The sequence below is a fragment of the Providencia sp. PROV_01 genome (assembly GCF_053098325.1).
Genome location: NZ_JBRFKD010000002.1, coordinates 314,786 through 367,545, shown reverse-complemented (window position 1 = coordinate 367,545; position 52,760 = coordinate 314,786). Strand labels below are relative to the sequence as shown.

Annotated in this window: 45 protein-coding genes and 1 pseudogene; 29 read left to right on the top strand and 17 right to left on the bottom strand. The window is 41.4% G+C overall.

Annotation, left to right across the window (positions count from 1 at the left end; genetic code table 11):
• Nucleotides 1-49: 49 nt before the first annotated feature.
• From ACU696_RS02465 to fdhD, 3 genes and pseudogenes are all read right to left on the bottom strand, one after another.
• A pseudogene (locus tag ACU696_RS02465) lies at nucleotides 50-115 on the bottom strand (EAL domain-containing protein); the annotation flags it as partial.
• Nucleotides 116-254: 139 nt separating this feature from the next.
• Nucleotides 255-1,289 carry a DUF4365 domain-containing protein gene (locus tag ACU696_RS02460; protein ID WP_001143643.1) on the bottom strand — a complete coding sequence of 345 codons (1,035 nt, stop codon included), beginning with the start codon at nucleotides 1,287-1,289 and terminating at the stop codon, nucleotides 255-257.
• A 312-nt stretch (nucleotides 1,290-1,601) separates the two neighbouring features.
• Complete coding sequence (gene fdhD / locus ACU696_RS02455; protein ID WP_209102497.1) at nucleotides 1,602-2,432, bottom strand: formate dehydrogenase accessory sulfurtransferase FdhD; 831 nt, start codon at nucleotides 2,430-2,432, stop codon at nucleotides 1,602-1,604.
• Between the two features lie 173 nt (nucleotides 2,433-2,605).
• On the opposite strand from fdhD, the gene fdnG reads away from it, so the two are divergent.
• The 8 genes from fdnG to ACU696_RS02415 all read left to right on the top strand — a co-directional run bounded on the left by fdnG (nucleotide 2,606) and on the right by ACU696_RS02415 (nucleotide 15,251).
• Nucleotides 2,606-5,653: a formate dehydrogenase-N subunit alpha gene (fdnG, locus tag ACU696_RS02450; RefSeq protein WP_109912541.1), complete on the top strand. Its 3,048-nt coding sequence runs from the start codon at nucleotides 2,606-2,608 to the stop codon at nucleotides 5,651-5,653.
• A gap of 11 nt (nucleotides 5,654-5,664) precedes the next feature.
• Entirely contained in the window at nucleotides 5,665-6,609 is a 945-nt protein-coding gene (gene fdxH, locus ACU696_RS02445) for a formate dehydrogenase subunit beta (protein WP_004906826.1), read from the top strand.
• Entirely contained in the window at nucleotides 6,606-7,262 is a 657-nt protein-coding gene (gene fdoI, locus ACU696_RS02440) for a formate dehydrogenase cytochrome b556 subunit (protein ID WP_094961977.1), read from the top strand. Before fdxH ends, fdoI begins: the two co-directional genes overlap by 4 nt.
• 653 nt (nucleotides 7,263-7,915) lie before the next feature.
• Entirely contained in the window at nucleotides 7,916-9,166 is a 1,251-nt protein-coding gene (gene frc, locus ACU696_RS02435) for a formyl-CoA transferase (RefSeq protein ID WP_004906829.1), read from the top strand.
• Between the two features lie 65 nt (nucleotides 9,167-9,231).
• Complete coding sequence (oxc, locus tag ACU696_RS02430; protein WP_115168227.1) at nucleotides 9,232-10,935, top strand: oxalyl-CoA decarboxylase; 1,704 nt, start codon at nucleotides 9,232-9,234, stop codon at nucleotides 10,933-10,935.
• Nucleotides 10,936-11,038: 103 nt separating this feature from the next.
• Nucleotides 11,039-11,983: a transporter YfdV gene (yfdV, locus tag ACU696_RS02425; RefSeq protein ID WP_004906833.1), complete on the top strand. Its 945-nt coding sequence runs from the start codon at nucleotides 11,039-11,041 to the stop codon at nucleotides 11,981-11,983.
• A 75-nt stretch (nucleotides 11,984-12,058) separates the two neighbouring features.
• Nucleotides 12,059-13,315 carry a formyl-CoA transferase gene (gene frc / locus ACU696_RS02420; protein WP_115168226.1) on the top strand — a complete coding sequence of 419 codons (1,257 nt, stop codon included), beginning with the start codon at nucleotides 12,059-12,061 and terminating at the stop codon, nucleotides 13,313-13,315.
• A 202-nt stretch (nucleotides 13,316-13,517) separates the two neighbouring features.
• Complete coding sequence (locus ACU696_RS02415) at nucleotides 13,518-15,251, top strand: nitrilase-related carbon-nitrogen hydrolase (RefSeq protein WP_209102499.1); 1,734 nt, start codon at nucleotides 13,518-13,520, stop codon at nucleotides 15,249-15,251.
• A gap of 58 nt (nucleotides 15,252-15,309) precedes the next feature.
• Here ACU696_RS02415 and ACU696_RS02410 read toward each other — a convergent pair whose 3' ends face one another.
• From ACU696_RS02410 to manD, 4 genes are all read right to left on the bottom strand, one after another.
• Nucleotides 15,310-16,797, bottom strand: coding sequence for a mannitol dehydrogenase family protein (locus tag ACU696_RS02410; protein WP_209102502.1), 1,488 nt, complete (start codon nucleotides 16,795-16,797; stop codon nucleotides 15,310-15,312).
• The gene (locus ACU696_RS02405; protein ID WP_004906844.1) at nucleotides 16,778-18,187 is read right to left on the bottom strand and encodes an MFS transporter; all 1,410 of its coding nucleotides are present in this window, start codon (nucleotides 18,185-18,187) and stop codon (nucleotides 16,778-16,780) included. Before ACU696_RS02405 ends, ACU696_RS02410 begins: the two co-directional genes overlap by 20 nt.
• Nucleotides 18,188-18,248: 61 nt before the next feature.
• A complete protein-coding gene (locus tag ACU696_RS02400) occupies nucleotides 18,249-19,271 on the bottom strand; it encodes a Zn-dependent oxidoreductase (protein WP_198642112.1) in 1,023 nt (340 codons plus the stop codon).
• 24 nt (nucleotides 19,272-19,295) lie between these two features.
• On the bottom strand, nucleotides 19,296-20,510 hold the full coding sequence (gene manD / locus ACU696_RS02395; protein WP_004906847.1) for a D-mannonate dehydratase ManD: 1,215 nt from the start codon (nucleotides 20,508-20,510) through the stop codon (nucleotides 19,296-19,298).
• Between the two features lie 282 nt (nucleotides 20,511-20,792).
• Here manD and ACU696_RS02390 point away from each other — a divergent pair, with 282 nt between their 5' ends.
• The 9 genes from ACU696_RS02390 (at nucleotide 20,793) to ACU696_RS02350 (ending at nucleotide 32,643) form a co-directional block, all read left to right on the top strand.
• Complete coding sequence (locus tag ACU696_RS02390) at nucleotides 20,793-21,539, top strand: FCD domain-containing protein (protein WP_042851476.1); 747 nt, start codon at nucleotides 20,793-20,795, stop codon at nucleotides 21,537-21,539.
• Nucleotides 21,540-21,556: 17 nt separating this feature from the next.
• Nucleotides 21,557-22,750 (top strand): mannonate dehydratase, encoded by a 1,194-nt coding sequence (gene uxuA / locus ACU696_RS02385; RefSeq protein ID WP_109912535.1) that lies wholly within the window; start codon nucleotides 21,557-21,559, stop codon nucleotides 22,748-22,750.
• Nucleotides 22,751-23,353: 603 nt separating this feature from the next.
• On the top strand, nucleotides 23,354-24,289 hold the full coding sequence (fdhE, locus tag ACU696_RS02380; RefSeq protein WP_004906186.1) for a formate dehydrogenase accessory protein FdhE: 936 nt from the start codon (nucleotides 23,354-23,356) through the stop codon (nucleotides 24,287-24,289).
• A gap of 22 nt (nucleotides 24,290-24,311) precedes the next feature.
• On the top strand, nucleotides 24,312-25,703 hold the full coding sequence (gene selA, locus ACU696_RS02375) for an L-seryl-tRNA(Sec) selenium transferase (protein ID WP_115168223.1): 1,392 nt from the start codon (nucleotides 24,312-24,314) through the stop codon (nucleotides 25,701-25,703).
• The gene (gene selB, locus ACU696_RS02370; RefSeq protein WP_004906854.1) at nucleotides 25,700-27,568 is read left to right on the top strand and encodes a selenocysteine-specific translation elongation factor; all 1,869 of its coding nucleotides are present in this window, start codon (nucleotides 25,700-25,702) and stop codon (nucleotides 27,566-27,568) included. Before selA ends, selB begins: the two co-directional genes overlap by 4 nt.
• A gap of 69 nt (nucleotides 27,569-27,637) precedes the next feature.
• A complete protein-coding gene (locus ACU696_RS02365; RefSeq protein ID WP_209102504.1) occupies nucleotides 27,638-29,302 on the top strand; it encodes an LTA synthase family protein in 1,665 nt (554 codons plus the stop codon).
• A gap of 223 nt (nucleotides 29,303-29,525) precedes the next feature.
• Nucleotides 29,526-30,527 carry an NAD-dependent epimerase gene (locus ACU696_RS02360; protein ID WP_004906856.1) on the top strand — a complete coding sequence of 334 codons (1,002 nt, stop codon included), beginning with the start codon at nucleotides 29,526-29,528 and terminating at the stop codon, nucleotides 30,525-30,527.
• 44 nt (nucleotides 30,528-30,571) lie between these two features.
• Nucleotides 30,572-31,738: a nucleotide sugar dehydrogenase gene (locus ACU696_RS02355; RefSeq protein WP_115168220.1), complete on the top strand. Its 1,167-nt coding sequence runs from the start codon at nucleotides 30,572-30,574 to the stop codon at nucleotides 31,736-31,738.
• Nucleotides 31,739-31,938: 200 nt separating this feature from the next.
• A complete protein-coding gene (locus ACU696_RS02350; protein ID WP_115168219.1) occupies nucleotides 31,939-32,643 on the top strand; it encodes a lipopolysaccharide core heptose(II) kinase RfaY in 705 nt (234 codons plus the stop codon).
• Nucleotides 32,644-32,710: 67 nt separating this feature from the next.
• Here ACU696_RS02350 and thiM read toward each other — a convergent pair whose 3' ends face one another.
• On the bottom strand, nucleotides 32,711-33,481 hold the full coding sequence (gene thiM, locus ACU696_RS02345; protein ID WP_209102507.1) for a hydroxyethylthiazole kinase: 771 nt from the start codon (nucleotides 33,479-33,481) through the stop codon (nucleotides 32,711-32,713).
• Nucleotides 33,482-33,558: 77 nt separating this feature from the next.
• The gene (locus tag ACU696_RS02340; protein ID WP_209102509.1) at nucleotides 33,559-34,761 is read right to left on the bottom strand and encodes an ROK family protein; all 1,203 of its coding nucleotides are present in this window, start codon (nucleotides 34,759-34,761) and stop codon (nucleotides 33,559-33,561) included.
• A gap of 189 nt (nucleotides 34,762-34,950) precedes the next feature.
• Between ACU696_RS02340 and ACU696_RS02335 the strand changes: the two genes are divergently transcribed.
• From ACU696_RS02335 to ACU696_RS02325, 3 genes are all read left to right on the top strand, one after another.
• Nucleotides 34,951-35,769 (top strand): purine-nucleoside phosphorylase, encoded by an 819-nt coding sequence (locus ACU696_RS02335; RefSeq protein WP_209102511.1) that lies wholly within the window; start codon nucleotides 34,951-34,953, stop codon nucleotides 35,767-35,769.
• Nucleotides 35,770-35,836: 67 nt separating this feature from the next.
• Nucleotides 35,837-36,754: an EamA family transporter gene (locus tag ACU696_RS02330; protein WP_115168216.1), complete on the top strand. Its 918-nt coding sequence runs from the start codon at nucleotides 35,837-35,839 to the stop codon at nucleotides 36,752-36,754.
• Nucleotides 36,751-38,007, top strand: a complete 1,257-nt coding sequence (locus ACU696_RS02325) for a nucleoside permease (protein ID WP_004906869.1) — start codon at nucleotides 36,751-36,753, stop codon at nucleotides 38,005-38,007. The genes ACU696_RS02330 and ACU696_RS02325 overlap by 4 nt, the downstream gene beginning before the upstream one ends.
• Before the next feature lie 76 nt (nucleotides 38,008-38,083).
• On the opposite strand, the gene ACU696_RS02320 is transcribed toward ACU696_RS02325, so the two are convergent.
• From ACU696_RS02320 to ACU696_RS02300, 5 genes are all read right to left on the bottom strand, one after another.
• On the bottom strand, nucleotides 38,084-38,707 hold the full coding sequence (locus ACU696_RS02320) for a GntR family transcriptional regulator (protein ID WP_004906871.1): 624 nt from the start codon (nucleotides 38,705-38,707) through the stop codon (nucleotides 38,084-38,086).
• Nucleotides 38,708-38,869: 162 nt separating this feature from the next.
• Nucleotides 38,870-39,661, bottom strand: coding sequence for a carbon-nitrogen hydrolase family protein (locus ACU696_RS02315; RefSeq protein ID WP_209102513.1), 792 nt, complete (start codon nucleotides 39,659-39,661; stop codon nucleotides 38,870-38,872).
• 9 nt (nucleotides 39,662-39,670) lie between these two features.
• Nucleotides 39,671-40,318, bottom strand: a complete 648-nt coding sequence (locus ACU696_RS02310) for an RraA family protein (RefSeq protein WP_209102515.1) — start codon at nucleotides 40,316-40,318, stop codon at nucleotides 39,671-39,673.
• 44 nt (nucleotides 40,319-40,362) lie between these two features.
• Nucleotides 40,363-41,673, bottom strand: a complete 1,311-nt coding sequence (locus ACU696_RS02305; RefSeq protein WP_209102517.1) for an MFS transporter — start codon at nucleotides 41,671-41,673, stop codon at nucleotides 40,363-40,365.
• Nucleotides 41,674-42,127: 454 nt separating this feature from the next.
• The gene (locus ACU696_RS02300; RefSeq protein ID WP_004906895.1) at nucleotides 42,128-42,991 is read right to left on the bottom strand and encodes a YicC/YloC family endoribonuclease; all 864 of its coding nucleotides are present in this window, start codon (nucleotides 42,989-42,991) and stop codon (nucleotides 42,128-42,130) included.
• Between the two features lie 123 nt (nucleotides 42,992-43,114).
• Between ACU696_RS02300 and rph the strand changes: the two genes are divergently transcribed.
• Nucleotides 43,115-43,828, top strand: coding sequence for a ribonuclease PH (rph, locus tag ACU696_RS02295; protein WP_004265108.1), 714 nt, complete (start codon nucleotides 43,115-43,117; stop codon nucleotides 43,826-43,828).
• 112 nt (nucleotides 43,829-43,940) lie between these two features.
• Nucleotides 43,941-44,585 (top strand): orotate phosphoribosyltransferase, encoded by a 645-nt coding sequence (pyrE, locus tag ACU696_RS02290; RefSeq protein WP_115168213.1) that lies wholly within the window; start codon nucleotides 43,941-43,943, stop codon nucleotides 44,583-44,585.
• Nucleotides 44,586-44,634: 49 nt separating this feature from the next.
• On the opposite strand, the gene slmA is transcribed toward pyrE, so the two are convergent.
• The 3 genes from slmA to coaBC all read right to left on the bottom strand — a co-directional run bounded on the left by slmA (nucleotide 44,635) and on the right by coaBC (nucleotide 47,105).
• Entirely contained in the window at nucleotides 44,635-45,234 is a 600-nt protein-coding gene (slmA, locus tag ACU696_RS02285) for a nucleoid occlusion factor SlmA (RefSeq protein ID WP_004906897.1), read from the bottom strand.
• A 217-nt stretch (nucleotides 45,235-45,451) separates the two neighbouring features.
• Nucleotides 45,452-45,907, bottom strand: coding sequence for a dUTP diphosphatase (gene dut / locus ACU696_RS02280; protein ID WP_115168212.1), 456 nt, complete (start codon nucleotides 45,905-45,907; stop codon nucleotides 45,452-45,454).
• The gene (gene coaBC, locus ACU696_RS02275; RefSeq protein ID WP_209102519.1) at nucleotides 45,894-47,105 is read right to left on the bottom strand and encodes a bifunctional phosphopantothenoylcysteine decarboxylase/phosphopantothenate--cysteine ligase CoaBC; all 1,212 of its coding nucleotides are present in this window, start codon (nucleotides 47,103-47,105) and stop codon (nucleotides 45,894-45,896) included. Before coaBC ends, dut begins: the two co-directional genes overlap by 14 nt.
• Before the next feature lie 180 nt (nucleotides 47,106-47,285).
• Here coaBC and radC point away from each other — a divergent pair, with 180 nt between their 5' ends.
• The 7 genes from radC to ACU696_RS02240 all read left to right on the top strand — a co-directional run.
• Nucleotides 47,286-47,954: a RadC family protein gene (radC, locus tag ACU696_RS02270; RefSeq protein ID WP_004906900.1), complete on the top strand. Its 669-nt coding sequence runs from the start codon at nucleotides 47,286-47,288 to the stop codon at nucleotides 47,952-47,954.
• A 274-nt stretch (nucleotides 47,955-48,228) separates the two neighbouring features.
• Nucleotides 48,229-48,465 (top strand): 50S ribosomal protein L28, encoded by a 237-nt coding sequence (gene rpmB / locus ACU696_RS02265; protein WP_004265123.1) that lies wholly within the window; start codon nucleotides 48,229-48,231, stop codon nucleotides 48,463-48,465.
• Between the two features lie 11 nt (nucleotides 48,466-48,476).
• Nucleotides 48,477-48,644 (top strand): 50S ribosomal protein L33, encoded by a 168-nt coding sequence (gene rpmG, locus ACU696_RS02260; protein ID WP_004265124.1) that lies wholly within the window; start codon nucleotides 48,477-48,479, stop codon nucleotides 48,642-48,644.
• 198 nt (nucleotides 48,645-48,842) lie between these two features.
• Complete coding sequence (rfaQ, locus tag ACU696_RS02255; protein WP_042851478.1) at nucleotides 48,843-49,907, top strand: lipopolysaccharide core heptosyltransferase RfaQ; 1,065 nt, start codon at nucleotides 48,843-48,845, stop codon at nucleotides 49,905-49,907.
• Nucleotide 49,908: 1 nt separating this feature from the next.
• Nucleotides 49,909-51,033 (top strand): glycosyltransferase family 4 protein, encoded by a 1,125-nt coding sequence (locus tag ACU696_RS02250; RefSeq protein WP_117162979.1) that lies wholly within the window; start codon nucleotides 49,909-49,911, stop codon nucleotides 51,031-51,033.
• Nucleotides 51,026-51,823, top strand: coding sequence for a lipopolysaccharide core heptose(I) kinase RfaP (gene rfaP, locus ACU696_RS02245; RefSeq protein ID WP_115168209.1), 798 nt, complete (start codon nucleotides 51,026-51,028; stop codon nucleotides 51,821-51,823). Before ACU696_RS02250 ends, rfaP begins: the two co-directional genes overlap by 8 nt.
• A 24-nt stretch (nucleotides 51,824-51,847) precedes the next feature.
• Nucleotides 51,848-52,760 (top strand): glycosyltransferase (locus ACU696_RS02240; protein ID WP_447343028.1); only part of this gene is annotated, 913 nt, incomplete at its 3' end.

Below are 52,760 nucleotides of genomic sequence, written 5' to 3'. Positions count from 1 at the left end.
GTATTGAGCATAGTCGAGATTGGTGCAGATCACTTCTGATATTGAACTGTCAGGAGCTGGCTGCACAACAGCCATTACGCCCAATCAACTGGTGCAGTCGTCTTCTGAAAATGACAATAGGTGAGTTTTCTAACTGTTCAATAAACGGTGGTTTTCTGGACAAAAAAAAGTCCGCATCCAATTTGGGTTGCGGACTTTTTGCACTTAATTATTGATAGATTAGATGGGTATCGTTGAGGTGAAAATCAAAAGCATTAAGAGTATGGGTAAAACCCACCATGTTCAGCGATATCCTGAATAATCAAACTGGATATCTCGCTGCCACTAGATGCTAACTCTCGAAGGTACGGTATAGCCTCAACACCTTTATCGACGGCCAAAATGAACGCTGCTGATTCTCTTAGTTCCATACTGTCGCAGCCATTCCTGATTATTCTGATTAGATACTGTGATGCACTACCTACACAGTTAATTACAGCTTCGACCGATTGCCCGATAGCTCCCCTCTGTATTCCGTTGTCATCGATCATGGACAGTAACTTACGTATGTCACCTTCATCAAACGAATTAAACAAGTCAGCGGCATAACATCTAATCTCTGACTTTATATCTTCGCCACTGTATGAAATATCGCCATGCCAAGGGATATGGGCTAGAAGATAAATGAGTAATCTAGGAATTTTGGCAATACTTCTTATTTTGAAAGCTCTAACCAACTCATCCCAGGTTTGGTATGTATTAGGAAATCGCCTAAATAACGTTGTTAAACCAAGCCAAGCCTCGTCATCATTACTGCTTCTAACAAGTCTTAAACTGTCTTCCAGAGAAATATTTGGCCCTCTCCCAGTAACCAAGGGCTTAAAGTAAGAAATGAACTTCTCTTCATCAAAGTGATTGGCACGACTCAAATCGAAACTAATGGAGCTAGCGTGAACGTTACTCTTCAGAAATTTCTTAATATCTGTCCAATAAGCCGTGTCGAGAGATGGTATGTAAACAACAGCAAAAAGGGGGACCTTATAATTTGTCCAGTAATCCCTATGAGTTCCTATCCTAAATGAACAGGAGTTTTTAGAACTATCATAGTAAGAGTCACCAGACTTGATCTGCAAAGCAAAAAGGTGGTTTTCTGGCTGACCATTTGAGTTTATCAACTCGCAAATCGCATCTATCCCAAGATCATTTTCCTGCTCAATCTTTTGAAACAAGCAGCCAACTCCCTCGATAACTCCTCTTACGTAGTTAATACCTTTCTTAGAAGTTACTAACGATTTTGCATAGGTTGGCATATTGGTTCCTCAATACCTTGAACACTGACGCAGAACGCATTTTTTAATATAATATGTTCTAGCAGTACAAAGTAACCGTACTTAGGTGAATAACCGAAATTACCCCAAATGCACGCCAATTTAATTATAATTAATTGATAATTAATGTTTTTTCACTTTCTGTATTGGGAAGTGATACGGTATCGCCTAAAACCTACACGTCATACCGTGTAGGTTTGTTTTATCGGTAGTCCCCGCGTTTTTCCTGCCTTAATTCGCTATTAAGCTATTCTGACTTCTCTTAATCTAAAATGATTATCTTCAGTTGGAAAGTTAATCCCTCACCCGATTCGGATGGGTAAACACCGTCGCTTTACCTTGACGACAAAAGCCGACTAAGGTCAAATTAGCTTTTTCTGCGACTTCAATAGCGAGTGCAGTGGCGGCGGAAACAGCAAATAGAATTTCTGCACCACAGCTAGCGGCTTTTTGTACCATTTCATAGCTAGCACGGCTAGAAACCAGTACTGCGCCTTGTTGCCATTGGTTACGATGTTTCATACCTAAAAGCTTATCCAGAGCCACATGACGGCCGACATCTTCACATCCGCCAACTAATTGCCCTTCTGGTGAAATCCATGCGGCCGCATGGGTACATCCCGTCAGTGCGCCAATTTCTTGCACTTTTTTCAATTCATGTAATGCATTATCGAGATACGAGAGAGAGAAGGTTTGGGTGAAAGGTAGTGGGGCGATCGGTTTGAAAATTTCATCGAGTTGTTCAGTGCCACAAATACCACAGCCTGTACGCCCTGCTAAATTACGGCGACGTTCTTTGAGTTCCATAAACCGACGGCTAGATAATTCAACATGCACTTCAATTCCGCGATTGCAGCCTTCCACGATATCAATTCCACGAATTTCATCATCTGACTGTATTATCCCTTCAGAAAGTGCGAAGCCAACTGCAAAATCCTCAAGATCTTTTGGCGTTGCCATCATTACCACATGGGATATGCCATTGAAGACTAAAGCGACAGGAGATTCTTCTGCTACATAGTCATTTACGAGTAAATTCAGGTTGCCTTTTTGTTGCACGGTTGTGTGATTTAAGCCAATCATTTTGGTTAATTTGGAGTCATTTGTAGTATTTGTTTCATACATTAGATGAATTCCTAGCATTAATGATACATAATATTAATTATGGGTAAAAAGAATTTACACCATTTGCCGGGCAATGAACCTGGGACGTAAGGAAGACGTTGAATAAAAACAGTTTACCTGATTATCGCGATTGGCGTTAGGTAAACATGAGCAATGTAAATGAGGAGATCCCCATGCAAGTCAGCAGAAGGCAGTTCTTTAAGATCTGCGCTGGCGGTATGGCAGGTACGACGGCAGCGGCCTTGGGTTTTGCACCCGCCACCGCGTTAGCGTCAACGCGCCAGTATAAATTACTGCGTGCGAAAGAGACCAGAAATACCTGTACCTACTGTTCTGTCGGCTGTGGGCTGTTAATGTACAGCCTCGGTGATGGCGCGAAAAATGCAAAAGAGAGCATTTTCCATATTGAAGGGGACCCGGATCATCCGGTAAACCGTGGTGCACTTTGTCCGAAAGGTGCTGGACTTATCGATTTCATCCACAGTGAAAGTCGCTTGAAGTATCCTGAAGTGCGTGAGCCGGGTACTAATGAGTGGAAACGTATCACGTGGAACGAAGCTTTTGACCGTATCGCTAAGTTAATGAAAGAAGACCGCGATGCGAACTTTATTGAGAAAAATAAAGATGGTGTCACGGTAAATCGTTGGCTGACCACCGGTATGCTATGCGCATCGGCGGGGAGTAACGAAAGCGGATTTGTAACGCAAAAATTCACCCGCGCTCTCGGCATGCTTGCCGTTGATAACCAAGCGCGTGTCTGACACGGACCAACGGTAGCAAGTCTTGCTCCAACATTTGGTCGCGGTGCGATGACTAACCACTGGGTTGACATTAAAAATGCAAACCTAGTTGTCGTTATGGGTGGTAATGCAGCAGAAGCGCATCCAGTCGGTTTCCGCTGGGCGATGGAAGCTAAAATCCATAATAAAGCCAAATTAATTGTTATTGACCCACGCTTTACCCGTACTGCGGCAGTGGCGGATTTTTACACGCCTATCCGTTCGGGTACAGATATCGCGTTCTTATCAGGTGTTATCAAATACTTACTGGATAATGAAAAAATTCAGCGTGAATACGTGGAAGCGTATACCAACGCCAGTTTAGTTATTCGTGAAGATTATGGTTTTGATGACGGCCTGTTTACAGGTTATGACGAAGAAAAACGTCAATATGACAAAACCACGTGGAACTATGAGATGGATGAAAACGGCCTTGCGCTGCGCGATCCGACTCTGAAACATCCACGTTGTGTATTAAATCTATTAAAAGAACACGTCAGCCGTTATACACCTGAAGTGGTGAATAACATCTGTGGTACGCCAATTAAAGATTTCTTACAAGTCTGTGAATACCTTGCAGAAACGAGTGCTAAAGATAAAACAGCATCATTCTTATATGCATTAGGTTGGACTCAACATACCGTGGGTGCGCAAAATATTCGTACCATGGCGATGATCCAATTACTGCTGGGTAATATGGGGATGTTAGGCGGTGGTGTAAACGCACTGCGTGGTCACTCCAACATCCAAGGTCTAACTGACTTAGGTTTGCTATCTCAGAGCTTACCGGGTTATTTAACCTTACCATCAGACAAACAAACCACATTAGAAAGTTACTTAGCTGCAAACACGCCAAAAGCAACGGTTGAAGGTCAAGTTAACTATTGGGGTAACTACCCGAAATTCTTTGTTAGTTTGATGAAGACTTTCTACGGAGATAAAGCGCAGAAAGAAAATAATTGGGGCTTTGATTTATTACCGAAATGGGATCAAGGCTATGATGTGCTGCGTTATTTCGAAATGATGGATAAAGGGGAAGTTAACGGCTATATCTGCCAAGGCTTTAACCCATTAGCATCATTCCCGAATAAAAACAAAGTCGTTAAGTCGCTGTCAAAACTGAAATTTTTGATTACCGTTGACCCACTGAATACGGAAACCTCGAATTTCTGGCAAAACCACGGCGAAATGAATGATGTGAATCCGGAAGAAATCCAAACTACGGTATTCCGCCTGCCATCTTGCTGTTTTGCTGAAGAAAATGGTTCGATTGTTAACTCAGCGCGTTGGTTACAATGGCACTGGAAAGGTGCGGATGCCCCAGGTGAAGCGATCAGTGATGGTGAAATTCTGTCTGGTATTTTCCATCGTCTACGCCAACTGTATGCCTCTGAAGGCGGCGCAGTACCTGAGCAAGTTCTGAGCATGACTTGGAACTACTTTGACCGTGATAATCCAACGCCGGAAGAAGTGGCACAAGAAAACAACGGTTATGCGCTGGTTGACTTAAAAGATGCGGATGGCAACGTTATTGCGAAAAAAGGTGAGCTGTTGAGTTCGTTTGCCCAATTGCGTGATGATGGTACTACTGCAAGTGGTTGCTGGATTTTCACCGGTAGCTGGACGCCGAAAGGTAACCAAATGGCTAACCGTGATAACTCTGACCCAACGGGTCTAGGTAACACATTAGGTTGGGCATGGGCGTGGCCTCTAAACCGTCGTGTGATTTATAACCGTGCATCGGCAGACCCAATGGGTAAACCGTGGGATCCGAAACGCCAAATCCTCGAGTGGAACGGTAGCAAATGGATAGGAATGGATATTCCTGACTATAGCAATGCTGCGCCGGGAAGTGGTGTTGGTCCGTTTATCATGCAGCCAGAAGGTATGGGGCGTCTATTCGCACTGGATAAAATGGCTGAAGGCCCATTCCCAGAGCACTACGAACCAATTGAAACGCCGCTGGATACTAACCCATTGCATCCAAAAGTCGTATCAAACCCTGCTGCTCGTGTGTTTAAAGATGACTGGGCTCAAATGGGTAAAGCGACAGAATTCCCTTATGTGGGAACGACTTATCGCTTGACTGAACATTTCCACTATTGGACAAAGCATGCCTTGTTAAATGCCATCATTCAGCCACAACAGTTCATTGAAATTGGTGAACGTCTGGCGAATGAAAAAGGTATCAAACAAGGTGATACAGTGAAAGTCAGCTCTAAACGCGGTTATATCAAAGCAAAAGCGGTGGTCACCAAACGTATTCATACGCTGAAAGTGGCAGGTAAAGATATTGATACTATCGGTATCCCTATTCACTGGGGCTTTGAAGGCTTGGCTGTGAAAGGCTTTATTGCTAACACGTTAACGCCGTATGTGGGTGATGCGAATACTCAGACACCGGAATTTAAATCGTTCCTTGTCAATGTGGAAAAGGTGTAAGGAGATAAATTATGTCAATGCAATCTCAGGACATTATTCGTCGCTCTGCCACCAATTCCCTGACTCCCGCGCCTCAGGTGCGGGACTATAAGGAAGAAGTTGCAAAGCTTATCGATGTGACGACCTGTATCGGCTGTAAAGCTTGTCAGGTCGCGTGTTCCGAATGGAACGATATCCGTGACAAAATCGGGACGAACGTTGGGGTATATGATAACCCAACAGATTTAACCGCTAAATCATGGACGGTAATGCGCTTCTCTGAAGTGGAAGAGAACGATAAATTTGAATGGCTGATCCGTAAAGATGGTTGTATGCACTGTGCTGACCCAGGCTGTCTGAAGGCGTGCCCTTCGGAAGGCGCGATAGTACAGTACAAAAACGGTATCGTTGATTTCCAATCAGAACATTGTATTGGTTGTGGTTATTGTATTGCGGGTTGTCCGTTTGATGTACCGCGCATCAACCCAGAAGATAACCGTGCATACAAATGTACGCTGTGTGTTGACCGTGTTGAAGTCGGTCAAGAGCCTGCGTGTGTGAAAACGTGTCCAACCGGCGCTATCCACTTCGGTAGCAAAGAAGACATGATTAACATGGCTGGTGAGCGTGTTGAAGAGCTGAAAACTCGTGGTTATGCAAACGCAGGTTTATATGACCCTGAGGGGGTTGGTGGTACGCACGTGATGTACGTTTTACACCATGCAGATAAACCGCAGTTGTATCACGGATTGCCGGAAAACCCGACAATCAGCCCTACAGTCACTTTCTGGAAAGGTATCTGGAAGCCGTTAGCAGCGGTTGGTTTTGCTGCAACATTTGCGGCGGCCATCTTCCACTATGTGGGTATTGGTCCGAACCGCGTCTCCAAAAAAGATGAAGAAGAAGCTTTAGAAGATTTGCATAATGCAATGTCCTCTGACACTTCGAAATCAAAAGAAGGGGAGGATCAGAAATGATGCCAGATGATAACGATAAAATCATCCGCCATAAACCGATTGAAAGGATCAATCACTGGGCGGTTGTGATTTGCTTTTTATTCACCGCAATCAGTGGGTTAGGGTTCTTTTTCCCTTCACTAAACTGGTTTATGAATATTTTAGGCACACCACAACTGTCGCGAATTTTGCATCCATTTGTGGGTACGGCGATGTTCTTGCTGTTCGTATTTATGTTCTTCCGCTATTTCCACCATAACTTCATTAATAAAGAAGATATCAAGTGGGCAAAAAATATCGGCAAAGTACTGAAAAATGAAGAAGCAGGTGATGTAGGTCAATATAACCTCGGCCAAAAAGGGGTGTATTGGGTAGTCACTATCTGCTTATTAGCGCTGGTGGTCACGGGTGTGATAATGTGGCGTCCTTATTTCGCCGATTACTTCCCAATCCCAGTTTATCGTGCAGCTATTCTTATTCACTCGCTCTCTGCGATTGCGCTGATCATCATGATTGTGGTTCACGCTTATGCTGCGATTTGGGTGAAAGGTTCAGTGCGTGCGATGGTTGAAGGTTGGGTGACTCGTGGTTGGGCGAGAAAGCACCATCCATTGTGGTACCGTCAGCTTTTGGAAAAAGAAAAACAGCAAAAACAGCAACAAGAGAAAAACTAAGTTTTATTATTGTTGTTATCAAACCCACAAATGACTAATGTTATTTGTGGGTTTTTTATATCTAAAAAACATAAACATTCAATTTATTTGAAAGAAAGAAAATTAGATATATTTATTAGATGACCTATTTACGATTTATTATCATTATAGTTAATCAAAATAAGATTAATAAAAATACTCATCAAATATAGATGCTCTTATTTCGCGTATAATTTACATTATTTTTAAACCAAGAATAAACAAATAAACATTTATTCGTTTTTATTTTATGTAAAAAAAGATGTAAAATAGACAACTTATTGATAATAAACAATTTTTATAATTGTTATTTCTTTGTGAATAGCTATTGAATATTGATATTAGATCAATAAATAGCTATCTTAAATGAACATTGTTGGTTAATTCGATATTTTGTTTCTAATTACAAGTTTAAGTTGAATTAATATGCTGGCGTTGGAGTGTTTTAAGAATGATATGGTTTACATATATTAATAGAATTAATTACTGGACATTGGTGATATTATTTAATAAAAATAGTCATGTAGTTAGTAATAAATATAAAAACCATCATATATATAAATATCTTTTTAACGCAGCTAAATAATTGAACCGTCATACATTCCTTTTACGACAGCTAAATAAAGAGGTAACACATGGATCTTCCTTTACAAGGTATTAAAGTACTGGATTTCACCGGTGTACAATCAGGGCCATCTTGTACTCAAATGTTAGCGTGGTTCGGCGCGGATGTTATTAAGATTGAACGTCCGGGAGTTGGAGATGTCACGCGCAATCAATTAAGGGATATCCCTGATGTGGATGCGCTGTATTTCACAATGCTTAATAGTAATAAGCGCTCAGTAGAATTAAATACCAAAACACCAGAAGGTAAAGAGGTGATGGAGCGGCTGATTAAGCAAGCCGATGTCCTCGTTGAGAACTTCCATCCAGGTGCAATTGACCATATGGGTTTCACTTGGGAACACATTCAAGAATTAAATCCTCGTTTGATTTTCGGTTCCATCAAAGGTTTTGATGAAGACTCTCCTTATGCAAATGTTAAAGCCTACGAGAACGTTGCCCAAGCTGCAGGTGGAGCTGCCTCCACGACAGGTTTTTGGGATGGCCCACCATTAGTGAGTGCCGCAGCATTAGGTGATAGCAATACGGGTATGCACTTGCTCATAGGCTTACTTGCAGCGCTATTACACCGCGAAAAAACAGGCAAAGGTCAGCGAGTGACTATGTCGATGCAAGACGCTGTACTCAACTTGTGCCGAGTCAAACTTCGTGACCAGCAACGATTAGAGAAAATTGGCTACCTTGAAGAATACCCGCAATATCCAAATGGTACGTTTGGTGATGCTGTTCCTCGTGGTGGTAATGCTGGCGGCGGCGGCCAGCCAGGTTGGATTTTAAAATGTAAAGGCTGGGAAACTGACCCAAATGCTTATATTTATTTTACTATCCAAGAACAGGACTGGGAGCAAACCTGTGTCGCTATTGGTAAGCCTGAATGGGCAACTGACCCTGCTTACAATACACCAAAGGCTCGTCAACCTCATATCTTTGATATTTTTGCTGAAATTGAAAAATTCTTAGCAGATAAAGATAAACATGAAGCGGTCGAATATTTGAGTAAATACGGTGTACCTTGCGCCCCTGTACTCAGTATGCGTGAAATTGCACGAGACCAATCGCTGCGTAAGAGTGGAAGTATTGTTGAAGTTGAACAACCAAAACGCGGGACTTACTTGACGGTGGGTTGCCCGATGAAATTCTCCTCATTTACACCCGATATCAAAAGCGCGCCATTGTTGGGTGAGCACACAGATCAAGTCCTAACTGAATTAGGCTATAGCGCAGATGAAATTGCAGCTATGCGCGCGAACAAAGCGATCTAATTTTAAAAATTGGGAGTGACTTATCACTCCCTTTAATCTTTTAATCAGTTAATTATGAGGTAGACATGTCTGCTGATCAAACCCAAAACCTGACTGATGGTATGCATATTATTGTTGATGCGCTTAAAAAAAATGGCATTGATACAATCTACGGTGTTGTTGGAATTCCAGTGACTGACATGGCAAGGCATGCACAAGCTGAAGGTATTCGCTATATTGGATTTCGCCATGAACAATCCGCGGGTAATGCGGCTGCAATTAGTGGCTTTATCACCCAAAAACCGGGTATCTGCTTAACGGTTTCGGCGCCAGGTTTTTTAAATGGCATGGTGGCGCTGGCTAATGCAACCACCAACGGTTTTCCAATGATTCAAATCAGTGGTTCGAGCGACAGAGCGATAATTGATTTGCAGCAGGGTGATTACGAAGAATTAGACCAAATGAACACGGCAAAACCCTTTGTAAAAGCGTCTTACCGTGTGAATAAACCTGAAGATCTTGGTATCGCACTCGCGCGAGCAATCCGCGCTTCGGTATCAGGTCGCCCTGGTGGGGTTTATCTTGATTTAACAACGGAAGTGTTGTCTGCCGTGATGGATAAAGACGCGGCGGATAAAACCATTTTTACAGTCGAAGACCCTGCGCCAAGACAAATTCCATCACCCGATTCAGTGAGTAAAGCCCTTAAACTGCTCGCTTCGGCTAAGCGGCCATTAATTATTTTGGGTAAAGGCGCCGCTTATGCCCAAGCGGATGACAATATTCGTCAATTTATTGAAACAACCGGTATCCCTTATTTACCGATGTCAATGGCTAAGGGGCTGCTGCCAGATACGCATCCCCTATCAGCCGCATCAGCTCGCTCATATGCCTTATCCAGTGCGGATGTTGTGGTATTAATGGGAGCACGTCTTAATTGGTTGCTTGACCACGGTAAAGGTAAGCACTGGTCACCAGAAACGCAATTTATTCAGTTAGATATTGAACCTTCCGAAATTGATAGTAACCGCCCAATAGCGGCTCCAGTTGTTGGCGATATTTACTCAAGTATTGAGTCTTTATTAGCAGGGCTTAAATCAATCCCTGTTAAATCACCAACGGAATGGATTGTCAGTATTGATGAGCACAAGAAAATTAATGTCGAGAAAATGGCAGTTAAGTTAAACACTGACACTTCTCCGATGAACTACTTCAACGCCTTACGTGCAATCCGTGATGTGCTGGTCGATCACCAAGATGTTTATGTCGTCAATGAAGGCGCTAACACGCTTGATAATGGACGAAATATTATTGATATGTACCAACCACGTAAACGCTTAGATTGTGGAACATGGGGCGTGATGGGCGTTGGAATGGGCTATGCAGTCGGTGCCGCTGTAACCAGTGGTAAGCCTGTTGTGGCGATTGAAGGCGATAGTGCATTCGGCTTTAGTGGTATGGAAATTGAAACGATTTGTCGTTACAAATTGCCTGTCACCATTTTGATTTTCAATAATGGTGGGATTTACCGGGGTGATGGCGTAAATCTCCATGGTGACCAAGACCCTTCCCCTACAGTTTTAATGGGTGGAGCGCGTTATGACAAAATGATCGAGGCTTTTGGTGGCATTGGCTATCAAGCAACAACGCCAGCAGAGGTACAGGAAGCCTTGAAGGCGGGTTTAACATCGGGTCACCCAACCTTGATAAATGTCGTTATTGACCCTGCAGTTGGAACGGAAAGTGGCCATATTGGTAATTTAAATCCGAAGTCTGTAGTGAAAAATTAACGCAGCATCACGTTAACTAACAAAGATTACCTTACGCGGCTCATTTTTGATGAGTTGCGTACGGGGTCTTATTGCCAAATAGGTGGGTCTTATGGCTGATTTTATGTATAAGATTTTTATGAGCGACCTATTACCTATCATTATTATTATGGTATTAGGTTATGTGAGTGGTAAACGAAATGTGTTTACCAGTGACCAAGCGAAAGCATTTAATAAGTTGGTATTAAATTATGCATTACCTGCTGCATTATTTGTGTCTATCGCGCGTGCTAATCGAGAAATGATATTTGCAGACGCTAAATTGACTATTATTTCATTTGTGGTCTTGCTCGTTTGTTTCTTTTTCTCTTTCTTTAGCTGTAAATATATTTTTAAACATAGTCGTGGCGAAGCTGCGGTATGTGCATTAATTGCAGGTTCTCCGACAATTGGTTTCTTAGGGTTTGCGGTTCTAGACCCTATTTATGGTGAAACCGTTTCAACGGGGTTAGTTGTTGCCATTATATCCATCATCGTTAATGCCATTACAATCCCTATCGGCTTGTTCTTACTGAACCCATCTGATGCAGAAGGGAAAAAAGGCGGTGGCGGTATGGATGCATTAATCTCAGCCTTTAAAGAACCTGTCGTATGGGCTCCGGTACTCGCGACTGCTTTGGTACTGGTTGGTGTGAAAATTCCAACGGTTTGGGACCCGACATTTGATTTAATTGCGAAAGCAAACTCCGGTGTTGCGGTATTTGCTGCGGGCCTGACATTAGCCGCGAATAAGTTCGAGTTCGATGGTGAGATTGTCTATAACACGTTATTAAAGCTAGTGTTAATGCCAGGGTTAATGTTACTGGCAGGTATGATGTTTAATATGGGGACAGAGCAACTGCAAATGATGGTATTAGCCGGGGCGTTGCCACCTGCTTTCTCTGGAATAATTATTGCGAGTCGCTTTAATCTGTATACCCGGACAGGAACAGCATCGCTGGCGGTGAGTGTGCTTGGTTTTATCATCGCAGCTCCAGCGTGGATCTATATCTCTCGACTTGTTTCATAGAAAGAATAAATAGGTCAAAATGAGTTGCCATGGCGTGAGAAATGACGCCATGGCAGTTTTGTAAAAAGGTGAATTATGACTTCTTCAAAACCACTTGATGGGATACGTGTTCTTGATTTTACGGGAGTCCAGTCAGGCCCATCTTGTACACAAATGCTTGCTTGGTTCGGCGCTGATGTGATCAAAATTGAACGCCCAGGGGTTGGGGATGTGACTCGTAATCAATTACGAGATATTCCTGATGTCGATGCGTTATATTTTACGATGTTAAATAGTAATAAACGCTCTTTAGAGCTCAATACCAAAACGCCAGAGGGAAAGGCCGTGATGGAGAAATTAATACGTCAATCTGATGTATTAGTTGAAAATTTTCATCCGGGAGCTATCGACCATATGGGGTTTACGTGGGAGTACATCCAAAAGCTTAATCCACGGTTAATTTTTGGCTCGATTAAAGGGTTTAATGAAAATTCGCCCTATGCGAATGTTAAAGCCTATGAAAATGTTGCTCAATCTGCAGGAGGATCAGCATCAACGACAGGTTTTCCTGATGGCCCTCCGACGGTAAGCGCTGCGGCCTTGGGGGATAGTAATACTGGGATGCATTTATTAATAGGCATACTGACGGCATTATTACACCGCGAAAAAACAGGTAAAGGGCAACGTGTTACGATGTCGATGCAGGATGCGGTGCTTAATTTATGTCGTGTGAAATTACGTGATCAACAACGCTTAGAAAAACTCGGTTTCTTAGAGGAGTATCCTCAATATCCCAATGGAACATTTGGTGATGCAGTTCCCCGTGGGGGAAATGCGAGTGGGGGTGGCCAGCCGGGCACGATGCTCAAATGTAAAGGCAGTGATGTTGACCCAAATGCCTATATTTATTTTATTAATCAAGATCATAATTGGGAAAATACCTGTGATGCAATTGGGCGCCCAGAATGGAAAACTGACCCTGCTTTTGCTACTACACAGGCACGTGCAAGCCATATCCAAGATGTATGGGATGCAATCGAAGAAATCGCCAAAGACAAAGATAAACATGCACTAACCGATTATTTTGATCAGTTTGATGTGCCATGTTCTGCAGTATTAAGTATGAAAGAAATTATGGAAGACCCTTCTTTGCGTCGCAGTGGTTCGATTGTCGAGGTTCAACAACCAAAACGAGGCTCGTATTTAACGGTGGGTTGCCCAATGAAGTTTTCAGCGTTTATCCCTGAAATTAAAAATGCTCCATTACTAGGGGAACATAATAACGAAGTGCTAAAAGAGCTTGGTTATAATGATAAACAAATTATGGAAATGAAAAAAAACAATGTTATTTAATTAATGATATTAAACCCGATCTCAATATGATTCTCTAAAAAAGAAAATTAACATTAGCGGCTATATTTAGATATTCGGTGTATTCAAATATAGCCGCTAAATTCAGGCGATTGCTACCTCAATCAATTGGAATTATAGAAATATTTTTCCCTATTTAGTTTTTATTTTTTTATTAATAAATTCTTTGAATAAGGATTATTGTATGAGTATTGCTGAAATAAAAAAAAGCAGTAAGGTCGCAGCCGTTGATTTTATTCCTGCATGGGGAGATTTAAATGGAAATATTCAACGTTTAGTTGAAGCGGCAGAAAAAGTGGCCGCTCAAGGGGTAAATTATGCCGTATTTCCAGAAACGGCTGTGAGTGGTTATTTATTTTCGGACTCTACAGAATTAGCGCCTTATTTAGATACTATCCCTGGCAAAACGACTGCTGCAATACTGCCTGTACTGGCTCGAACAGGAATGTATATGAGTGTGGGTATCGCGGAGCGCGATAGCGAAACTGGGCTGGCTTATAATTCAGCCGTTTTGATGGGGCCGGAAGGCATTATTGGTAAGTACCGTAAAATAGGGCTGAATTCTCAAGACCAAAAGGTATTCGCACCGGGTAATACCGGTGTCAAAACGTTTGAAACACCGATTGGCCGTATTGCGCTATTGATTTGTTATGATGATACCTACTGGCAATATGTGCGGTTAGCCGCATTAGAAGGGGCACAAATCATTGGTTGGCATTCAGTATCCGACCGTATGATGCCTAACGCGAGTCCTGCTGAAATGCTTGGGGATCACTCAACCGTTGCGCATGTACAGCATATGAGTGCTTTCAATGGTGTCTGGGTAATTTGTGCAACACGCAGTGGAATTGAAACTAACCCAATTACCAAAGGGCAGCTCTATTATAATGGTGGTTCGAGCGTATGGGCGCCATCAGGACATAAAGTGGCTCAATCTCCAGTGCTTAGCCCATTAGAGTTAGAACCGGGGTTAAATGGCATATACAGTGCGATGATTGACTTAGATGAAGCGGATAAACAGCGCGATGCATTACTGGCGAAGCGTCGGCCTGAATTATATTTCCCAATGCTTGCTTTTCATCGTAGCCCGACAGATATCAATGCCACATCAACAATAACGCAAACAACGCTGATTGCGGCGCAGTGGGAAAAATCAGTTTCTAAGCTAGACTCAATCCAAGTGGGAGAAAATGAGCTGCTGGTTCTTCCTGAGCTTTCTGCGCTACCTTATACCAACGATCCCAACATTATTTTGTCTTATGCCGAAAAACAAGGGGGCATTTTTGAGCAAACATTGAGTAAGGCGGCTCAAAAGGGGAAAGGGTATATTGTTGGAAGCTACCCTGAAATTGAAACGGATAGATTGTTCCATACGGTGGTGCTTGCAGGGCCATTAGGAGAAATATTAGCGCGCTATCGCGTTACACATCTTAATGAGCGAGATAGTGGCTGGGCAACAGCGGGTAGTTCTGTGAGTGTGACAGCAACGCCAATTGGGCGTATTGCACTGGCGGCTGCACATGAATTAGATGTTCCTGAATTAGGGGGGTTATACAGTACGTTACGCGCTGATATCCTTGCTGTGCCAGCCGATATCCCGAGTGATTTAAAAGTAGAAATTGATAGCCATCTTTTTTCGGTTGAAGAGCCGCCGACAGGACGTGCCGATTTTATCCCTTATGCCATCGCGACATTAAACCAATTATGGGTGGTTTGTGGAGGACGAAACGAACGTGATTCTACGTCAGCGGCTATTTATGGGCCAGAGCCTGTCGTGCTTACTCCAACCTTAACAGCACAACGAGGGGCTGAAGATGTGCGTTTGCAAGCTCAGGTACCTGCTCCTTTTACGTGGATTAACCAAGAACGGTTGGTGAGTGGTCAGCAAGCTATTTGGTTTCCGCCGCTAACACAGTAGATTATAGTTCGAAGTTTGAGTGAAAAAGGCGGGGGAAGCCCCGCCTACTAAGATGTTGTTACAAGGTGTGCTGGTGGTTAAGCGCTTCAACCGTTTTTTGGGCACCGTTATCACGTAGTGAAAGGTAGAATGCAGTCACCTTTTCAGTAAACAACGAATTATTAACGAGTTCTTTGGTAAACAAACTGTTGAGAGAAAGCAGTGCATGAACACGACTTTCATCATCAGTGCTGTTTGCAACTAGTTCAGCCAATTTTACAGCCTGTGGGTCGCTGACTTGAATTTCTGCACCATGATCATCTTTTCCGCTGACATAACGCATCCATCCTGCAACCGCTAAGGCTAAATAATCAAATGATCGGCCGTTTTTAAGATGAATTTGGATAGAGTCGAGTAAACGTTGAGATAATTTCAACGTTCCATCCATCGCGATTTGCCAAGTACGATGTTTCAACCCCGTATTTTTGAAACGCTCAATCAGGGCATTAGCATAGGCGGGTAAATCCACATTTTTGATGGATAACGTTGGCGCTTGCTCATTGACCATCAAGTGATAAGCCGCTTTTTCATAAGCGCTATCCTGCATGCACTCATTAATGTATTGATAACCAGCCAAATAACCTAAATATGCAAGGAAAGAGTGGCTACCATTTAACATGCGCAGTTTCATTTCTTCAAATGGAATGACATCTGTCACTAATTGAGCGCCCGCTTTTTCCCACTCAGGACGACCCGCGACAAAATTATCTTCAATCACCCACTGGCGAAATGGCTCACAGGCAATGGCGACGTTATCGACGATAGGGCCCAGTTGAGATTGAATTTTCTCTGCAGTGTCTGGTGTCATGGCAGGTACAATTCTATCCACCATGGTAGATGGAAAAGTGACGTTGGCTTCAATCCAATTGGCCAGTGCGATATCCTGTTTTGCGGCCATCGCTAAAATGACATTTTTCGTGATATGGCCATTTTCAGGCATATTATCACAGGACATGACTGTAAATGGTGCAATACCCAGTGCTTTACGGCGTTTTAACGCTTCAACAATCAGGCCCGGCAATGATTTTGGAGCATTTGGTGAGGCTAAATCATGTGCGATAGCGGGGTTAGCAAAATCAATCGAGCCTGTCGCGGGTACATAGCAATAACCTTTTTCAGTAACAGTCATGGAAACGATGGCAATGTTAGGGTCTAACATGCGATTGATAACAGCATCAATTCCGTGAATGGTTGGGTGTAATGCTTCTTTTACCACCCCCACCGTACGGGTTTGCCAATTATCGCCTTGCATTTCAACTACGTTATAAAGGCAATCTTGAGCGAGTAAATCTTCAATTTGTTGCTCGCCACCGACTAAATTGACTTCGCAAAAACCCCAATTACTCTGCTGTTCTGTAGCTAAAATATCCGCAAAGATGGCTTGGTGGGCGCGATGGAACGCGCCGAAACCTAAGTGAAGCATTTTTACCTTTATCTGCTCCCTATCATAGCTTGGTACTTTGATATTCGCAGGTAATTGGTTTAGGTTATTGGTTGACAGTTGCATATTTCACTTTACCTTTTTGTTGTTCAGCCTCTTCAACAGCATCCAACGTACTGGTTAAATCACGATCTTTCACTTCAGGCATGATGATGGCGCTGATTAATGAAATGGCAGAGTAAATGATGATCATGATGGCAATTGGCCACCAGCTTCCGGTGACACTACAGAAAATACCTGCTAGAACTGGGCCTAAGCCAGAGGCAATTAAGCCACCAATTTCTTTGGCCACAGCCATACCGGTGAAGCGATTACGTGAGTTGAACATTTCAGCCATCGTAATATTTTCTAAGGCAAATAATCCGAGTACTGAACAGTTATGAACGATAATAATACAGATGGTAATTAAGCTAACACTGTTCGCACCATCGACGATGACAGATAACATCGGATAGGCGAGCAACATAGCAGATAAGCTAAGAATAATATAAGGAATACGACGACCAAATTTATCGGATATCAGACCAATCACAGGAATAGTTAGGAAACCGACAACGGAGCTGATCATGATCGCATCAGTTGGAATACTCTTATCAAACAACAGGCTTTGAACCAAATATCCTGCTAAGAAAGTTTGAATTAACCCAGAGTTACCTGCTTGACCGAAACGAATGCCAGTCGCTAACCAAAATGCTTTAGATTTAAACATGGCAAAGAAACTTTCTTTCGGTGGTGTTTGTACTGCAACTTTGGCTTCTTGTTCTTCCGTATTTTGCACTTTCTCAAATACAGGGCTTTCTTTCAGATTCAGTCGTAACCATACTGCAAACAGCATTACCACGAAGCTTGCCAAGAAAGGTACACGCCAGCCCCAAGCCAGTAAGTCTGACTTATCTAACCAGAAGAACATGACTGCCCAAATTGCAGTTGCGCTTAATGTGCCACAGTTTGTTCCCAGACCCACTAATGAGGCCACAATACCACGACGGCCTTTTGGTGCATATTCTGCTAGCATGGTACCTGCACCCGAAATTTCAGCGCCTGCCCCTAAGCCTTGAATAATTCGCAAGAGAACTAATAACAGCGGTGCGAGGATACCTACCTGTGCGTAGGTTGGTAATACCCCGATTAATGTAGTACACACCCCCATCATGGTGATGGTGATAAAGAGTACTTTTTTACGGCCGATTCGGTCGCCCATTTGACCAAAGAAAATCGCACCAACAATACGTGCGACATATCCGGCACCGTAAGTTCCCATCGCAAGAATTAATGCCATTGAAGCGGATTGTTCAGGGAAAAATATTTCATGGAAAACAAGTGCTGCACCTAACGAGTAAAGCTGGAAATCCATAAACTCTAGAGCGGTTCCTAGCCAGCCTGAAACTGCAGCTTTGGTTAGATCGCCAGAACTGCGTTCCACTTTCCCTGATGGGTCAATTGACTGAGTATTCATATTATTATCCTATTAATCACGTAGGGTAGTATCCAAATCGGATTTAGTTTTTTTAATTAAATTAAAAGGTTAAAAGAATTTTACAGCAGGTTTTCTGGTCTTTTTCAAAGGTTAAGATTGCCTCTTGCGCTTCAGTGAATGGGAACTGATGCGTCAAGATTTTCGTTGGGTCAATTTTTTTAGATTCTATCCAGCTAATCACCTCAGGGAATTTTTTGGCATTCAAACGTGAAGAAAACAATGAAATCTCTTTGCTGGTGATACTTTGCTGTGTAACGGCACTTGCTTCACTTGAAAAGCCCATAATAGAAACTCTTGCTGCGGGAGAAGCAATCAAGACGGCTTCTTGTAAGATAGCGGGATGGCAAGCTGCATCAAGTACTAACGTTGGGCGAAGACCCAGTGTTTTGAGTTGCTCTGGTAGTGGGGTTTGTGAGTTATCAATGACAATATCAGCACCACAATCTTTTGCTCTAGCTAAACGCTCAGCCACGCGGTCAACCATGATCAAGGTTTTGACTTGATAAACCCCTTTGAGAACCTGTGCGCAGGTTAACCCAATCGTACCCGCACCATAGACTAATGCGATGTCATCTTGAGTTGGGTGAACATGCGAAGTCACGTTGGCGGCAATAGAGTATGGCTCAACGGTAACGGCACACTCATCGCTGATTGAATCAGGAATAGTATAAGCATTAGCCGCAGGGACATTGACATATTCAGTGAACCCGCCATCAGTATGAACACCCAATACTTCTAGTGTTTCACACACATTTGGTTTACCAATTGAGCATGGGTAACAATGACCACAGCTAAGGACTGGGTCGATAGAGACACGTTCACCAATGCGTTTGCTATCTATGCCTGAACCCACTTTTTCAATGACACCGAAAAATTCATGGCCAATCACACGTGGATATTTTGCAAATGGGTTATGGCCACGGTAGATATGGCTGTCAGAACCACAAATACCGGCTAAGCGAACTTTTATTTGTACTTGGTTTTCAGCCGGTTCAGGAACTGAACGTTCTTCAATCAATAATGTATTGGGTTCTTTGATTACTACCGATTTTACAGCTTTCATATTTGACTCCGAATAAAATAAAAATTACCAGTTCCACAACGTGCCGTCTTCGAGACGAGCGACTGGAAGATAAGCTGGGTTGTACGGGTATTTCGCTGCCAGTTTTTCATCAAAATCGATACCTAAACCGGGCTTATCACTTGGGTGCATATAACCATCGTTGAACGTCCAGTTAGTCGTAAATACGGACAACATTTCTTCTGAATAGCCCATAAACTCTTGAACGCCGAAATTGGGTACCCAAAGGTCAAAGTGTAAGGCGGCAGCATGGCAAATTGGGGATAGGTCAGATGGACCATGAGAACCAGTTCTGACTTGGTAAAGTGAAGCAAAATCAGCAATTCGGCGCATGCCTGTAATACCTCCGGCATGGGTAATTGTGGTGCGGATATAATCGATGAGTTGCTCTTCAATCAGTTGTTTACAATCCCAAATGCTATTAAAAACTTCACCTACGGCGATTGGGGTGACGGTATGTTGACGAATTAATCTAAAACAAGCTTGGTTTTCTGCTGGTGTTGGGTCTTCCATCCAAAATAATCGATAATCTTCAATACTTTTACCGAAGCGAGCCGCTTCAATAGGGGTCAAGCGATGGTGCATATCGTGTAGAAGGTGTTCATTAAATCCGTATTTGTCCCGAACGGCTTCAAACAGTTTGGGCATAAAATCCAGATATTTTTCGGTTGACCAAAGTTGTTCTTCAGGGTGATGGCCTTTTGTGGCAGGTTCATAAGCAAGGTTTTTTCCTTTACTCTGTCCATAGGTAGTTGCCATTCCTGGAATGCCACACTGCACACGGATCGCTTTAAAACCTTTTTCTTTATATTTTGCGTAGTTATCTAGTGTTTCAGCAATATCGGTACCCGTGGTGTGGCAATAAACCATCACTCCTTCACGAGAAGCGCCACCGAGTAACTGATAGACCGGAAGGTTGGCAATTTTGCCTTTAATATCCCACAGTGCCATATCAATCGCAGAAATGGCGGACATCGTAACTGGGCCTCTACGCCAGTAAGCTCCCTTATAGAAGAACTGATAAATATCTTCAATTTTATGTGGGTCACGGCCTATTAGCTGAGGACAGAGGTGATCTTGAAGATAGGATGCTACAGAGAGCTCCCTTCCGTTAAGGGTGGCATCACCTAATCCATATACGCCTTCATCGGTTGTAATTTTTAATGTGACAAAATTACGACCGGGGCTACATACAAAGACTTCTGCTTTTATAATTTTCATTTTGGCCCAAATCCCTATTACTTGTTAACCAACTGATCAACCAAATTACTGTAAAATACTCAAAGTGGTTTATTTATTGGTTGACCAAATTATCTTTTTTTCACTCTATCAATCGGTAAATTAAAAAACAATGACTAAAAAGACGACAATAAGTGAATCTGATCACAAATTGGTTAACTAATTTTGCGGAAATAGTGGATAAATTGGTTGACCATTGTAATGAGGGACGATAATCTACAATGGAAGAACTAAATTTAATTCGACAACGCGTTGTACATATATATGAAAACTCAATACCGCTCGTACCAATACCTAGGTCAGCAGTTAAAAGAGCTCATTGCATCTGGTGAATATCCGATAGGAAGTCGTTTAATGCCAGAGCGTGAGATCGCTAAAAAATATGATGTTAGTCGCTCATTGGTACGTGAAGCACTCATCATGTTGGAAATTGAAAAATTGGTTTCTATCAAGAAAGGTTCTGGGGTTTATGTCATTAATCATCCAGACCTATTGATTGATGAAATTAAAAGTTTAGATCATGGCCCTTTTGAAATACTGCAAGCTCGCCAAGTGATTGAAAGTGCAATAGCTGCATGCGCTGCTTTGTCAGCAACAAAAGCCGATATCCAAGAGATCCGCGCATTATTAGAAGATGAGCGAATCAAAGTCGCGAATAATGAAAGTGACGATGCTAATGATCATAAGTTCCATGTGTTAATTGCTCGCGCAAGCAAGAATGACATGATGGCGAAGATTATTGATGATATCTGGGCTGTGCGGTTACAAAGCCCTATGTGGGATAAGCTTCACGAACATATTGACAACACGACTTACCGAAAAAAGTGGTTGGTTGATCATGAAAATATTTTAAATGCACTACAAAAACGTGATCCGGAGTTGGCTAAAAAAGAGATGTGGCAGCATTTAGAGAATGTCAAAAATACGCTAATGCAGCTTTCTGATTTTGATGACCCCAATTTTGATGGTTACCTATTTGAAACAATTCCTTATCAGACTATTTTTGAATAATCGAAGGAGAAGTACTCATGGAGCATACGTGGCGTTGGTACGGTCCTAATGACCCTGTTTCTTTAAGTGATGCTAGGCAAGCAGAGGCGACAGGTATCGTCTCTGCGCTCCACCATATTCCTAACGGTGAAGTTTGGAGTGTCGAGGAGATTTTAAAGCGTAAGGCTATTATTGAAGATGCTGGGTTAGTTTGGTCTGTCGTGGAAAGTATTCCTGTTCACGAAGATATTAAAACTCAACAAGGTAATTTTGATCTCTATATTCAAAATTACCAACAGAGTATTCGTAATTTAGCATCCTGTGGTATTAAGACCATTTGCTATAATTTTATGCCAATTCTAGATTGGACGCGTACTGACCTTGCTTACACGCTACCGGATGGCTCCAAAGCGTTACGGTTTGATAATATTGCTTTTGCTGCGTTTGAAATTCATATTTTAAAGCGTGAAAATGCGGCAGAGAGTTATTCAGAACAAGAAGTTAAAGAAGCGGCTGAGTATTATGCCAATATGTCATCTGATGACATTGAAAACCTGATTAAAACCATCATCGCAGGGCTACCGGGTGCGGAAGAAGGTTATACATTAGACCAATTCCGTGAGCGCTTGGCGCTGTATAATAATATTGATGAAAATCAGTTACGTGAGAACTTACGTTATTTCTTGCAGAAAATCGTTCCTGTCTGTGAAGAAGAAAATGTGGTTTTAGCTATTCACCCTGATGACCCTCCACGCCCAATTTTAGGCCTGCCACGTATTGTTTCTACCATTGAAGATATGCGGTTTATTAAGCAAAGCTGCGATAGTATTCATAATGGGTTTACTATGTGCACAGGTTCTTATGGTGTACGAGCCGATAACGACCTAGTAAAAATGATTAATGAATTTGGTGATCGCATTCATTTCACGCACTTACGTTCAACGGTGAGAGAAAATAACCCGAATACCTTCCATGAAGGCAATCATATTGCAGGTGATGTTGATATGTTTGAAGTGGTCAAAGCCATTTTAGCGGTTGAACAAAAACGCTATGCTGCGGGGCTTGCACCCATTCCAATGAGACCAGACCATGGCCACCAAATTTTAGATGATTTGAAAAAGGTGACCAATCCAGGCTATTCCGCTATTGGGCGCTTAAAAGGTTTAGCAGAAGTTAGAGGTTTAGAGCTCGCAATTAAGCGTATGTATTACCCTGAATTACTGAAAATCTAAAACCTAATTCATTGTTAACAATATTGGCTTTTTATTTGGTATTTTGATGATACCAAAGGGACTGTTATACCCCTAAAGAAGCAAAACTGTTATTTCATTGTTACGCGACCGAATAGTATTTGGTCGCGTATTCTATTGACCATAAATGCTTTTTATATTTATTTTTATCTAAAAGGTACAGTAGATATGATATTAATTATATTTATGTTTTTATTTATTTCTTATTGAAGAACGGCAATAAAAAACACCTGAGATAAGAGTGAAATACCTATTCCTGTTGCAAATAGAAGGCTGCTTGCAGCATAAGCTTGTAGTCATAACCACTTCAAACCATAACTTCAGAATTTTTATCCTAGTGATAACAATTTATTTATATCAAATAAAACAATCATCATCCTGATTTACATTTACCTTGATCTACTCCGGGTTAATGGAAGGGATAATTCAGGGGCTAGAGTAGCCTCAAGATGACTTTTGTTTTATCCTGAACATTAGAGAACCGCTTTCGCGGATATAAATATGATGAGCAAAAACGCTTTCGAGAAAATAAATAGCCTTTTCTCGGGAATTGTCGTTATAAAAAAATAGAAAAGAGAGAACGCAATGGGTATTCGTATCGTTCCTAAAGAAGAGTTAGGACAAGAAAGATTGAAAGAAAAAGGAATTGGTTTTATTCCACCAGTTCTGTTTCCTAACTTAAAAAGCTTATATCAGCGCCGTGCTGAGCGACTTAAAGAACTTGGTGCGGGAGAACATCCTTTTGCAGATTATCTGAATTTTGCCGCTGAAGTGGCAACCGCGCAACATAATGCACAGCATGATAATCCATTAGAAATGGATATGGCATCTATCCTTGAGCGTTCAACAAATACCAATAATTCGCCATTGGATGCAAAAACATTTCCACGCACAACACATTGGCACAAATTATTGACGGCAATTATTGCCGAATTAATGCCAGTCGTGCCTGAGTCTGTACGCCCTGCGTTAGAAAACCTGAATAAAGCGTCTGAAACAGAACTTGAAGCTATGGCAACTGCGCTGCTAAATGAAGAATTTGAAAAAGTTCCTGCGGATAAATCGATGTTTATTTGGGCTGCATTATCGGTGTATTGGGCACAAATGGCAGCAAATATCCCGGGTAAAGCGCGTGCAGAACATGGTGACCATCGTCATTTCTGCCCTGTATGCAATAGCATGCCAGTGTCGAGTATTGTGCAAATTGGTACATCACAAGGTTTACGTTATTTGCACTGTAATTTATGTGAAACTGAATGGCATATGGTGCGCGTTAAATGCAGTAACTGTGAGCAAACGGGTAAATTGAATTATTGGTCATTGGATGATGAAAATGCGGCTGTTAAAGCTGAAAGCTGTGGTGATTGTGGTAGCTATCTGAAAATCCTTTATCAAGAAAAAGAAGCTAAAGTTGAAGCTGTCGCTGATGATTTAGCGTCAATTATTTTAGATGCTCGCATGGAAGAAGAAGGTTTCGCACGTAGCAGTATTAATCCGTTCTTGTTCCCTGGTGAAAAATAAGCGGTAAAAGAGAATCGTGACTATGGCTGAATCAGACTTGGTTTTATATCGCCAACTTCCTGCGATTGATAAATTATTGCAACTCGATGAAGTGCAAATATTGATTGAACAATCAGGGGCTCACTGGGTCACTGCATGTTTACGTGAGATGCAAGAGCAAGCTCGAACCTGTATTGCACAGGCAGGGAAATTGCCTGCCTGGCAGGAAGATTGGGTAAAAGAGTTAGCTCAGCGCCATCAAGCTTTAGGGCAAAGTGCCCTAAAAAACGTGTTTAACTTGACCGGTACGGTGTTACATACCAATTTAGGCCGTGCGGTAATGTCGACCACAGCCATAAATGCGGTTAGCCAAGTGATGAGTTCGCCTGTCACATTAGAATATTCTCTAGATGGCGCGATGCGTGGGCATCGTGACCGTGCGATTGCTGATTTACTGTGTGAGCTCACTGGCGCAGAAGATGCGTGTATTGTTAATAATAATGCTGCTGCAGTTTTATTATTGTTAGCAACGGTTGCGAATGGCCAGCAAGTTATTGTTTCTCGTGGTGAATTAGTTGAGATTGGCGGGGCTTTTCGAGTGCCTGATGTCATGGCTCAGGCTGGCTGCCAATTAGTTGAAGTGGGAACAACAAATCGGACCCACTTACGTGACTATGAGAATGCGATTAATGATCAAACTGCACTATTAATGAAAGTGCATACCAGCAATTACAGTATTGAAGGATTTACTGCTGAAGTTGAAGGTGAAGAGCTTGCAGAGCTAGGTAGAAAGTACCAATTACCAACGGCAATTGATTTAGGCAGTGGTTCGATGATTGATATGACGGCTTATGGGCTACCCGCAGAACCCATGCCACAAAGTTACCTTTCTCAAGGTATTGATTTAGTTTCAATTTCTGGAGATAAACTTCTCGGTGGTCCACAAGCAGGGATTATTTTAGGGAAGAAGAAATGGATTGATGCAATTCAAAAACATCCATTAAAACGTGCTTTACGGGTTGATAAAATGGTTCTAGCTGCACTTGAAGCAACGCTAAAACTGTATTTAACGCCCGAAAAACTCACAACAGAATTACCCACATTACGTTGGCTAACACGAGATCCTGAAACTATTCGTGATAGCGCAGAAAGCATAGTTGTTGCTCTACAAGCCTTTTACGGGGATAAATTTATTGTTGAAGTTGAGCATTGCCTCTCACAAATAGGTAGCGGCTCACTTCCTATCGACCGTCTTCCAAGCTTTGCGGTAACCTTTACACCATTAAATGGAAAAGGTAGCACATTAGAGCAACTCGCTACGCAATGGCGTCAGTTACCTCAACCTGTGATTGGGCGTATGAAAGAAGGTAAATTGTGGCTTGACCTGCGCTGTCTTGATGATGAACATGCGTTATTACAGGCTTTACTTTCATGATTTTTGCGACAGCAGGCCATGTTGACCATGGCAAAACCTCATTAATTCAAGCTATTACTGGCGTAAATACCGCACACCTCCCCGAGGAAAAAAAGCGCGGAATGACCATTGACCTAGGGTATGCCTACTGGCCGCAGCCTGATGGTAGCTCGATTGGTTTTATCGACGTTCCAGGACACGAAAAGTTTTTAGCCAATATGTTGGCTGGGATTGGCGGTATAAATCATGCGCTTTTGGTTGTCGCTTGTGATGATGGTGTAATGGCGCAAACCCTAGAACACCTTTCTATTTTAAGACTAGCGGGTTGTGAAAATGTCAGTGTCATACTGACGAAGGCTGACAGAGTTGATCATTCGCGAATTGAACAGGTCACGGAGCAAGTTACCTCTGAGTTGGCTCAGCAAGGTTGGCCAGATGCAAAACTATTTATTACGTCTATTGAAGATGGGCGTGGCATTGATGCGCTACGGTTATATCTGCAACAGCTTCATCAGCAAAGTGGTTCACATCCCAATATCCAACGTCGTTTTCGTTTAGCCATTGACCGCGTTTTTTTGGTTAAAGGTGCAGGGATTGTGGTGACTGGTACCGCGTTAGCGGGAAAAATTCACGTTGGCGAGTCACTTTGGGTGACTGGGGCGGATAAGCAAGTTCGTGTCAGAGGTATTCACCGGCAAAACCAAATATCTGAATTCGCTGTCGCGGGGGACCGTGTGGCTTTAAATTTGACAGGTGATATTGATAAAGAAAATATCACTCGAGGTGATTGGTTACTTGCAGAGCAACCCGCATTTATTGCAACACGGGTTATTGTCGAACTGGAATGCGATACATTAATTAAGCACTGGCAGCCTGTGCATCTCTATCATGGTGCAAGCCATATCACTGGCCGAGTATCATTATTAGTGGAACAAGGAGAAACCCCTGTTCTCGCAGAATTAATTTTAGATACCCCATTATGGTTAGTAGAGAATGACCGGTTAATCATTCGTGATATTAGCGCTCGCCAAACGTTAGGTGGGGCTCGAGTGATACGTTTGGTTTCCCCACGCCGAGGTAAAAGACTCCCAGAGTTTTTGGATTGGTTATCTAGGCTTTGCCGAGAACAAGACGAACTGGCTCACTTTAAGTTACAACTTCCACAAGGTGAACTTAATTTACGGGATTACAGTTGGGCGCGGCAGCTCACCCATGAGGCGTTAGATAACTTATTAGCAAAAACGGATGTGGAACGGGTTGGCAATCACGTTTTATCTATATTTAAAACGCAAATAGCGAAAGAACATATAGTTCAAACTCTTGAAAAATTTAATGAAATACACAGTGACCAAATTGGTGTTGGCAAAGCACGTTTAAAACGTATGGCTCTGCCTTCAATGAGTGAAGCATTAGCCTTTAAATTCATTGATGACCTAATTACTGACAATGTTATTAAGCAAACACGTGGCTGGTTGCATATGCCTCAACATGGGTTGGTTTTTGATGCGCAACAGCAGCTGATTTGGCAACAAATATACCCATTATTTTCACGTAATGAGGCGTGGTGGGTGCGTGATTTAGCATTAGAAAGTGGTTATGAAGAAGATACGATGCGCCGCGTGTTAAAAAAGGCGGCACAAATGGGGTTAATTACAGCAATAGTTCGTGACCGCTATTATAGTCATGAACAAATTAATTATTTTGCTTCACTTATTTATCGTTATTGCTTGGAAAATGAAGCTATTTTTGCGGCTGATTTTCGTAACGAATTAGGGATTGGCCGAAAACTCGCGATTCAAATTCTTGAGTTTTTTGATAAAAGCGGTTTTACTCGTCGTAAAGGCGATGGTCACCATTTACGAGATAAAGGCATTTTCGTTGAATAAATTGAGTGTTTTAATCCGTTATAGTAGTGCTTCATAGCAACCTCCAATATTAAACTTGTGGTAAAACTAATGAAGAAAAAGTTATTTGCAGGCTTTTATCTGGCATTGATCTTTATTGGCTCCCTTTTCTTAGTCTTTGAAAAAGGTAGTGTAATTTATCCTGCACTCATATCGGTCAGTGTATATGCCGTTTTATTCGGTATTTTAATGGTGCTAACAGCCCGCTGGTTATTTTCTGTGATTATTACCAGTACATTATTTATCATCATTAAATTCCTGAACCAGTTAAAAGTTCATTATTACAAAGAACAACTCTTCTTTAGTGATATCAATATCATGACGGACACTTCCAATATGGGGACCTTGGGTCATTATTGGTTAGCGGGTGTCGCATTGGTCGGGTTGCTTATATTATTAGTCATTAATGGGGTTATTAGCTGGCGGTTGGTGAAACCAAGTAAATCAAAGATTACCCGCGTTATTGGTGTCGTTCTTATTGTTGCAGGTTATTTTAGTATTAACTTCACAAGCTCACATTATTATGACAGATGGTCTCAGACGTTGCCAAAAGGCCGAGGGACAGTGACCAATATTATTATGTCAGCACAAAATGCGAGTTATCAGTCTCCTGAATTTGCAGGTTCAGCTGATTACTTTGTGAAAAAAGCAGCTGCTATCTCCCTAGAAAATAATATGGTATCAGAAAAGCCAGACATCGTTTTATTACTACAAGAATCTACTGTTGACCCACATATTTATGATTTACCTGAAGGAACCAAGCTTCCCAATTTATTTATGTTCCAGCAAGATAATGGCGTAAGTGCGCATAGTCAGATGCGGGTACAAACTTTTGGAGGGGGAACTTGGTTATCTGAATTCTCCGCCTTAACTGGCTTAAATAGCGATGATTTCGGTGCGCAAAAAAGCGGTGTATTTTATTTTATCGTTGACCACCTTAAAAATAGCTTATTCAAAGAAATGAAGGCCAACGGTTATTATACTGTGGTACTTACTCCTTTTAATAAAGGTGCATACCATTCAGGCCATGCCTATGAAACGCTTGGGGTTGATAGAATTATTCAACCACAAGAACTTGGCTACCCAGGAAAACTACAAGATAACTTATGGACGATCAGCACCGATGATATGCTGAAATACGTGAAAGAAATCTTAGCTCAAGAAACAGATAAACCTGTATTTATTTTCTCTCTTACCATGTATGAACATGGCCCTTATAAAGAGAGTCATAGTGATGACTATGGCATAAAAGACAAAATTAAAAACCCTGATGCTGCGGGTGAATTTAGCCATTATATGTACAAAATCGTCACTTCAGATGCATCAATACGCGATTTTGCAGACTTTATTGAAAAACGTGAGCGCCCGTTGATGTTTTTATATTTTGGTGACCATCAACCAGGCATTAGTTTAAATCAGTATAATTCTTCATTTTCATCTCCCGCTTACTTAACACAATTTACCTTACGGGATAATTTAAAATCAGGGACGGTGATCAAAACGGGCCAGCTAACCGATATTTCCTTCTTAGGCGGTATTTTATTGGAAAGGGCAAATTTAAAAATTTCCCCATTTTATGAGGCCAACATCAAAATGCGTCACTTATGTGATGGCAAGCTGAATGATTGTGAAGACCAGAAGTTACTTGATAGCTACCGTAACTATGTTTATGGAACTTTAGAAGCGGCTAACGCCAATAAAGGTGATATGCAATAGTATGTTATTATCAGCCGTAGATATTTACGGCTGATCCCCTCTTTTTTGTTATTTCCTACCTAAAATATTAATACTTTCTTAAAATTTATTATTTTTTTAGGCTTTCTTGTTTTAATAACAAAACCATTCGTTATTATTTTTGTCTTAATTTTAGGTATTTTTTCTGTGAAATTTGGTGCTCATTTAGAGCTTAAGAATGGTTTAACGCTAGAAGACAATGAATATGAAATATTTGGTCACGGGAAGTGCGGGTTTTATTGGTTTTAAGCTTTGCCAGCGTTTATTAGAGGACGGACATGAAGTTGTTGGGATTGATAACTTAAATGCATATTATGATCAAGGGCTTAAACAATCCCGTTTACATTTATTGGAGCAGTTCCCTTTATTTCGCTTTATTCATCTTGACCTCACTGACCGTGAAACCGTTCGGGTATTGTGTACCCAAGAGCAATTTGACCGAGTCATTCACCTAGCAGCACAAGCGGGGGTCCGTTACTCATTGGAAAACCCATTTGCTTATGCAGACAGTAATTTGACTGGTCACCTCGCTATTTTAGAAGGCTGTCGCCAAGCAAAAGTGAAGCATTTGGTCTATGCCTCTTCAAGTTCGGTGTACGGAGTAACCGATAAGACGCCATTTACCACGGACATGGCAACCGATCACCCTATTTCACTGTATGCGGCAACAAAGAAAGCCAATGAATTAATGGCGCACTCATATTCACATTTATATCAGTTGCCGACTACAGGGCTGCGCTTCTTTACGGTTTATGGCCCTTGGGGACGCCCAGACATGGCTTTATTCAAGTTTACGAAAGCTATTTTGGCGGGCGAGCCTATCGATGTCTATAATAACGGCAATCTCAGTCGTGATTTCACTTTTGTTGATGATATTGTCGAAGGTGTGATCCGTATTTCAGATATAATTCCACAAGCAAACCCGAATAACCCTTCGGCATCACCGGCAGAAAGCAGCGCGCCATATCGAATCTATAATATTGGTAATGGTCAACCCGTTAAATTGATTGAATTTATTTCTGCACTGGAAAAAGCACTGGGTAAAGAAGCGATTAAAAACTTTTTACCTATGCAAGCGGGGGATGTATACACCACTTGGGCGGATACAGAAGACTTGTTTAATGTGACAGGTTATCGCCCACAAGTTTCTATTGAGCAGGGTGTTCAGGCATTTGTGGATTGGTATCGTTCTTATTACCACCAATAATATCAATAAGCTGTAACATCTTTAGCAGGATTTGAGAGGCAAGTTTGAAAATAGCAATCGCAGGAACCGGTTACGTCGGCTTATCTAACGCCATGTTGCTGTCACAACACCACGAAGTGGTCGCCGTGGACATCATCCCTGAAAAAGTGGCGATGTTAAACAACCATCAATCACCGATTGTTGATGCAGAAATTGAGCAGTTTTTAACGGAAAAGACGCTCAATTTTCGCGCTACAGAAGATAAAACAGAGGCCTACACAGGCGCTCAGTACGTGATTGTGGCTACACCAACTGACTATGACCCAAAAACCAATTACTTCAATACTAGATCGGTTGAGTCTGTTATTCATGATGTGAATGAAATTAACCCGCAAGCGACGATCATCGTAAAATCCACTATTCCGGTGGGCTTTACCGCGCGTTTACGTGAAGAATTTGGTTATACCAACGTGATTTTCTCTCCTGAATTTTTACGTGAAGGCCGCGCTTTGTGGGATAACTTGCACCCGTCCCGTATCGTGGTAGGAGAGCGTTCTGAGCGCGCGAAAATTTTTGCGGATTTACTGCTTGAAGGTGCAATTAAAAAAGACGTTCCCGTGTTATTTACCGACGGCACCGAAGCCGAAGCCATTAAGCTGTTTGCCAACACCTATTTAGCGATGCGTGTGGCGTACTTTAATGAGCTCGACACCTATGCAGAAAGCCGCGGTCTAAATGCACGCCAAATTATTGAAGGAGTCTCTTTAGACCCACGTATTGGCAGCCATTATAACAACCCATCATTCGGTTACGGTGGTTATTGTTTACCAAAAGATACCAAGCAACTGTTAGCTAACTACGATGACGTGCCAAATAACTTGATTAACGCCATTGTGGAATCGAACCGCACCCGCAAAGACTTTATTTCCGATGCAATCATTGCTAAAGCACCACGTAAAGTCGGTGTTTATCGCTTAGTGATGAAGGCAGGCTCTGATAATTTCCGCGCCTCTGCGGTACAGGGTGTGATGAAACGCATCAAAGCCAAGGGTATCGAAGTGGTGGTGTATGAGCCTGTTTTAAAAGAAGAAGAGTTTTTCCGCTCTAAAGTTATTCGTGACTTAGAGACTTTCAAAGCAGAAAGCGACATTATTTTAGCCAACCGGATGGTGCCTGAGCTGGAAGATGTGGCAGAGAAAGTCTATACCCGCGATTTATTTGGTAACGACTAAGCGGTTTTTATGAGAGTAGGTTGGCACTATGGTGACCTGCTCTCATAGATAGAGCCGTACAGCTTTTCTAAAACCTTACCAATTTTGAGGTATATCGCACAACTTACCTATTTTTAGACGCCATTTTGCAACAATCGCTAAGAAATGTCGTTTGCCATTTGCTAGCATCCGTCAATTGATTAAAAATTGGCTATTTTGCTATGCAGAACATAATAAAAAAACAAAGAGACGGTTTTATCACCTATCAAAAAGAAGGTGAGATAGATTTTTGGCAAATTGTTAATGATTATATTGATGGGAAGATCTCGGGTAAAAATTTAGGTAGCGGAAATATTGAGAGAAGTGTTGCTCGTATTCATGTAGATGGGCAAAACTATATTATTAAATGTGAAAAAGAACGGGATAAGCGTATTGAAAAACGGTTAATGCGTATTATTTCAGGACCTTTTTATTCACAGTTATTAATGCGATTAGTCTCTGCTCAAAATAAAGGTTGTATGGTAACCAATGACATCTATTTCGTTGCTGAAAAAATGGTCGGTCGTGAGTCAGTAGAAACATGGATTATTGCGGAATATGTGGAAGGAACGGTTTTATCTGAACTGGATGATATTACGCCTTACTATGCAGAAATGAAGTCTGTCATTAACCAATTACATAACTATGGTTTATCTTCTAATGACATCCATGCAGGAAACTTTGTTGTAACCAATGTGGGGCTAAAGGTTATTGATTTATCAGATTATGGTAATTTTGCTATTTGCAAAGCGAATGATTTAATTGCATTACAGCGTTTTTACGATATTGAACCCGATAGCAAAAATTGTGTTTATCGCTTTATTCGTTTTAGAGATAACTTTCGTCATTGGTCAAGAAAAATAAGAGGAAAGAAAACTCGGCTTTAGTGTGCTATGCCAAGTTTTCATTACTACTAAATTACCGAAAATAACAAAGTTACCGATCACAACAAAACTATTGATAAAGCGCATCTAAAAATTCAGGGATAAAACTGCCCGTCCCATGGCAGCGCTGGGTTGCGGTTTCTCCGGCTTGCTTCATGATAGCGCAAGCAGCGGCAACATTTTGCAGCCTATCACCAGGTAGAGCACAACATGCAGCAACCACCGCAGAAAGAGCGCATCCCGTACCGACCACCCGAGTCATTAAAATATGGCCGCCAGTCACCGCAAAGGTGCGTGTTCCATCGGTGATGTAATCCACTTCACCGCTTATCGCAACAATAGTCTTAGCTTGTCTCGCTAATAATTGTGCCGCGGGGAGTGCATCATCAGTGGAGTTAAGGGAATCAACGCCTCTGCCACCTGCACTGCTTCCTGCTAACGCCATAATTTCAGAAGCATTACCGCGAATAGCGGTAGGCTTGAGTGTCAACAATTCATGGCAAAAATGTGTACGAAAGCTGAGCGCACCTGCCGCAACAGGGTCAAGTACCCAAGGTTTTTGTGCTTGATTGGCACTGTTAACCGCACATTTCATCGCATATCGACGCTCTGTTGTTAATGTGCCTACATTAATTAGTAAGCTATGTGCGATAGCGGCAAACTGCTCAGCTTCTTCGGGTTCAATCACCATGGCAGGGGAGCAGCCGAGTGCTAATAGGACATTGGCAGTGAAGGTCTGAACAACATCGTTTGTCATGCAATGAACAAGAGGGGATTGAGAATTAAGTTGCTGTAGTACCAGTGATTTTGTCGTGTTACTGATGTGTTCAAATTCTAACATGATCCCCTCATTAATAGTGATAGAGTATAGGTTTGTTGATTTATTCTACACTCTATCTGTTTTAATGAAAGAACCGCTTAATCAGCAAGGTACTTCTCCATTACCATTCCACCAGCACCCTGAGCAACGATTTCATATGAATCATTGGCGGGATAAATGCGTGTCTTAATATGAGGGAAAATAGCGAGTTTTTCTTCAATCGACTTTTTGGTCATCTCAAAAAAGTGATTTTTAGGTGTTAGGGTGCCGCCGCACACCACCACATCGGCTTGCGTCGTTAAAATAGCATTAGCGATGGCGATACCATAATAATAGGCCGCCTCACCCAGCGCTTCAAGGCACAGGGCATCATCCAATGTGAGAGCTTGGAAAATAGTATGGTAGCTAATTTCAGACTCATTATTAACTAATTCATTGATTATTGAACTTTTACCCAACCTCAGTTGCTGGATCACCCGTGACTTAATCGCAGACAGTGAACTATATTGCTTTAAACAGCCAAATGACCCACATTCACAGCGCTGGCCATTAATATCAATCGTTGTATGGCCAAAGGCTTGAGCTGTACTAATGGGGGCCGGAGCATATTGGTTATTGATGATGGTACAACTGCGAATATCAGTATCACAGGTTGTGAATAAAAATCGTTGGCTATCCGAGGTATAGCGCAAACGATACTCAGCAAAAGCCGCAAAACTAATCCCACTTCCGAGTAACACAAAACAAGGAACTTTACTGGAAATGTAGTCGTGAAGTTCTTTTATTCTTGCGTGGTATTGATGATATGGCAGTTTATCACGTTCTAAAATATGGTCGATGGCGATGCCGATACCCAACAAGCTTTCTACGCTAAGTCCATGTTCAGCTAATAAAATATCTAATCTGTTGAGCAGATGATCCACCATATTTTCTGCGGTTTCTAGGTGCTCATATTTCACTTTTACCATACCTAAAATATCCAATTTTAGGTTTTGTAAAACAATCGTTGAATATATATCACTCATTTCAATGCCAACAAGATAACCATCTGCAGCATTAATGTTATAGAGGATTGGTTTGCGGCCACCGGTCGACTCTCCGAGCTCAGAAGTCGAAATTAAGTGATTTCTCCCCAGTTCGTCGAGTAACCGAGCACAAGTTGCTGGTTTCATGCTAGCCAGTGATGTCAACGTCTCTGCCCTAATGGGACCATGGTTTAAAATTAATCGGTAAAGCGTTTTGAGTTTTTGTGTTTTTGAATTTTTTGAGGTGCGAAATTCATTTAATAGTGTATGTAACAAGCGCCTCACTCCTTTTCATTCCGACTCTATCGATAAAGACTAGCAAATATACGCATAAGATTCTGCTTCATGTGGCACATCATATCGAAATACTTTTTATTAAAATGAGATTAAGATCGCTGTTCTGTTTCTAAATTGCTTTATGATCGATTTTAACCATTTTTAGTCGATGTCAATTTGGAGACAACCATGCATCATACAAAAGATATTCTAGAAAGCTTAAGCTTTATTCAGTCTCGCACAGATATTAAACCAACAGTGGGCATTATTCTGGGTTCAGGACTCGGTCCGTTCGCGGATACATTAGAAAATGCAGTGCATATTCCTTATAGCGAAATTCCACACTTTGCCAAATCTGAAGCCGTTGGGCATGCCAATGAATTGGTGATCGGCACCATCGCAGGTAAAAATGTGGTTGCCATGAAAGGCCGTTTCCACTATTACGAAGGCTTTACCCTTGACCAAGTCACTTTCCCTGTGCGTTTGATGAAAGCGCTAGGTGTCGAAAAATTGATTATCACCAATGCCTGCGGTGCGGTAAATACCGGCTTCAACCCAGGTGATCTGATGATTATTACCGATCATATTAATTTAACTGCAAATAACCCACTGATGGGGCCAAATAACCCTGAATTAGGGGTGCGTTTCTTGGATGTCAGTGAGGTGTATAACAAAGAATTACGCCAAACAATCAAGAATGTAGCGGCTGAACAAGGTGTTTCTGTCCGTGAAGGTGTTTATGCATGGTGGACAGGCCCAACTTATGAAACACCTGCCGAAATTCGTATGATCAGAACCTTAGGCGCAGATGCTGTTGGTATGTCTACCGTACCAGAAGCTCTGGTCGCTCATCATTCACAAATTAAAACAGTGGGCATTTCCTGCTTAACCAATATGGCTTGCGGTATTTTAGAACAGCCACTTAGTCATGACGAAGTTATTGAAACAGCTGAAAAAGTTAAAGCGACCTTCTTGAAATTAGTGACAGGCGTGATCGAACGCTTCTAATTTTTTAGGTTCTTTTTCTCAAACTAATATAAAGATGTCCATGACACTAAATAAGGTGAATATTGAAATGAAATTTAAAGGTCTAATTTTAGTTTCTTTAGGCGCTTGTAGTTATGGCATCCTTTCAACACTCGTCGTGTTGGCCTACCGCGCAGGGTATTCCTTGAATGATGTCATCGGTAGCCAAACGGTATTAGGTGCGATTTTACTGTGGTTTTTTGTTGTCGCAGGCGTATTAGTTAAAAAAGCACGTCTAGTATGGCCAACACGTCGGCAAGGCCTATTAATGTTACTCACTGGGATGACAACCGGGTTAACCGGGCTTTTGTATTATGCATCATTGCAATATTTATCCCCTGCACTTGGTGTCGTACTCTTTTTGCAATTTACATGGATGGGGGTTGCAATTAACGCATTTATTGACCGCAAAATTCCTCCCGTAATGACCATGGTGTCAGTTGTGGTGATATTAATTGGAACAGTATTAGCGACAGGTTTGTTAAACAGTTCAGGGATCGTGTTTCACTGGCTTGGTGTGCTATTAGGATTATGTGCAGCATTATCGAACGCTATTCGTGTTTACGTCAGTGGAGCATTAGCGGTTAAAACAGATCCTATGATGCGTTCTGCAATTATGGTAACAGGGGGCGCAATTTTGACATCAATTGTTGTTCCGCCAACATTCTTATTGAGCGCATCAACGTTTCAATCTCTATTTTTCTCATACGGATTACCTCTGGCTTTCTTTGGTTCTTTCTTCGGTATGTGGATGTTTGCCAAAGGTACTCCACTGATCGGTACCAGTTTAGCGACCATTGTTAGCTCAATGCAGTTACCTGTCACGATTTTATTATCCGTAACAGTATTGCATTTACCTCTTGAATTCATTCAGTTTGTTGGTGTTGCTGTCATCCTTATGGGTGTTGCCATTGCTGAGTTGAAAATAAAAACAAATAAATATAACTCCAAACGGAGCCTTGTATGAATATTAAATCCCGCTTGAAAATCATGCTTTTCCTGCAATATTTTGTTTGGGGAAGTTGGTTAGTTACACTCGGCTCGTACATGATGAAAACATTGAGTTTTTCAGGTGCAGAAGTCGGTATGGTGTATAGCTCAAAGGGTATTGCTGCCATTTTAATGCCCGGGCTTATCGGAATCATTGCAGATAAATATATTCCAGCAAATCGTTTATATATGATTTGCCATTTAATTGGGGCTGCTGCATTGTTTTATGCCGCAACAGTCACAAGTTCAACTATCATGTTCTGGGTGATGTTAATTAATGCAATGGCCTTTATGCCAACAATTGCACTCTCAAATAGCATCAGTTATTCATCATTAAGCCAATATCAGCTCGATTCAGTGAGTAACTTTCCACCTATTCGTGTGTTTGGTACGGTAGGCTTTATTGTTGCAATGTGGAGCATTAGCTTATTGAAATTTGAGCTAAGTAGTATGCAGCTTTATATTGCAGGTGGTTGTTCATTGCTTTTAGCGCTTTATTCACTAACTTTGCCAAAAATTGAAGTCAATAAAAAAGCGATTTCAAGTAGCTGGATCAGTAAGCTAGGTTTAGATGCTTTGGTGTTATTTAAAAAGCCTATTATGGCGGTATTTTTCTTATTCGCTATGTTACTTGGCGCTGTTTTACAAATCACGAATACATTTGGTAACCCATTCTTGCACGACTTCGGGCTGAACCCGTTATTCCAAGATAGTTTGGTGGTACAGTATCCATCGATATTATTATCGATCTCTCAGATGGCTGAAGTGTGTTTTATCTTAGCAATTCCATTTTTCTTGAAACGCTATGGCATTAAAACGGTCATGTTATTAAGTATGTTCGCTTGGACACTACGCTTTGGTTTCTTTGCGTTTGGCGACCCATCAGCCATTGGTTTGATGTTCTTGATCATGTCGATGATTGTTTATGGCTGCGCATTTGATTTCTTTAATATTTCAGGCTCTATATTTATTGAAAGAGAAGTAGATACGCGTATGCGTGCGAGTGCCCAAGGCTTATTTATGACGATGGTTAACGGTGTTGGGGCCTATTTTGGTGCGATACTAAGTGGATTGGTTGTCGACTATTACACCGTGGATGGTATTAAAGATTGGCAAATGATTTGGTTAGTTTTTGCTTCTTATACTGTTGTATTGGCAATAATATTCCAATTTACGTTCCATTATCACCATGATAAAGACGCAGCACTGAAAGAAGCCAAATCTAGCTAAGATAAATCGTTATAAATAACATTCAATTTAAGAGAAAACCATAAATTTGGTTTTCTCTTTTTTGTTAGTTTTAACATTAAACATAATTACGTTTACCGCGTAAAATATGCTCAGTCAGCGTTTCTTCCGCAAGGGTAAATTCTTTTGCTTTGAGTTGCTCAACCAATTGCTGATGTTGGCGTGTAGATTCATAATAATATTCATTGCGATAAATAGGGTCGGGCTGAAAATATACTCGCTGGCGAATATTGTCCGCTAAATCTAAGAAAACTGAGTTATCCAATAATTCTAAGAAGAAACGGTGGAATCGTTCATCTTCTTTTATCCAACCTTGATAGTCATTTTCCTTCAATAGTTCATTTTGCTGCTCAATAATGGCCTCTAAAATAGAAAAATGCTCATTAGTTAAATATTCACGTACTAATTTAATTGCATGAGACTCAATTGCTAAGCGTAAATCATAATTATCTCGAGTCTCTTTTAAGGATAGTTTCTGAATAAAAACACCTTTTCGAGGGATAATTTTGACTAAGCCTTCATTTTGCAATTGATATAAGGCTTCGCGAATTGGGGTGCGACTCATACCGAGTTCCTCAACTAAGCTATTTTCAGAGGTATAACTTTCCTCTCCAAATTGCTTACTGAGAATTTTATGCTTAATTGCGGTATAGGCTTGTTGGCTTAGTGGTTTATCTTTCATCAGGATCTTGTGTTAATAATAGAAATTTTAGTGAGTATAGAAAGGAATAGGCTGGTATACAAGTAATGCACTAGTTTTATATTATTTAGGGCGCTGTTAAATTTTGGTGGGTAATTGAACTTAACTTGTTGAATAAACCAGCATCCTTGCCAGTTTTTTAGACTAATACAGCTCAGGGCGCCGGTTTTGCATGCAAGGTAATTTTTCTCGTGTTTCTGCGGTATGCTGCGTTGATATTTCAGCAAAAAATAGTGTTTCATCGTAGCCAGCAGAGGCAATGGTTACGCCAAGCGCATCACAAACAAGGCTGCGGCCAATAAAAATATTACCAGTTTGGTCACATGCGCAGACAGGAATTGTGTTCTCCAAAGCGCGTGCTTTAACTAATGTTTGGTAATGCTCCTCTTTAAGTGGCCCACTTACCCATGCTGTGGGAACGAGTATAAGGTCTGCGCCAGCTAAGGTTAGTTTTCGAGCAACTTCTGGGAAACGCAACTCATAACAGACTAAAACGCCAATTTTGCCAAATTCAGTTTCCACAGGTTTTAACGCATTATTACTTTGAATAATGTTGAGGGATTCCTGATATGAAAAGGCATCGTACAGGTGGGTTTTTTGGTAATGATAGATAAGCTCACCTTGGCGGTTCAACATAACTGTCGTGTTGAATGCTCTTTTCGGCTCATTCGGGGCACTTTCATAAATTCCACAAGTCACATAAATACCGCATTGTTGCGCGGTTTTTGCCAACTCGGAGACAAAAGGGCCATCAACAGGCTCTGCGACATCGGCATAGCTAATACCGCTATCTGCAGGAACAAATGCCATGAACATTTCCGGCAATAGGACGAGGTCGGCACCGCCTTGAGCAGCTTTTTGTATAGCGTCACAGGCTTTTTTTAAATTTAGAGCTTTATCTGGGCTACTGGCAAGCTGAGCAATTGCAATTTTCATGGAGTCTCCTTATTCAAAAAATTTAGCTGCACCTGAAATCGCCGCTAATGTTTCACCAGCATCAATGCGCTTTTTAACATCAATTTCAGCATGTTGAGCATTAAGGGCTCGTTGACGATATTCTTGCAGAGTAACTTCATCGGCGACTAAAATGCCATCACCATCTGCGATGATTAAATTACCGGGATGAATCGTTACGCCATCTATACTAATTGGCACATTAATTGCGCCTTCAATACCTAAGATTCGCGTCGTCAACGGGCTCACTTTACGTGCATAAATAGGAACACCAATCTCACGTAATGCTTTGATATCAGTGACACAGCCATCAATAACTGCGCCGGCAATTTTCTTTGCCCGTGCCATGTAAGAAACCATTTCGCCCCAACAAGCACGATCATAATCCCCAGACATATCGATACAGACAACATCGCCTTCTTGCACGATGTCGAAAACCTTATGTACAGCAGATGAATCCATATGCGGAATACGTACAGTTACAGCATTACCAATAAATTGGCTCTGTTCAATTTGTGGGCGTAATGTTTTTAGAAAACCGAAGTCAGTCATGTGTCCAATAGTTGACGGGCAAACATCACGGCAACTTTCGATAACTTCTGGGCTAAAACAGGCAACTCGAGGATTTAATGTAAACATAGGGACACCTTTATTTATTGAATATAATGTGTTTTGGGTAAAAATTAGTCAGGATTAACGGCAGCAGCTAAAGGTTTATCAGGCTGAATGAAAAACCAGCAAACAATCGCTAAACTGATAGGTATCACATTGAAAAGTAAAGCGACGGTCCAGCCAAAATGCTGTGCAAGCCAGCCACATAAAATAGGGGAAATAACACCACCGAGATTACCCCACAAGTTCATCCATCCACTGACCGAGCCAGCATATTGGCGGCCTTTATCTGCTGCGATTGCCCAAGAGGTCACAACTGGTAATCCTAGAGCGCCGAGCGCAAGGGTTAGCCATGCAACACTAGCGATGGCACTTTCAGTTTGAGCTGCGCCGCAAATCCCCACGATAAATAGAATAAAACCGGCAATCGCGATATAGCCCCTAGCGACTAACTGCGAGTACCCTTTGTTGAGTAACCAATCAGAAATTGAGCCTGCAGTGAGTACTGCGATACAAATTGCTAACCAAGGAAAACTGGCGGCTACGCCCATTTGGGTTAATGAAAAGCCTCGAGCTTCTTGTAAGTAGGTGGGTAACCAAATCATGAATAAGGTGGTCATATAGGCAACAAAAAAATATTGGAAGCCAACAGCCCAGAAAGGACGTTCTTTCATAAATTTGCGCCAAGGGGCTTTAACATCAGTACCGCCTTGCTCACTAATTGTTCGGCCTTCATGGATGAATGCGATTTCACTTTGAGAAATTTTAGGGTGTTGCTCAGGCTTATTTCTGGCAAAAAAATACCAAACCATGCCGATAAGAATGCCAATCACACCAAATATATAGAAAACGGCATGCCACCCGAATGAAATCATAATAAATACGGTAAGAGTGGGGGCAATCACAGGCCCAAAATAGGAACCGGCAAGTAAGAAGCTAGCGGCTCGTGCCTTTTCATTTTGGCGAAACCACCATGTATTAAAAACGGCATTTGCAGGGTAGAGCGGCGCTTCCCCAACGCCGAATAGGAAGCGTACGATACATAGCCAAATATAGGTAGGAGCCACGACAGTTAAGATGGTAAATGCAGACCAAATATATAGGCTGATGGTTGCGATTAGTCTGCTACCAAACCGCTCTGCAAGTATCCCGCTTGGGATTTGGGCTAGTGCATAGCCAAGAGAAAATAACGCACCCAAAAAGCCAAATTGAACTTTGCTCATTCCTAAATCGGTCATCATATGTTCGGCCACAATGGAAATATTGGCGCGATCCATATACGCAATCAAACCGATAATAAAAAATATTGCTGCTAATCCCCAACGTAAACGCCCTGGTGAGTCTTTCGTTGCTGGTGTTACAACAGAATCATTATGTGACATAGAGTTACCTTTTTATTGGTTTGTCGAGGTAATCAACCTTATTGTATTTATATTGAATTCAACTTGTATACAAGATGGATGTTAATAAGCAGTTATTGAGGTGTCAAAGATCTGTTTTGTTATCTGTGACTGAACTCAAAACATTTGATTGATTTATGAGCGAGATCTTATTTTTAGGAAAATAGATAGGTAATAAATTTTATTATGAAAAATCAAGTTGTTATGATTTCATGGGGAACGATTTAATCGACGTTACTAATTATTTGAGAAAGAATAATTAATACTGCTTCGGTATAAATTTTTTAATATCGTCGAAGGGTTGTTGTGGAATATAGCTTCAAAAATCGTGACAACTAGCACCTATTTCGAGTAAATATTGAGAATATCTCCAAAAAAAGCCAAACGATAATTAAGGTCGATTAGCTTTTTATGGATTAAAATCGTCAAAGAGTGATTATTCAATATTTTGAATTTGTTCTCTCATTTGCTCGATTAATACTTTGAGTTCAACTGCAGAGGTTGTAACTTCGCTATTAATTGATTTTGACGCTAACGTATTAGCTTCGCGGTTGAATTCTTGCATCATAAAGTCAAGGCGGCGACCAGTTGCCTCTTTTTTCTTCAAGATATTACGCGTTTCTTTAACGTGAGCTTCTAGTCTATCCAGTTCTTCTGCAACATCAACACGTTGAGCCAATAGAATAAGTTCTTGTTCCAGACGGTTGTTATCCACTTGAATATCAGCTTCTTCTAACTTATTTTGTAAGCGTTCACGTTGCCACTGTAAAATTTCTGGCATATGTTGACGTACTTTTGCGACTTCAACTAAGACGCCATCAAGGCGTTGTTCGATGAGTGCATGCAATGAAGCACCTTCAGCTTCACGGCTTTGAATGAAAGCATCAATAGCTTCATCTAAGCCTGCCAGTAACTGTTCGCTGATGACATCTAAATCTTGTTCACCTGCTGACATCACACCCGGCCAACGCAAAATTTCTAATGGGTTTATTTCACCTTCATGGCTGTAATTTTTAACCCAATTCGCAGCACTGATTAATTGGCGTGCTAATTGTTCATTTAGGATTAATTCACCACGATTTGCGCCATCTAACTCAAAGCGTAGGCTACATTCTACCTTTCCACGTGTTAGGCGAGAACGCAGACGTTCGCGAATAACGGGCTCAAGGCTTCTGAATTGCTCAGGTAAGCGAATATACGTTTCTAAATAACGTTGGTTCACGGAACGCAGCTCCCAGGCCGCATTCCCCCATTCACCCTTGATATCCCGACGGGCAAAAGCGGTCATACTACGGATCATAATTCGTTCCCATTATCGTAAAGATTTAGGGGATTATAACGCTATGCAGGATGACAGGATAGGCATTATCGCTTGAACAACGTATAATGCGTCCCAATTTGAGTTGATAATGGAGATAACACCATGCGCCCAGCAGATAGACAAGCAGACCAAATGCGCCCGATTACCATCACGCGCAACTATACTAAGCATGCAGAAGGCTCTGTTCTTATTGAGTTTGGCGACACGAAGGTGTTATGTAATGCAACTGTTGAAGAAGGGGTTCCTCGCTTTTTAAAAGGGCAGGGGCAAGGTTGGGTTACAGCGGAGTATGGCATGTTACCGCGTGCAACAAACTCACGTAATCAACGTGAAGCTGCACGAGGAAAACAAACTGGTCGTACGATGGAAATCCAACGGTTAATTGCACGTTCTTTACGTGCTGCGGTTGACCTTAAAAAATTAGGTGAATACACCATTACTTTAGACTGTGATGTTATTCAAGCGGATGGTGGTACACGGACAGCAGCGATTTCTGGTGCTTGTGTGGCGCTTGTTGATGCACTGAATAACATGGTTGAGCAAGGTAAAATTGCAAAAAGCCCACTAAAATCAATGGTTGCTGCCGTTTCGGTTGGAATTGTAAACCAAGAAGCTCTATGTGATCTTGAGTATGTTGAAGATTCTGCAGCTGAAACCGATATGAATGTTGTCATGATGGATGATGGCCGAATGATTGAAGTACAGGGCACCGCAGAAGGCGAACCGTTTAGTCATGAAGAGTTATTAGCCCTATTGGCGTTAGCTAAAACAGGTTTAAATACCATTTTTGAAGCTCAGCGAGAAGCGCTGAAGTAAGTTAATCATTAATTAGGCGGCTGAAAAGTCGCCTTTTTTATGCCTGCTGGTTCATCAACTAGTGTGCCAGCTTTGAAAATAGATAAATAATCATCAACGAGGAGAATGACCAATGAAAGCCTATCAGCGCGATTTTATTGAACTTGCCATGAAAAAACAGGTACTTAAATTTGGTGAGTTTACGCTGAAATCAGGTCGTAAAAGCCCTTACTTTTTCAATGCTGGGTTATTTAATACAGGGCGTGATCTGGCACTTGTCGGTCGTTTTTATGCACAAGCATTACAAGATAGCGCAATTGAGTGTGATGTCATTTTTGGTCCAGCGTATAAAGGGATCCCCATCGCAACGACGACAGCGGTAGCACTTTCTGAGCACCATGACATCGATATGCCATACTGCTTCAACCGCAAAGAAGCTAAAGACCATGGGGAAGGCGGCATGTTAGTCGGAAGTCCTTTACAAGGGCGTGTTGTAGTAGTTGATGATGTTATTACCGCAGGGACGGCAATTCGTGAATCAATGGAAATTATTAAACAACAACAAGCTACGTTGAATGGTGTTCTGCTATGCCTTGATCGCCAAGAAAAAGGCAAAGGTGAAATTTCAGCAGTTCAAGAGGTTGAGCGTGATTATGGCTGTAAAGTTTACTCAATTATTACCATGAGCGATTTAATTACCTATCTTGCTGAAAAGGAAGGTATGCAGGAACATTTAGCGGCTATGAAGGCTTATCGCGAACAATACGGAATTGAATAAAAAAAGCCCTCGCCCAATGATGGGCGGGGTGAGTAGTATAAATAATCGGTTATTGTAACTGAGCTAGAATTAAAGGCCAGCGCGATTCAAACTCGACGGTTGGCCGATAACGAAACTCAGAACGCACAAAACGAGAGAGCATCCCTTCACAAAAGGCTAGTAACTGAGAAGCAAGTAATGACTCATCATGAATAAACCCATGGCCATCACGTATTTTTTTCTCTTTTAACACCTGCCGTAATTGTGATTCTATACGTTCAAATAATTGGTTAATACGATCTTGCAGCCTATCTTGCTCAAACATCAGAGCATGGCCAGTCATTATACGCGTAAGCCCAGGATTTTTCTCGGAAAATCCAAGTATTAGGGCAAGTATTAGTTTAATTCTAATTATCGTATCTTTTTCATCAGTTAAAATCAGATTAATGCGCGAAACCAATGAATCTTCAATAAACCCAATAAGGCTATCGAACATTTTCATTTTACTCGGAAAATGACGATACAGCGCAGCTTCTGATACACCAACCGTAGCAGCAAGTTTTGCTGTTGTAATACGTTGGCTGCCATCACTACTTTCTAACATTAACGCAAGAGCCTGTAAAATCTCATCACGTCTGTTACGTTTTTGTGTTATCGCTTTTTCTGCCATGTCTAATAAGACCCCTGCTAAAACAGCAAAACAAACTATCCAAAATTTTGCTCTTAGTAAAGAGACTTACGAAGCAAAATGGATTTAAAAAATGTTTAAAATATAAGTAATGTTGAGCAAGTTTCCTGAAAGAAAATATGCGGCTGATTGTTTTTATTCATAAAGATAGAACCTAATTTAGGTTCTATCTAGCATATTAGTTATCAGGATGTTCTATTTATTGACGGCCAGAATGACCGAAACCACCAGCTCCACGCTCTGTTGCGTCAAAATCATTAACAATATTAAATTCCGCCTGAACAACCGGGACAAACACCATTTGTGCCATACGTTCACCAGGTTCAATAGTAAAAGCTTTGTCACTGCGGTTCCAGACAGACACCATGAGCTGGCCTTGATAATCAGAATCAATGAGGCCAACGAGGTTGCCCAGTACAACGCCATGTTTATGACCTAAACCGGACCGAGGTAAGATGACCGCAGCAAGACTTTCATCTGCAATGTGAATGGCTAAACCTGTTGGAATAAGCTCTGTTTGACCTGGTGCCAAATCGATTGGTGCATCAAGGCATGCACGTAGGTCTAAACCAGCAGAACCTGTAGTGGCATAGGCTGGTAGAGGAAATTCATTACCGATACGGCTATCGAGGATTTTTAGGTCAATTTTTTTCATAACGTTGAAGTATCTCGTCAAGTAAATAGTGGCTTAATTCGTTTTTATTACAGTGAGGCAAACAGGTATCACCGTTTGCATCAAAAAGATGTAACGCGTTGTTATCGCTATTAAACCCGTTGTCTGCTAGTGAGACGTCATTGGCACAAATGAGGTCGAGTTGCTTTTGTTGTCGTTTTTGGCGTGCATATTCTTCCACATTTTGGGTTTCAGCTGCAAATCCAACAACATATGGCCTATTGTGTTTTAGGTTTCCGACACTAGCCACGATATCTGGATTTTTGATAAGTGTAATCGAAACTTCATCACCTTGTTTTTTTATTTTATTTTCAGCAATGTTTTTTGCTCGATAATCTGCAACTGCAGCGCAACCAATAAAAATATTTTGTTCAGCAATGGTTTGATGCACTTGTTCATACATCTCTAAGCCACTCATGACATCAATTCGGTTAACGCCTTCTGGTGTTTTAATATTTACAGGGCCCGCAATTAAAGTGACATCGGCACCACGTTGACTGGCTGCTTTAGCAATGGCAAAACCCATTTTCCCCGAACTATGGTTACTAATAAAGCGAACTGGGTCTAGCGCTTCCCGTGTTGGGCCCGCAGTGATCATTAATTTGATGCCTTGTAAGTCGAGTTTAGGGGTAAAAAACTCATTGGCTAGACGAACAATTTCTAGTGGGTCAATCATGCGACCAGGGCCAATATCACCACAGGCTTGGCTACCTGCATCTGGCCCCCAAATCATACATTGACGTTGTTGCAATTTGATTAAATTTTCTTGGGTTGCTTTTGCTCGGTACATTTGTTGGTTCATTGCTGGCACAAGTGCAATCGGTGCTGCGGAAGCAAGGCAAACTGTTGTGAGTAAGTCACTTGCCATTCCTGCACTGAGGCGAGCAATTAAATCCGCAGTAGCCGGTGCTAGAATAATGAGATCTGCCCATTTAGCCAGTTCAATATGGCCCATAGCAGCCTCAGCAGCAGGGTCTAGCAGGTCATCAGAAACGGGATGCCCTGAAACGGCTTGCAAGGTTAAAGGTGTAATAAAGGCTTTAGCACCTTGAGTCATCACAACGCGTACTATCGCACCTTTATCGCGCAAACGGCGGGTGAGTTCAGGGATTTTGTACGCAGCAATGCCCCCACTAATACCAATAACTATCTGCTTACCTAATAGTGACAGTTGATTCATTATTTTTATCCAATTCGGTCAACATGGGAGGCATATTACCACAGAGAAGCGCGAGGTGGCGCGCTCGATTTTTCATCACAGTACTATTTTTGCGAAGCGCTACGCAAACCCTTATGAGAGTGATTGTGAATGTTTTTTAGACTAGATAAAAAGGAAGCAAGGGATTTAGGGACAAAAAATATGATGAGTGAACATCTAGACCTACCACCAAGGGAAAAGCTACTCGCATACGGGGCAGCTGCGTTATCTGATGCTGAACTACTCGCTATTTTTCTACGTACAGGGAGCCAAGGCGAACCCGTTTTACAGCTTGCGAAGCGTTTAATACAGGAGTTTGGTTCAGTATATTTGCTTCTACAAGCAGACTACGAAAAACTCAAGCAATGTAAAGGAATGGGGAGTTGTAAATTTACCCAATTACAGGCTGTGAGTGAATTAGCTCGCCGTTTTTTCTCTGAACAATTTTTACATGAAGATGTGATGACTGGGCCTGAACAGTTGAAAGCAAAGTTGTTGGATTTGTTCGCAGGGCAAGAGCGTGAAGTTTTTGTTGTGATATTTTTAAATAATAAAAATCAAATTATTTGTCATGAAGAGTTGTTTAAAGGTACTTTAAACAAAGTTGAAGTTCACCCCAGAGAAATCATTCGCTTTGCCATAAAAATGAATGCAAACGGGATTATACTCGCCCATAACCATCCATCAGGTAATCCGGAACCAAGCGTAGCAGACAGGCAAGTGACAGAGCGTATCCAACGTGCTTGTACTATTATGGGGATTAAACTACTTGACCATTTTGTCGTTGGGCATAAGCAATGTGTGTCATTTGTGGAGCGAGGATGGTTATAAAATTATTTTTTTGCCTAAAAAATGACAACTTTCTTTGTGTTGGGCTTGAGTGAAAACGATGGAAAGCGTATACTACGCCACCTTTAAGGATCTTGGGTTTGGCGAGAAGGGCCTATCTCAGTAAATTTTTACGTTTTAGTAAAGTAAATCTTTATTTAGGTATCAACGGTTTTTTCAGTCAATGAAAGTTTGCTGAGATGGGCTCCTAAGCCTGACGAGGCGGCCATACCCAGAACAAAAAAGCTCGAGCTGATTAGATTTTTGGAGAATAGACATGTCACGAGTCTGCCAAGTTACTGGCAAGCGTCCAATGAGCGGTAACAACCGTTCACACGCATTAAACGCGACCAAACGTCGTTTTTTGCCAAACCTGCACTCTCACCGTTTCTGGGTTGAGTCTGAGAAACGTTTCGTAACACTGCGTGTATCTGCTAAAGGTATGCGTGTTATCGATAAAAAGGGTATTGATGCTGTTCTTGCTGAACTGCGTACCCGTGGTGAGAAGTACTAAGGAGCTAAAAAATGGCTAAAGGTATTCGCGAGAAAATCAAGCTAGTCTCTTCTGAAGGTACAGGTCATTTCTATACCACTACGAAGAACAAGCGCACAATGCCAGAAAAACTGGAACTGAAAAAATTCGATCCAGTTGTTCGTAAGCATGTGATCTACAAAGAAGCAAAAATCAAATAATTTTGCTTTCTGCGTTAAAAACTCAGCTTCGGCTGAGTTTTTTTTTACCTAAAATTTGGGTTGTCGCGGATATGCGCATTCGAAGCTATGACCATTATTATGAAAGTAGTAACATAGTGAGTATTCATTGAATTAATAATGATATTTGTTGTCGAATGACTATTGTCTTTTACATATAGACTTGATTAAGAGTGCCTGGTGAAAAAACAGTTTAAAAAAATTCTTGTGATCAAGATGAGGTTTCATGGGGACATGTTGCTGACAACACCCGTTATCAGCTCATTAAAACACCGATATCCTGATGCTGAAATTGACGTTTTGCTTTATCAGGATACTATCCCCATTCTCTCTGAAAATGCTGAAATTAACGCTTTGTACGGCATGGCGGGGAAAAAAAGTAGTGGGCTGAGTAAAGCATGTAATTTTATTAAGCTACTGCTAAAGCTGCGTAAAAATAAATACGATTTAGTTGTTAACCTTGCAGATCAGTGGATGGTGAGTGTATTAGTTCGGGCTATTCCTGCTGACACAAAAATTTCCCATCAATTTACCCATCGAGATTCTAAATACTGGCGTAATAGTTTTACGCATTTGATAGAACCTGAAGGCGAACACGTTGTTCTGAATAACCTATCAGTGCTCAAGCCGTTAGAAATAAAAGAATTAAAAACGCATCTAACGATGTCTTATTCAGAGCAGGATTGGAAAAATATTGATGAAAGGTTACTAAGCTTAGGTGTCCATAGCAGCTATGTCGTTATTCAACCAACAGCGCGCCAAGCTTTTAAGTGTTGGGATAATGAAAAGTTTTCAGCCGTCATTGATGCATTGCAGTCTCGTGGTTATCAAGTGGTTTTAACATCGGGACCGAGTAAAGAAGATTTAGAATGTATCAGTGATATTGCAAATGGTTGCCAAACAACGCCTGTTACTGAGCTTGCAGGAAAGACTTCATTTCCAGAGTTAGGCGCACTGATTGCTCATGCAGCTCTATTCATCGGTGTTGATTCTGCACCGATGCACATTGCTGCTGCAGTCAAAACACCAATTGTGTGTCTTTTCGGTGCGACAAATCATATTTTTTGGCGGCCTTGGAGCGATAATAGTGTGCAATTCTGGGCCGGAGACTATGAACCTATGCCTCCGCGAGATGAACTTGACCGCAGTAAAAAGTATTTATCTATTGTCCCTGCATCCGATGTAATTAAAGCCACAGAGAAAATATTGCCGATGAATATTCGCTCTATGATGACAAGGTATTAACATGAATCTGGCATTTTGCTTATATAAATACTTTCCGTTTGGTGGGTTACAGCGGGATTTTCTACGTATTGCAACGGAATGCCAATCACGTGGGCATCACGTACGTGTCTATACCCAATCATGGGATGGTGATAAGCCTAGCGGCTTTGAAATTATTATCGTGCCGGTGACATCAAAAACGAATCATGGGCGAAACGCACAATATTGTGACTGGGTGTTGGCGCATTTAAAGCAGCATCCTGCTGAGCGGGTAGTTGGTTTCAATAAAATGCCAGGACTAGATATTTATTATGCAGCAGATGTTTGTTATGCACAAAAAGTCGCTGAAGAAAAAGGTTTTTTTTATAAGCTGACGCCTCGCTATAAACACTATGCTGCATTTGAAAAAGCTGTTTTTGCAGTGGGGAAACCGACGCAATTACTCATGTTAACACCGCATCAAATTAGTCATTTTAAAAAGCATTATGGGACAGAAAATGAGCGTTTCCATATGCTGCCACCCGGTATTGCCCAAGATAGAAAGTATGATAAGCAAGTTGCGGAAGCTAAAAAAGTTTATCGTGAAAAAAATCAAATACCTGAATCTGCATTTTTAGTATTGCAGGTGGGTTCTGACTTCAAACGTAAAGGCGTCGATCGGACCATAAAAGCCATTGCGGCATTGCCCGATGATATTAAGAAAAACACGCTATTGATGGTAGTCGGTCAAGATAAACCAGTGAAATACCAACAGTTAGCGAAAACGCTAGGAATCGGCTCACAAGTCTCTTTCTTTAGTGGACGTAATGATATTGCAGAATTAATGGCTGCAGCCGATATATTAATGCACCCGGCTTATCAAGAAGCTGCTGGTATTGTGTTATTAGAGGCAATTACCGCGGGTTTACCGATTATTGTCACAGAAGTGTGTGGATATGCTTCATTTATTAGCCAAGCCAAATGCGGTATTGTGGTAAATGAGCCCTTTGAGCAAACGGTTCTGAACTTGGCTCTAGAAGATAGTTTAAAAAATCCGGTTCAATTAGCACAATGGGCAAGTAATGCGCGATATTTTGCCGATACAGAAGATTTATATAGTTTACCAGAAAAAGCCGCAGATATTATTTTAGGGGAAGCGAATGATTGAGTTAAAACCCCCTTTTAGTGAATTGTGGAAGAATAAAGATCCATTTATCGAGGTGGATAAGCTACAAGGTGAAGTTTTTCGTGCGTTAGAATCGCGTAAAACTCTGCGTTTTGAACTTGAGGGACGCAGCTATTTTATAAAAATTCATTATGGGACTACACTAAAGGAAGTTCTTAAAAATCTATTTTCTTTTCGGTTGCCGGTATTAGGCGCTGATCGAGAGTGGAATGCTATTCATCAACTGACTCAAGTGGGAGTTGACACGATGAATGGTCGAGCTTTTGGGCAAAAAGGGATTAACCCTCTTCGTCGTCACTCCTTTATTATTACTGAAGATCTGACCCCGACGGTGAGTTTGGAAGATTATTGTGCAAATTGGCTAGATAACCCGCCAACTTTTAGTACCAAACAAATGATTATTCGTCGTGTTGCGAAGATGGTGCGTAAAATGCACGCGACCGGTATTAACCATCGTGATTGTTATATTTGCCATTTTTTACTGCACTTGCCATTTACGGAAAATGAAGAACAGTTAAAAATATCAGTAATTGATTTACATCGGGCACAACTCAGAAATTCTGTTCCAACCCGTTGGCGCAATAAAGATTTAATTGGTTTATATTACTCATCATTAAATATTGGGCTAACTCAGCGTGATATTCTTCGTTTTATGAAAATCTATTTTGGCTTATCGCTGCGAGTTATTTTGCACCAAGAAACATCATTGATAGCTAAAGCGGAAAGCAAAGCTGCACAAATTAAAGAACGCACAATTAGAAAGTCATTGTGAGTCAAAGAGAGAAGAGAGATATAAATGTTCTTCAATAAAGAAAATGCGGTTACACAGCAAATTGATTTATCGTCACCAGACGCTATTGTTAATAATGATAGCTTACATATTTCCTATGGGATTGACCGTAATTTTCTATATGGTTGTGGGATCTCGATTGCTTCTCTATTAAAAACAAATCCTGATATCTCTTTTTCATTTCATGTGTTTACTGACTACTTTGATGATGAGCAAAGTAAATTATTTAAACAGCTCGCAGAGCAATATAAGACGAGTATTAAAGTTTATTTAGTTGACTGTGAACAGCTTAAATTGCTACCAAGTACCAAAAATTGGTCATATGCAACTTATTTCAGGTTTATTATTGCGGATTACTTTTCAAATCAGCTAGATAGAATGATCTATATGGATGCAGATATTATGTGTCAAGGAACGCTGCAGCCACTGTTAAATATTCCGTTTAAAGATGATGAAATAGCTGCAGTTGTCCCAGAAAGGGATAGCATTTGGTGGCAAAAAAGAGCTGATGCGTTAGGGATCCCGAGCATCGCTTCGGGATATTTTAATGCAGGTTTTTTAGTCTTAAATTTAGTGAATTGGTCAAAATTTGATATCTCAACGAAAGCAATGGACTTACTTTCTCAAGATGTTGTTAAAGCAAAATTATCCTATTTAGATCAAGATATCTTAAATATGCTATTAACAGGGAAAGTCATTTACCTTGATGGCAAATACAACACTCAATATAGTATTAATTATGAGCTGCAAAAAGGCAAAAAAGAGAACCCAATAACGCCTGAAACTGTATTGATTCATTATATTGGCCCAACTAAGCCTTGGCATGAGTGGGCTAATTACCCAACAGCTCAGCCCTTTATTAATGCAAAAAATGCATCACCTTGGAAAGACATTCCGTTACTGAAGGCTAAAAGCAGTA

Bases quoted from the DNA above. Each gene is read 5' to 3' on its own strand.
- ACU696_RS02460 (WP_001143643.1), bottom strand. From the start codon at position 1,289: ATGCCAACCTATGCAAAATCGTTAGTAACTTCTAAGAAAGGTATTAAC.
- fdhD (WP_209102497.1), bottom strand. From the start codon at position 2,432: ATGTATGAAACAAATACTACAAATGACTCCAAATTAACCAAAATGATT.
- fdxH (WP_004906826.1), top strand. From the start codon at position 5,665: ATGTCAATGCAATCTCAGGACATTATTCGTCGCTCTGCCACCAATTCC.
- fdoI (WP_094961977.1), top strand. From the start codon at position 6,606: ATGATGCCAGATGATAACGATAAAATCATCCGCCATAAACCGATTGAA.
- frc (WP_004906829.1), top strand. From the start codon at position 7,916: ATGGATCTTCCTTTACAAGGTATTAAAGTACTGGATTTCACCGGTGTA.
- oxc (WP_115168227.1), top strand. From the start codon at position 9,232: ATGTCTGCTGATCAAACCCAAAACCTGACTGATGGTATGCATATTATT.
- yfdV (WP_004906833.1), top strand. From the start codon at position 11,039: ATGTATAAGATTTTTATGAGCGACCTATTACCTATCATTATTATTATG.
- frc (WP_115168226.1), top strand. From the start codon at position 12,059: ATGACTTCTTCAAAACCACTTGATGGGATACGTGTTCTTGATTTTACG.
- ACU696_RS02415 (WP_209102499.1), top strand. From the start codon at position 13,518: ATGAGTATTGCTGAAATAAAAAAAAGCAGTAAGGTCGCAGCCGTTGAT.
- ACU696_RS02410 (WP_209102502.1), bottom strand. From the start codon at position 16,797: ATGCAACTGTCAACCAATAACCTAAACCAATTACCTGCGAATATCAAA.
- ACU696_RS02405 (WP_004906844.1), bottom strand. From the start codon at position 18,187: ATGAATACTCAGTCAATTGACCCATCAGGGAAAGTGGAACGCAGTTCT.
- ACU696_RS02400 (WP_198642112.1), bottom strand. From the start codon at position 19,271: ATGAAAGCTGTAAAATCGGTAGTAATCAAAGAACCCAATACATTATTG.
- manD (WP_004906847.1), bottom strand. From the start codon at position 20,510: ATGAAAATTATAAAAGCAGAAGTCTTTGTATGTAGCCCCGGTCGTAAT.
- ACU696_RS02390 (WP_042851476.1), top strand. From the start codon at position 20,793: ATGAAAACTCAATACCGCTCGTACCAATACCTAGGTCAGCAGTTAAAA.
- uxuA (WP_109912535.1), top strand. From the start codon at position 21,557: ATGGAGCATACGTGGCGTTGGTACGGTCCTAATGACCCTGTTTCTTTA.
- fdhE (WP_004906186.1), top strand. From the start codon at position 23,354: ATGGGTATTCGTATCGTTCCTAAAGAAGAGTTAGGACAAGAAAGATTG.
- selA (WP_115168223.1), top strand. From the start codon at position 24,312: ATGGCTGAATCAGACTTGGTTTTATATCGCCAACTTCCTGCGATTGAT.
- selB (WP_004906854.1), top strand. From the start codon at position 25,700: ATGATTTTTGCGACAGCAGGCCATGTTGACCATGGCAAAACCTCATTA.
- ACU696_RS02365 (WP_209102504.1), top strand. From the start codon at position 27,638: ATGAAGAAAAAGTTATTTGCAGGCTTTTATCTGGCATTGATCTTTATT.
- ACU696_RS02360 (WP_004906856.1), top strand. From the start codon at position 29,526: ATGAAATATTTGGTCACGGGAAGTGCGGGTTTTATTGGTTTTAAGCTT.
- ACU696_RS02350 (WP_115168219.1), top strand. From the start codon at position 31,939: ATGCAGAACATAATAAAAAAACAAAGAGACGGTTTTATCACCTATCAA.
- thiM (WP_209102507.1), bottom strand. From the start codon at position 33,481: ATGTTAGAATTTGAACACATCAGTAACACGACAAAATCACTGGTACTA.
- ACU696_RS02335 (WP_209102511.1), top strand. From the start codon at position 34,951: ATGCATCATACAAAAGATATTCTAGAAAGCTTAAGCTTTATTCAGTCT.
- ACU696_RS02330 (WP_115168216.1), top strand. From the start codon at position 35,837: ATGAAATTTAAAGGTCTAATTTTAGTTTCTTTAGGCGCTTGTAGTTAT.
- ACU696_RS02325 (WP_004906869.1), top strand. From the start codon at position 36,751: ATGAATATTAAATCCCGCTTGAAAATCATGCTTTTCCTGCAATATTTT.
- ACU696_RS02320 (WP_004906871.1), bottom strand. From the start codon at position 38,707: ATGAAAGATAAACCACTAAGCCAACAAGCCTATACCGCAATTAAGCAT.
- ACU696_RS02315 (WP_209102513.1), bottom strand. From the start codon at position 39,661: ATGAAAATTGCAATTGCTCAGCTTGCCAGTAGCCCAGATAAAGCTCTA.
- ACU696_RS02310 (WP_209102515.1), bottom strand. From the start codon at position 40,318: ATGTTTACATTAAATCCTCGAGTTGCCTGTTTTAGCCCAGAAGTTATC.
- ACU696_RS02305 (WP_209102517.1), bottom strand. From the start codon at position 41,673: ATGTCACATAATGATTCTGTTGTAACACCAGCAACGAAAGACTCACCA.
- ACU696_RS02300 (WP_004906895.1), bottom strand. From the start codon at position 42,991: ATGATCCGTAGTATGACCGCTTTTGCCCGTCGGGATATCAAGGGTGAA.
- rph (WP_004265108.1), top strand. From the start codon at position 43,115: ATGCGCCCAGCAGATAGACAAGCAGACCAAATGCGCCCGATTACCATC.
- pyrE (WP_115168213.1), top strand. From the start codon at position 43,941: ATGAAAGCCTATCAGCGCGATTTTATTGAACTTGCCATGAAAAAACAG.
- slmA (WP_004906897.1), bottom strand. From the start codon at position 45,234: ATGGCAGAAAAAGCGATAACACAAAAACGTAACAGACGTGATGAGATT.
- dut (WP_115168212.1), bottom strand. From the start codon at position 45,907: ATGAAAAAAATTGACCTAAAAATCCTCGATAGCCGTATCGGTAATGAA.
- coaBC (WP_209102519.1), bottom strand. From the start codon at position 47,105: ATGAATCAACTGTCACTATTAGGTAAGCAGATAGTTATTGGTATTAGT.
- radC (WP_004906900.1), top strand. From the start codon at position 47,286: ATGATGAGTGAACATCTAGACCTACCACCAAGGGAAAAGCTACTCGCA.
- rpmB (WP_004265123.1), top strand. From the start codon at position 48,229: ATGTCACGAGTCTGCCAAGTTACTGGCAAGCGTCCAATGAGCGGTAAC.
- rpmG (WP_004265124.1), top strand. From the start codon at position 48,477: ATGGCTAAAGGTATTCGCGAGAAAATCAAGCTAGTCTCTTCTGAAGGT.
- ACU696_RS02250 (WP_117162979.1), top strand. From the start codon at position 49,909: ATGAATCTGGCATTTTGCTTATATAAATACTTTCCGTTTGGTGGGTTA.
- rfaP (WP_115168209.1), top strand. From the start codon at position 51,026: ATGATTGAGTTAAAACCCCCTTTTAGTGAATTGTGGAAGAATAAAGAT.